Annotated in this window: 56 protein-coding genes, 1 tRNA gene and 5 pseudogenes; 30 read left to right on the top strand and 32 right to left on the bottom strand. The window is 59.2% G+C overall.

Going from position 1 to position 55588, the window contains the following annotated elements:
• Positions 1-364, top strand: a 364-nt coding sequence (locus tag ACFFWD_RS31730) for a GDP-mannose 4,6-dehydratase (RefSeq protein ID WP_376972126.1), incomplete at its 5' end; no start/stop codon positions are given.
• On the top strand, positions 345-1370 hold the full coding sequence (fcl, locus tag ACFFWD_RS31735) for a GDP-L-fucose synthase (RefSeq protein WP_376972128.1): 1026 nt from the start codon (positions 345-347) through the stop codon (positions 1368-1370). The genes ACFFWD_RS31730 and fcl, both read left to right, overlap by 20 nt.
• 136 nt (positions 1371-1506) lie before the next feature.
• Here fcl and ACFFWD_RS31740 read toward each other — a convergent pair whose 3' ends face one another.
• From ACFFWD_RS31740 to ACFFWD_RS31765, 6 genes and pseudogenes are all read right to left on the bottom strand, one after another.
• Complete coding sequence (locus ACFFWD_RS31740) at positions 1507-1707, bottom strand: hypothetical protein (RefSeq protein ID WP_376972130.1); 201 nt, start codon at positions 1705-1707, stop codon at positions 1507-1509.
• 223 nt (positions 1708-1930) lie between these two features.
• Positions 1931-3067 carry an MFS transporter gene (locus tag ACFFWD_RS31745; RefSeq protein WP_376972331.1) on the bottom strand — a complete coding sequence of 379 codons (1137 nt, stop codon included), beginning with the start codon at positions 3065-3067 and terminating at the stop codon, positions 1931-1933.
• A gap of 1327 nt (positions 3068-4394) precedes the next feature.
• Positions 4395-5972, bottom strand: coding sequence for an SDR family oxidoreductase (locus tag ACFFWD_RS31750; RefSeq protein WP_376972132.1), 1578 nt, complete (start codon positions 5970-5972; stop codon positions 4395-4397).
• Between the two features lie 240 nt (positions 5973-6212).
• Positions 6213-6758 (bottom strand): nuclear transport factor 2 family protein, encoded by a 546-nt coding sequence (locus ACFFWD_RS31755; protein ID WP_376972333.1) that lies wholly within the window; start codon positions 6756-6758, stop codon positions 6213-6215.
• Between the two features lie 358 nt (positions 6759-7116).
• Complete coding sequence (locus ACFFWD_RS31760; RefSeq protein WP_376972134.1) at positions 7117-7797, bottom strand: nodulate formation efficiency C protein; 681 nt, start codon at positions 7795-7797, stop codon at positions 7117-7119.
• A gap of 403 nt (positions 7798-8200) precedes the next feature.
• Positions 8201-9206, bottom strand: a pseudogene (locus ACFFWD_RS31765) (chromosome partitioning protein ParB); the annotation flags it as partial.
• On the opposite strand from ACFFWD_RS31765, the pseudogene ACFFWD_RS31770 reads away from it, so the two are divergent.
• The 6 genes and pseudogenes from ACFFWD_RS31770 to ACFFWD_RS31795 all read left to right on the top strand — a co-directional run.
• Positions 9203-9457: pseudogene (locus ACFFWD_RS31770) on the top strand (hypothetical protein); the annotation flags it as partial. The pseudogenes ACFFWD_RS31765 and ACFFWD_RS31770 overlap by 4 nt on opposite strands.
• A 2-nt stretch (positions 9458-9459) precedes the next feature.
• A complete protein-coding gene (locus tag ACFFWD_RS31775; RefSeq protein ID WP_376972136.1) occupies positions 9460-10185 on the top strand; it encodes an SOS response-associated peptidase in 726 nt (241 codons plus the stop codon).
• Positions 10182-10307, top strand: a pseudogene (locus ACFFWD_RS31780) (Y-family DNA polymerase); the annotation flags it as partial. The gene ACFFWD_RS31775 and the pseudogene ACFFWD_RS31780, both read left to right, overlap by 4 nt.
• 73 nt (positions 10308-10380) lie before the next feature.
• On the top strand, positions 10381-10626 hold the full coding sequence (locus ACFFWD_RS31785; protein ID WP_376972138.1) for a hypothetical protein: 246 nt from the start codon (positions 10381-10383) through the stop codon (positions 10624-10626).
• The gene (locus tag ACFFWD_RS31790) at positions 10623-13070 is read left to right on the top strand and encodes an AAA family ATPase (protein WP_376972140.1); all 2448 of its coding nucleotides are present in this window, start codon (positions 10623-10625) and stop codon (positions 13068-13070) included. Before ACFFWD_RS31785 ends, ACFFWD_RS31790 begins: the two co-directional genes overlap by 4 nt.
• A 151-nt stretch (positions 13071-13221) precedes the next feature.
• Positions 13222-14436, top strand: coding sequence for a YuaX family protein (locus ACFFWD_RS31795; RefSeq protein WP_376972142.1), 1215 nt, complete (start codon positions 13222-13224; stop codon positions 14434-14436).
• Between the two features lie 73 nt (positions 14437-14509).
• Here ACFFWD_RS31795 and ACFFWD_RS31800 read toward each other — a convergent pair whose 3' ends face one another.
• The 4 genes from ACFFWD_RS31800 to ACFFWD_RS31815 all read right to left on the bottom strand — a co-directional run bounded on the left by ACFFWD_RS31800 (position 14510) and on the right by ACFFWD_RS31815 (position 17484).
• Positions 14510-15700 carry a restriction endonuclease gene (locus ACFFWD_RS31800; protein WP_376972144.1) on the bottom strand — a complete coding sequence of 397 codons (1191 nt, stop codon included), beginning with the start codon at positions 15698-15700 and terminating at the stop codon, positions 14510-14512.
• Between the two features lie 4 nt (positions 15701-15704).
• On the bottom strand, positions 15705-16304 hold the full coding sequence (locus tag ACFFWD_RS31805) for a mobile mystery protein B (RefSeq protein ID WP_376972146.1): 600 nt from the start codon (positions 16302-16304) through the stop codon (positions 15705-15707).
• Positions 16291-16755: a mobile mystery protein A gene (locus ACFFWD_RS31810; protein WP_376972148.1), complete on the bottom strand. Its 465-nt coding sequence runs from the start codon at positions 16753-16755 to the stop codon at positions 16291-16293. The genes ACFFWD_RS31805 and ACFFWD_RS31810 overlap by 14 nt, the downstream gene beginning before the upstream one ends.
• Before the next feature lie 126 nt (positions 16756-16881).
• Complete coding sequence (locus tag ACFFWD_RS31815) at positions 16882-17484, bottom strand: hypothetical protein (protein WP_376972150.1); 603 nt, start codon at positions 17482-17484, stop codon at positions 16882-16884.
• Positions 17485-17598: 114 nt separating this feature from the next.
• Between ACFFWD_RS31815 and ACFFWD_RS31820 the strand changes: the two genes are divergently transcribed.
• Positions 17599-18555, top strand: coding sequence for a hypothetical protein (locus ACFFWD_RS31820; protein ID WP_376972152.1), 957 nt, complete (start codon positions 17599-17601; stop codon positions 18553-18555).
• Between the two features lie 21 nt (positions 18556-18576).
• Here the strand turns inward: ACFFWD_RS31820 and ACFFWD_RS31825 are convergent, their stop codons facing one another.
• From ACFFWD_RS31825 to ACFFWD_RS31835, 3 genes are read right to left on the bottom strand one after another with little or no spacing between them, the layout of a single operon-like run.
• Positions 18577-19122 (bottom strand): hypothetical protein, encoded by a 546-nt coding sequence (locus tag ACFFWD_RS31825; protein ID WP_376972154.1) that lies wholly within the window; start codon positions 19120-19122, stop codon positions 18577-18579.
• Between the two features lie 41 nt (positions 19123-19163).
• Positions 19164-20072, bottom strand: coding sequence for a hypothetical protein (locus tag ACFFWD_RS31830; RefSeq protein ID WP_376972156.1), 909 nt, complete (start codon positions 20070-20072; stop codon positions 19164-19166).
• 12 nt (positions 20073-20084) lie between these two features.
• Positions 20085-20480, bottom strand: a complete 396-nt coding sequence (locus ACFFWD_RS31835) for a hypothetical protein (protein ID WP_376972158.1) — start codon at positions 20478-20480, stop codon at positions 20085-20087.
• A 490-nt stretch (positions 20481-20970) separates the two neighbouring features.
• Between ACFFWD_RS31835 and ACFFWD_RS31840 the strand changes: the two genes are divergently transcribed.
• The 4 genes from ACFFWD_RS31840 (at position 20971) to ACFFWD_RS31855 (ending at position 25609) form a co-directional block, all read left to right on the top strand.
• Positions 20971-23601 carry a hypothetical protein gene (locus ACFFWD_RS31840; protein ID WP_376972160.1) on the top strand — a complete coding sequence of 877 codons (2631 nt, stop codon included), beginning with the start codon at positions 20971-20973 and terminating at the stop codon, positions 23599-23601.
• A gap of 61 nt (positions 23602-23662) precedes the next feature.
• The gene (locus ACFFWD_RS31845; protein ID WP_376972162.1) at positions 23663-24187 is read left to right on the top strand and encodes a hypothetical protein; all 525 of its coding nucleotides are present in this window, start codon (positions 23663-23665) and stop codon (positions 24185-24187) included.
• A gap of 289 nt (positions 24188-24476) precedes the next feature.
• Positions 24477-25157: a hypothetical protein gene (locus tag ACFFWD_RS31850; RefSeq protein WP_376972164.1), complete on the top strand. Its 681-nt coding sequence runs from the start codon at positions 24477-24479 to the stop codon at positions 25155-25157.
• A 209-nt stretch (positions 25158-25366) separates the two neighbouring features.
• Positions 25367-25609: a MerR family transcriptional regulator gene (locus ACFFWD_RS31855; RefSeq protein WP_376972166.1), complete on the top strand. Its 243-nt coding sequence runs from the start codon at positions 25367-25369 to the stop codon at positions 25607-25609.
• Between the two features lie 1020 nt (positions 25610-26629).
• Here the strand turns inward: ACFFWD_RS31855 and ACFFWD_RS31860 are convergent.
• The 6 genes from ACFFWD_RS31860 to ACFFWD_RS31885 form a co-directional block, all read right to left on the bottom strand.
• Positions 26630-28075, bottom strand: a complete 1446-nt coding sequence (locus tag ACFFWD_RS31860) for an MFS transporter (RefSeq protein WP_376972168.1) — start codon at positions 28073-28075, stop codon at positions 26630-26632.
• A 143-nt stretch (positions 28076-28218) separates the two neighbouring features.
• Positions 28219-30015, bottom strand: coding sequence for a CocE/NonD family hydrolase (locus ACFFWD_RS31865; protein ID WP_376972170.1), 1797 nt, complete (start codon positions 30013-30015; stop codon positions 28219-28221).
• 72 nt (positions 30016-30087) lie between these two features.
• Positions 30088-31260 carry an enolase C-terminal domain-like protein gene (locus tag ACFFWD_RS31870; RefSeq protein WP_376972172.1) on the bottom strand — a complete coding sequence of 391 codons (1173 nt, stop codon included), beginning with the start codon at positions 31258-31260 and terminating at the stop codon, positions 30088-30090.
• A gap of 2 nt (positions 31261-31262) precedes the next feature.
• Positions 31263-31484 carry a hypothetical protein gene (locus ACFFWD_RS31875; RefSeq protein ID WP_376972174.1) on the bottom strand — a complete coding sequence of 74 codons (222 nt, stop codon included), beginning with the start codon at positions 31482-31484 and terminating at the stop codon, positions 31263-31265.
• Between the two features lie 74 nt (positions 31485-31558).
• Positions 31559-32476: a fumarylacetoacetate hydrolase family protein gene (locus tag ACFFWD_RS31880; protein ID WP_376972176.1), complete on the bottom strand. Its 918-nt coding sequence runs from the start codon at positions 32474-32476 to the stop codon at positions 31559-31561.
• Between the two features lie 495 nt (positions 32477-32971).
• Positions 32972-33883: a LysR family transcriptional regulator gene (locus ACFFWD_RS31885; protein ID WP_376972178.1), complete on the bottom strand. Its 912-nt coding sequence runs from the start codon at positions 33881-33883 to the stop codon at positions 32972-32974.
• A 195-nt stretch (positions 33884-34078) separates the two neighbouring features.
• Here ACFFWD_RS31885 and ACFFWD_RS31890 point away from each other — a divergent pair, with 195 nt between their 5' ends.
• Positions 34079-34267, top strand: a complete 189-nt coding sequence (locus ACFFWD_RS31890; protein WP_376972180.1) for a hypothetical protein — start codon at positions 34079-34081, stop codon at positions 34265-34267.
• 357 nt (positions 34268-34624) lie between these two features.
• Positions 34625-34701: transfer RNA gene (locus ACFFWD_RS31895), tRNA-Arg, on the top strand.
• A gap of 482 nt (positions 34702-35183) precedes the next feature.
• Here the strand turns inward: ACFFWD_RS31895 and ACFFWD_RS31900 are convergent.
• Complete coding sequence (locus ACFFWD_RS31900; RefSeq protein ID WP_376972182.1) at positions 35184-35504, bottom strand: hypothetical protein; 321 nt, start codon at positions 35502-35504, stop codon at positions 35184-35186.
• Between the two features lie 274 nt (positions 35505-35778).
• Here ACFFWD_RS31900 and hchA point away from each other — a divergent pair, with 274 nt between their 5' ends.
• From hchA to ACFFWD_RS31925, 5 genes and pseudogenes are all read left to right on the top strand, one after another.
• Positions 35779-36657, top strand: coding sequence for a glyoxalase III HchA (gene hchA / locus ACFFWD_RS31905; protein ID WP_376972184.1), 879 nt, complete (start codon positions 35779-35781; stop codon positions 36655-36657).
• Between the two features lie 94 nt (positions 36658-36751).
• Positions 36752-37456 carry a PA1136 family autoinducer-binding transcriptional regulator gene (locus tag ACFFWD_RS31910; protein ID WP_376972186.1) on the top strand — a complete coding sequence of 235 codons (705 nt, stop codon included), beginning with the start codon at positions 36752-36754 and terminating at the stop codon, positions 37454-37456.
• 37 nt (positions 37457-37493) lie between these two features.
• A complete protein-coding gene (locus ACFFWD_RS31915; protein WP_376972188.1) occupies positions 37494-38267 on the top strand; it encodes an SDR family oxidoreductase in 774 nt (257 codons plus the stop codon).
• Between the two features lie 18 nt (positions 38268-38285).
• Positions 38286-39288: pseudogene (locus ACFFWD_RS31920) on the top strand (NAD(P)H-quinone oxidoreductase).
• Positions 39289-39330: 42 nt separating this feature from the next.
• Positions 39331-39750: a nuclear transport factor 2 family protein gene (locus ACFFWD_RS31925; RefSeq protein ID WP_376972190.1), complete on the top strand. Its 420-nt coding sequence runs from the start codon at positions 39331-39333 to the stop codon at positions 39748-39750.
• Positions 39751-39752: 2 nt separating this feature from the next.
• Here ACFFWD_RS31925 and ACFFWD_RS31930 read toward each other — a convergent pair.
• The 3 genes and pseudogenes from ACFFWD_RS31930 to ACFFWD_RS31940 form a co-directional block, all read right to left on the bottom strand.
• Positions 39753-39887 (bottom strand): annotated as a pseudogene (locus ACFFWD_RS31930) (ArdC-like ssDNA-binding domain-containing protein); the annotation flags it as partial.
• Positions 39888-40725: 838 nt separating this feature from the next.
• The gene (gene dctA, locus ACFFWD_RS31935) at positions 40726-42111 is read right to left on the bottom strand and encodes a C4-dicarboxylate transporter DctA (RefSeq protein WP_376972192.1); all 1386 of its coding nucleotides are present in this window, start codon (positions 42109-42111) and stop codon (positions 40726-40728) included.
• A 53-nt stretch (positions 42112-42164) separates the two neighbouring features.
• On the bottom strand, positions 42165-43238 hold the full coding sequence (locus ACFFWD_RS31940; RefSeq protein WP_376972335.1) for a 4-oxalomesaconate tautomerase: 1074 nt from the start codon (positions 43236-43238) through the stop codon (positions 42165-42167).
• Between the two features lie 117 nt (positions 43239-43355).
• Between ACFFWD_RS31940 and ACFFWD_RS31945 the strand changes: the two genes are divergently transcribed.
• Entirely contained in the window at positions 43356-44288 is a 933-nt protein-coding gene (locus ACFFWD_RS31945) for a LysR family transcriptional regulator (RefSeq protein ID WP_376972194.1), read from the top strand.
• A 616-nt stretch (positions 44289-44904) separates the two neighbouring features.
• Here ACFFWD_RS31945 and ACFFWD_RS31950 read toward each other — a convergent pair.
• From ACFFWD_RS31950 to ACFFWD_RS31975, 6 genes are all read right to left on the bottom strand, one after another.
• A complete protein-coding gene (locus ACFFWD_RS31950; RefSeq protein ID WP_376972196.1) occupies positions 44905-45075 on the bottom strand; it encodes a hypothetical protein in 171 nt (56 codons plus the stop codon).
• Between the two features lie 621 nt (positions 45076-45696).
• Positions 45697-46101: a hypothetical protein gene (locus ACFFWD_RS31955; RefSeq protein ID WP_376972198.1), complete on the bottom strand. Its 405-nt coding sequence runs from the start codon at positions 46099-46101 to the stop codon at positions 45697-45699.
• Positions 46102-47141: 1040 nt separating this feature from the next.
• A complete protein-coding gene (locus tag ACFFWD_RS31960; protein ID WP_376972200.1) occupies positions 47142-47642 on the bottom strand; it encodes a hypothetical protein in 501 nt (166 codons plus the stop codon).
• 49 nt (positions 47643-47691) lie between these two features.
• On the bottom strand, positions 47692-47943 hold the full coding sequence (locus ACFFWD_RS31965; protein ID WP_376972202.1) for a hypothetical protein: 252 nt from the start codon (positions 47941-47943) through the stop codon (positions 47692-47694).
• Between the two features lie 253 nt (positions 47944-48196).
• Complete coding sequence (locus ACFFWD_RS31970) at positions 48197-48568, bottom strand: hypothetical protein (RefSeq protein WP_376972204.1); 372 nt, start codon at positions 48566-48568, stop codon at positions 48197-48199.
• Positions 48569-49247: 679 nt separating this feature from the next.
• On the bottom strand, positions 49248-49442 hold the full coding sequence (locus ACFFWD_RS31975; protein ID WP_376972206.1) for a hypothetical protein: 195 nt from the start codon (positions 49440-49442) through the stop codon (positions 49248-49250).
• Positions 49443-49631: 189 nt separating this feature from the next.
• On the opposite strand from ACFFWD_RS31975, the gene ACFFWD_RS31980 reads away from it, so the two are divergent.
• From ACFFWD_RS31980 to ACFFWD_RS32010, 7 genes are all read left to right on the top strand, one after another.
• A complete protein-coding gene (locus tag ACFFWD_RS31980) occupies positions 49632-49877 on the top strand; it encodes a DUF6894 family protein (protein WP_253592951.1) in 246 nt (81 codons plus the stop codon).
• A 384-nt stretch (positions 49878-50261) separates the two neighbouring features.
• Positions 50262-50528: a hypothetical protein gene (locus tag ACFFWD_RS31985; RefSeq protein WP_376972337.1), complete on the top strand. Its 267-nt coding sequence runs from the start codon at positions 50262-50264 to the stop codon at positions 50526-50528.
• Positions 50521-50817 carry a hypothetical protein gene (locus ACFFWD_RS31990; RefSeq protein ID WP_376972208.1) on the top strand — a complete coding sequence of 99 codons (297 nt, stop codon included), beginning with the start codon at positions 50521-50523 and terminating at the stop codon, positions 50815-50817. The genes ACFFWD_RS31985 and ACFFWD_RS31990 overlap by 8 nt, the downstream gene beginning before the upstream one ends.
• Positions 50818-50856: 39 nt before the next feature.
• Positions 50857-51138, top strand: a complete 282-nt coding sequence (locus ACFFWD_RS31995; RefSeq protein ID WP_376972210.1) for a DUF1488 family protein — start codon at positions 50857-50859, stop codon at positions 51136-51138.
• Between the two features lie 44 nt (positions 51139-51182).
• Positions 51183-51383 carry a hypothetical protein gene (locus ACFFWD_RS32000; protein WP_376972212.1) on the top strand — a complete coding sequence of 67 codons (201 nt, stop codon included), beginning with the start codon at positions 51183-51185 and terminating at the stop codon, positions 51381-51383.
• Positions 51384-51564: 181 nt separating this feature from the next.
• Entirely contained in the window at positions 51565-51774 is a 210-nt protein-coding gene (locus ACFFWD_RS32005) for a hypothetical protein (RefSeq protein ID WP_376972214.1), read from the top strand.
• On the top strand, positions 51771-51998 hold the full coding sequence (locus ACFFWD_RS32010) for a hypothetical protein (RefSeq protein ID WP_376972216.1): 228 nt from the start codon (positions 51771-51773) through the stop codon (positions 51996-51998). Before ACFFWD_RS32005 ends, ACFFWD_RS32010 begins: the two co-directional genes overlap by 4 nt.
• A 54-nt stretch (positions 51999-52052) precedes the next feature.
• Here ACFFWD_RS32010 and ACFFWD_RS32015 read toward each other — a convergent pair whose 3' ends face one another.
• Both ACFFWD_RS32015 and rpsU read right to left on the bottom strand, forming a co-directional pair.
• On the bottom strand, positions 52053-52289 hold the full coding sequence (locus ACFFWD_RS32015; RefSeq protein ID WP_016841186.1) for a DUF6894 family protein: 237 nt from the start codon (positions 52287-52289) through the stop codon (positions 52053-52055).
• A 478-nt stretch (positions 52290-52767) separates the two neighbouring features.
• Complete coding sequence (rpsU, locus tag ACFFWD_RS32020; protein ID WP_016841194.1) at positions 52768-53037, bottom strand: 30S ribosomal protein S21; 270 nt, start codon at positions 53035-53037, stop codon at positions 52768-52770.
• A gap of 423 nt (positions 53038-53460) precedes the next feature.
• On the opposite strand from rpsU, the gene ACFFWD_RS32025 reads away from it, so the two are divergent.
• Together ACFFWD_RS32025 and ACFFWD_RS32030 are read left to right on the top strand one after the other, a co-directional pair.
• The gene (locus ACFFWD_RS32025; protein WP_026191921.1) at positions 53461-53670 is read left to right on the top strand and encodes a cold-shock protein; all 210 of its coding nucleotides are present in this window, start codon (positions 53461-53463) and stop codon (positions 53668-53670) included.
• 395 nt (positions 53671-54065) lie between these two features.
• Positions 54066-54290 (top strand): hypothetical protein, encoded by a 225-nt coding sequence (locus ACFFWD_RS32030; protein WP_309296299.1) that lies wholly within the window; start codon positions 54066-54068, stop codon positions 54288-54290.
• A 921-nt stretch (positions 54291-55211) separates the two neighbouring features.
• Here the strand turns inward: ACFFWD_RS32030 and ACFFWD_RS32035 are convergent.
• Positions 55212-55442 carry a DUF6894 family protein gene (locus tag ACFFWD_RS32035; protein WP_194456819.1) on the bottom strand — a complete coding sequence of 77 codons (231 nt, stop codon included), beginning with the start codon at positions 55440-55442 and terminating at the stop codon, positions 55212-55214.
• Positions 55443-55588: the final 146 nt, after the last annotated feature.

The raw sequence follows: 55588 nt of genomic DNA on the forward strand, positions 1-55588 counted from the left end.
GGGCATGCACAAGATCCTGCAGGCCGACGCGCCCGAGGATTACGTGCTGGCCACAGGTGAGACGCGGTCGGTGCGCGAATTCGTCGAGCTCGCGTTCGCTGAAGTCGGGCGGACCATTGAATGGCGCGGCAAGGGCGTGGACGAGATCGGCGTCGACAACGCATCCGGCAAGACCGTGGTGCAGATCGATCCGACCTATTTCCGCCCGACCGAAGTCGATCTCCTGATCGGCGACGGCAGCAAGGCGCGCGCCAAGCTCGGCTGGGCGCCGAAGACGCCGTTCGCCCAGCTGGTGAAGGAGATGGTCGCGAGCGATCTCGCCGAGGCCAGACAGGAGGTCTCCAATGGCAATCACGCCGTTTGAGCTGAAGGGCAAGACGGTCTTCGTCGCCGGCCATCGCGGCATGGTCGGCTCGGCGCTGGTGCGCCGGCTGGCGCGCGAGGATGCAAAGCTCCTGACGGCATCTCGCGGCGAGGTCGATCTGCGTGACCAGGCTGCGGTCAACGCCTGGTTCGCCGCGAAGCGGCCGCAGGCGGTGTTCCTTGCCGCCGCCAAGGTCGGCGGCATCGTAGCCAACAATACACTGCGCGCCGAGTTTCTCTACGACAATCTCGCGATTGCCACCAACGTGATCCAGGCGGCGCATGCACACGGCTGCGAGAAACTGATGTTCTTCGGCTCCTCCTGCATCTATCCACGGCTGGCACCGCAGCCGCTGCGTGAGGATTCGATGCTGACCGGGCCGCTGGAGCCGACCAACGAGCCCTATGCGATCGCCAAGATCGCCGGCATCAAGATGGCGGAGGCCTATCGCAACCAGTACGGCGCTGACTTCATCAGCGTGATGCCAACCAATCTCTACGGTCCCGGCGACAATTATCATCCCGAATACAGCCACGTCGTCGCCGCGCTGATCCACCGCTTCCACGAGGCCAAGGTGTCGGGCGCGACCAAGGTCGTGGTGTGGGGCACCGGCACGCCGCGGCGCGAATTCCTCTATGTCGACGATCTCGCCGACGCCTGCGTGCATCTGTTGAAGACCTATTCCGCGCCGGAACTGGTCAACATTGGCACTGGCGAGGACATCACCATCGCCGAGTTCGCACTTGCGGTCGCGGCGACGATCGGTTTTCGCGGCGAGATCAGCTTCGATACGTCGCGCCCCGACGGCACGCCGCGCAAGCTGCTCGACGTTAGCCGTCTGGCAAAGCTCGGCTGGCGTGCCCGCACCTCACTCGATGAAGGCATTGCGTTGGCGTACCGGGCATATCTCGACGAGAGCAACAGACGGCAGCGGAGTAATTTTGCTCGTCTCCGACCAGCGAGCGTGAAGGGCGAGCGATCCAGTGCCATCACCAGTCGAGCGTGAACTCCGCCCTTTGAGCGGAAGTCGATTCTGCGAGGCAGGATGGTGTTTGAGATTGCAAGCTTCTCGGGTTCGAAGCCAGCCAGTTTGAATGAGCTCGCGCCACTAGCGCATCGACGAAGAGCGGTGCAGGCCTACGTCACAAGGGCCCTTCAGTTGCTTCAAGCCGGCCGATCTCAATCGCGTCATCCTGGACAAATTCCAGAGCGATGCCAGAGTTTCGAACCGCGCGAATATCCTGATCGGGCTCATCAAGGGAGCGCATCAAGTTACGCCAGACTGTTGTGCGCGTAAGCAATTGGCCGCCATCAGACATCAGCGCCACTTTCTTGGCAAGCAATTCAAGCGCACCAACAAGGTCAGAGGACGCAAGACTCTATCGGTTCCCTTCGACCAGCCGTCCGCCACCAAGCCGACTTGCAGAGGGCGCGGGAGGTCATGATCGACGGTGTATTCTTCTGCTGCCATGAAGTTTGAAATTTAGTAGGATCGAGCCGGTCTCGATACCGCCCTGCGTGCCGCTCGTTTGGCCAAGACGCGCCCATGTCCCCCTCCAACCACGCTCAGCGAGGGTCCGTCGCCACCATCCGTGCCGACAGCGTGACGCTGCATATGAGCGCGCCTAACATGCCGAACGCAAAAGGCAGGCCAGCCATGTGTGCGACAAGCCCGATACCGGCGGGACCGACGAGGATACCCGCGTAGCCGGCCGTCGAGATGACTGCGATCGCAAGGCTTGCCGGCATCGCCTTCTGTTTGGCAGCACGGCGACACAGCACCGGCACAACATTGGAAATGCCCAATCCAATAAGCAGGAAGCCGCTTAGAGCAATCGCCGCAACCGGCGCGGCCAGGACAGCCGCAAAACCTGTCACGATCGGCAGGGTTCCGAACATCAATGTGGCACGGTCGCCGAATCGCGCCACGATGGCATCTCCGCCGAGACGGCCTGCTGTCATGGCAATGGAAAACAGCATGCAACCGAGGCCCCCATGCGCCTCGGCGAGAAGACCTCGACCAACGAGAAGCAAGGCACTCCAATCGAGCATCGCGCCTTCGACAAGAAAGGTGATGGTCGCAAACGCAGCTATGAGCAGCATGGTGCGCTGAGGCAAGACAAACCATGGCCCCCGCTGCGTACGACCCGTTGCGAGCAACCGCGGCCAAGCCCACGCAATCGCAGTCACCATTACCGCCGAACAGACCAACGTTGAAACAAACGGCTCAATCCGCAGCGAGAGGAAAGCGGTCATGGCGGCAGAGCCGGCAAATTCGCCGATGCTGTACTGGGCATGGAAGCCGGACATCAACGGACGGCCGGCGGCGCGCTCCACTTCAATCGCGTGGACGTTCGTAGCCACATCAATCGAGCCGAGTGAAGCGCCGAAAGCAAAGAGCATGGCTCCGAGTCTGAGAGGTGTGCTTGCCATAGGAAGCCACGGCAGGATGAGCGCGAGGCCAAGCCCACCCGCAATGATGAATGACTTGCTGCCGTACCGCGCATTCAACACGCCGGTCAAAAGCATGGCGACGACGGATCCAATGCCGAGGCAGAGCAGCATCAGACCAAGCATACGGTCATCAACCGCGAGCCGCTCCTTGGCAAGCGGCACCAGAGGCGCCCAGGCGGCGAGGCCGAATCCGGAGACAAAAAATGCGAGTCGCGTGGCGAGGCCGGCTGACCGATCGGCAGACGGTATCACAGGGCACTCCTGAGAGAACGGGATCGCGGGCGCGGCGCCTGTCAGTTTATACGCGCGCGCCTGCACGCAGTGCGTAGCTCGACGACGATAAAGTCATCGAGAGACACATTTCATTCGTTGCAAGCGCGATGCCATTGCGAAAACTCGCGCGACGTCCGGGAGCGCGCCTCAAGAGCGAGGAGCGAGCGCCGAACGCCCTCGACGGTGCACTGCGGTTGCTTTTTTCTCGGGTGAGCTCGCCCCACGCGACCGCGCTGCTTTTGCAGGTCGCGCATGACGGTCGGACGCACAACAAATCAGACAGTTTGGTCGCAAAGCGGACGAAGCCGACAGTCCGCTTCCTGCTCGGATGCGGCGTGGACACCAGAGAGAACCTGAGCGAGTACGTTTTCAATGCCCTGCCCTATGCCGAAAGCATCTGTCGTCGGTGGACAGGCGTGCTAGGCCGACGTCTGATGGCGCAGGAAACCACGAGCGAAGAACGCGGGGTTAAGACTTGGCCGCGGGCTTTCGCTTCTCCGCCGCGCGACGTTGCTGCTAGCTTACATGCCCTCGCCGACCTGCTTCGACCGATAGAGCGAGAGCAAGCATCCGAATGTCTTCCATTTGATCCTATCCCGGCCGGCTCTGCTCTCCTCAGTTCATTGTCGGTCAGATCCAAACAATTTCAGCGGTCTGGACACTATGTTAACAAACTTCGCGCATCTGGGAGAGAGTTGTCCTTTCGCGTGTCGATTGAGATGCCAAGAGCCTGGTCGAAGCCATCACGTCGGAGGATGGTCGTTTCAGGACCGAATACTTTGGCAATGCACCGCAAATCTGCAAGCTTTCCGTCCTCGCCTCTACGCATGTAGATGATCGGCAATCCCGATGTGAATAGGCCGATTAGGCGCCTTTTTCGCCTCGGTGAATATGATCCATCGTCCCGGCTCCAATACGCCCGCGTGAGGGACTGCCGTCAATGCGGAAGCCTGTCTGTGGTCAGGACACACCGGGCAGTGCATTACCACGCATAAGCTTGTACGGAGCCGGTCGGTCACCATGTTGCCAGCCCGAGGGGCGTCCCTGCTAGTTCTCGGTAGCGCGGGGGGAGAATGGGGGCGAGCGGGCCCCATGGTGGGGATTCCCCGCTACGAAAGGGTCCTGTCCTGAGGTGAGCGACAGAGGCCATAACGTTGTGCAGGGCCCAAGCTTGTCAGACTCACAGAAGTGGCGGCAATGTAGCAATAGAAGCTAGACTAGCGGTGCGGTTGCCTGGGGTCGGGAACCTAGTATTGAGACCTCTGAAGCCGTTCAGCGATCATGATGCGTCTACACGCTGCCTTCAATCGCAAGCGGCGCTCGCATCGCCAGCGTCGCCGAACGAGGTCAGGCCGCCATCGACGCAGGGGGCCGAGCCATTGATGTAGGATGCTTCGGGCGAAGCCAGGAAATAGGCCGCGTTCGCGACCTCCGCCGGCTCGCCGAAGCGGCCGAGCGGGATGCGGCGGCGGATCTTCGCGGCATCGATGCGGCCTGACGCCTGCAAGGCAACCATGCCCGGTGTGCGGATGCAGCCTTGCGCAATCGTGGCGGTGCGCACGCCGGCGCGGCCAAGTTCAGCCGCCATACATCGTGTCAAAATACCGATAGCCGCCCTCGAGGCGCCGTAGGCGTGGCCCGGCGCGAAAGGCAGAGACGTGTCGATCGATGCTACATTGAGGATAACGCCGTCGTCGCCCATCAGCTTGATAGCCTCACGGGCACAGAGAAACACGCCCACAACGTTTACCTCCAGAAATTTGTCAATATCCGCTGCAGACTGCTGGAGTGCCGGCGGACAGCTATCAGCCACCGCGGCATTGTTGACCAACACGTCGAGGCGGCCAAAGCGTTGCCTGATCGCGGTAAACAGCGCCAGCACGCCCTGCTCCGAGGAGGCGTCCAGGCCGAAGACCTTGTGTTTCGGGCCAAGCGTGTGCACCACCTCGGCGAGGCGATCGCTGTCTTTGTCCGCGACGACGACCATGTCACCGGCGGAGGCAAATTTCTGACCGATCGCTTCGCCAATGCAGTCGGCGCCTATCACCACCACGATGCGCTCCCTCAGCATCGCCCCAGACCTCGACAGTTCAGCGTCCGGTGTGCCAACGATCGGTGGGTACGCATCGCCTGGCTGATTGAAGGACTGCCAGCCGCCATCGACAGCGAGAACCGTCCCCGTCACATAGCCTGCCGCCGGCGACGCAAGAAAGCGTACAACAGCGGCGATCTCGTCCGGATGTCCCATACGCCCCAACGGAACACGCCGCCGAACAAACTCGAGATTAACCCTTCCGGAGCGCTCCAGTTCTGCCACCATCGGAGTGCGGATATAGCCTGGTGCAACCGCCACAACGCGAATGCCGTGCTTCGCCCATTCGTAGGCAAGCAACCGTGTCGCCGAAATCAATCCCGCCTTGGATGCCGCATAGGCATTGCGCTTTGGATTGCCGAGAACGCCCGCCAGCGACGCGACGTTCACGATAACTCCGCCCCGCCTCAACATGCGTCTCGCGGCCTCTCGCGCCAGCACGACCGGGCCGCGCAGATTGACGCTCAGCGTCCTACGAAATGAGGCGATATCCGTGTCGACGGTCGCCGCCATGGTCGGTCCGAGCGCGGCGTTGTTGACCAGGACGTCAATCCGACCAAACCGCCGCTCGATCGCGGCGACAAGACTCACGACCTCATCCTCCGAGGCCACATCACAGTGGAATCCCACATGCTCGGGACCCAACGCAGCCGTGATGTCGAGGAGATTGGTGCTCGGCAGATCGACGGCCGCAATGATGTCGCCGCCCCGATGAAAGGCATCGAGCAGAGCCCGGCCGATGCCACCGGCCGCTCCGGTGACGATAACAACGCGCCTCTTCTCTTCCATCCCTCCCTTCCCTCGCGCAACGTTTACGTCACATCGCCATTTACAGTAGCCACCGGCCAGCTTCCCGCACGAGCCATCGCGGGAGCAAAGCAACTCGATTGATTGAGGTCGCCGTCCCGATCAAGGACTCCAGATGGGATGCGTTGCAGAGGCGATCTTGTTCTCGAGACGGCAATCGAGATTGCAACCGCGCCATCCACCCCGGTGAGCCGGACCTGGACACGAGTGAGAACGCACGCCTTACATGCGGCGATCGTGCGCGTCCGCCAGAATTTGGTAGACCGGATCGTCGGGGCGCCTCGCTCCGATCGGCATGCGCGGACCAAAACGGACCTCCTCGCTCTCGGTCGGCGCCGACTGCTCGTCGACCCAGTCGAAGACCACAACGCGCCGTGCAACGCGCCACTCGCCGTCGCGCTTCTCGAACAGGTCGCAATAGCGTCCGGCGATCAGGAACTGCCGCACGACGCCGTCCTTGCCGGGACCACGCTGCAAGGCGAGGAAATAGGTCTCGACCGCCGCCCGCGTCGGATCGACGAACTCGATCAATACGTTGCCAACCTGATGGACGTTGCGCGCGCCGCTTTTGAGCACTTCGCGGGCCCAAAGGAAGAAGCCCTCAACAAGCCCGGAATAAGTGCCGTGCCGGTCGGTTGCGTCAGGCCAATAGCAGCTCCGTAGTGTGGCTTCATCGGCCCGGTCAATACCGCGGCAGTACTTATAGATGCAGTCGCGGATCGCCTCCCGGTCCATAAGTTCAATCAGCTTTGCTTCATCAATGGTCATCCTTCGCTCCGGAACGATACGGCTAACTGCTCGCCCGAGGCAGAGCTGTGTACTTTTCAGTTGCACCAATGCCCGCCGCCGAACGCGCGCGCCGTGGATTACGAGCGTGTCCCATCAATGACGCCAGCCCCTGAGCCTATCCGCGAACTCCGTTAAACAACTTAGCGCCAGCACAACAATGGTCACAGCGCCTCATAGGGCAAAACGCGGAACGCTTTTACTATGCTCCACACATAATCCCACGTTAGCGCTTTGGGCGCGGCCTGGGCGTGGAAAGCGCCTTCTATACACTGAATGAGATCAAGTGGAACGCGCGGGACGACGCCCCATCCTGTAGCTGAGATTGCGGTTTCCAATCTTACCCCTCGCGCTTCTCGGAAATGATGACTCCGCCGCGGGTGAAATAATGAGGCCCTGGAATATTGCAGTTCACCAAAGTAAGAACGCGCCACAGACTGCCTTTCGCGGTCTGCTTCTCATCCACCTTTGGTAGGTAACCTGCTCCAGCCGGATCGCCGATAGTGCAACGACCGCACCAGAGAAGATTGCCCAGTTCGCCCTGCGCGGTCGTCACGAAGCTGAAGTTGGCGGGATCATGCAGAAAGTGAAGGTTCACAGCTCTTTCCCCGTCTGTGACTTCACTGCCGGTCAGCGAGAGCGCGAACGCCTGCCAGCCCAATTCCATCGGCTTTGCATACGTCGGCTCAACCTTGATCGCCCCATCGAAACCCACTTCCCAGGTGATGGTGTACTTGTCGTCTGTTTCATCGTCCCGGTATTGGGCCCACGAAAAGAAAACAGATTCACCCATGTCGGGCTTTTGAGCGAGTCCCCATTCTATCGGAACGAGGTGAGCTACGTTCGAGACGTTGGAGATGATTTGCTCTACAGCCGCACCGTCCTGCGCCCGCCAAGTTGAGTTGACCTTGTCCACAAGGGCATTGTCGTCCGCGCGAACACCGTCGCTCGTGGCGGCCTGCCCACCCAAGGAAATCAGCACTGGACCGAGACAGAAGCAAAGCAGGCGCCTTACAGTCATTTTCCTTTGTCCCTCGCTGAGCCGCGTCAGTTCCAAAGCAGATCACCGTTTCGAGGGCGATCTTTGCTACGGCTCGATCCCCACCGAGGTGCAACGCGTTTGCGACAGAGAGAGGCGCGGTGCTGGCAGTGATCGGATCGATCAAACTCCCCCTGACCGACACATCCGAACTGTGAAAGTTTCATAGCGCAGGCGGCGCGCATCCTAGCTGCAAAAAGCTGCTCGGTAATGTCCATCGCCTTCGCGTTTCGTGCCGCGTTTCCAATCGGCCGCCATTGCTAGACCTTATGCTTGTGTCGGGTTGTATCCCCGAAAGTCCCGCGACACACCTACCAAGATTGGTGGGGCGCCTACACGACGGCGAGTCAGGAATCAGGTTAAGGACATGTCTGGGTCGATCGAACACCTGCTGGCGCAGCCTGTCGGCCGTTGCCAACGCGCGCGGCCGCCGCTCCCACGGCAGTTTCACCGCATTGACGGTCAATGCAATGCAATGCAATGCAATGCAATGCAATGCAATGCGCAAATAAGGCCATCCGGCTGTCATGGTCGAGTTCGGCCACGAAAGCCCAAAGGCCACTGATGTCCCGCGGCACCTGCCTTGCCCAATTGGCGTGACGATCCGCCCAGGCCTTCCCGGCCGGGCTGTCCTCGATCCCGTCCGCATGCGCAGCCAAGTCCGTCTTGACCGGTTGGATGCCGACGACATGCGCATCTGCGCCGAAGTAGAAGATTTGCGCAGCAAGCGCATGCGTGACGGCCAAGATGGCGGTTTCAGGCTGTTCGCTCAAATTGAGCCTCAGCCCCAAGGTGCGATGTGCGGTGAGGTCCCGAACGAGAACGTCAGACAACGGTCGGTCGTCGTCCTCTTCCTCGGCAACGCCTTCTTCTCCATCATCACCCTGCGCCGCTTGACCATCTGTCTCGCCGCCCTCGCTGGACGCCTGCGCGTCGCTCCCCTCCTCGGTTTCGGCTTGGGGCTTCTCGTCTGCCGGGCGGATGAACCCGCGCTCGATCCGAATAGTGCCGTCGTGATTGAGGATCACGAAAGCGCCAGCGCGCGCGATGTCGTCGGGATCATAGGCCTGCCGCATCGCTTCCAGCCGCTCGATGTTGGCCTCAAGCTCGCCAAACCGCGCGTCGACGTCATCAGCAAGTTCCTCGGCCGTCTGATGCTCTTCGGTCAGCCGGTCGAATTCCGTCTGCGCTGTTGTAAGAGCGGCCTGATCTTGCACCGAAAGCTCGACCGGATGCGGATAGGTCCGTCGCATACCGTGAGCGTGCGGGAAATCAAGATGGGCTTCCGTCCATTTCCAGCCCTCGGCTGCCCGCACGGCATCGGCCTCTCGGCCAAGCTTTGCGGTCACCAGCAGATCGAGCAGGGCCACGTCTTCCAGATACCCACCGCGAGCCAATCGATCCGTCGCCCACGATCGACCAGGCCCTCAACGGCGGCTTCCCGTGGCTGGAAATCCAGTGCGCGCGTTGCAAGACGCCGAGCGACGTCGATCTTGCGGCGATGAAGCATCCTCCGACCACGTTCGTGCACGATCTCGCCAGCCGGCTGCGCTGCCGGAAGTGCACCAAGGTAGGGCGGCGTCCATCGGCGACCTTGCTCCAGCTCGTCTCGCAGGCGCGCCATCCTCGAACTGAAGCCTGAACATGTGCAATCTCTACTCGATCACGACCAATCAGGCGGCCATCAGCGCGCTGTTTCGCGTGGTCAACCGCTACGTCGGCAATCTCGCGCCGATGCCGGGCGTCTTTCCGGATTACTCTGCGCCGATTGTGCGCAACGGCGCAGAAGGCCGCGAGCTTGCTACCGCGCGGTGGGGAATGCCGTCGTCCCAGCAAGGCCTCATGGAGGCGACCAAGAAGCGCGCCGCGAAACTTGAAGCCAAGGGCAAGCCGGTCGATTTCAAGCAGTTGCTCCGGATGGAGCCGGATGGTGGGACGACCAACATCCGCAACGTGAAAAGCAAACATTGGACGCGTTGGCTGGGAACCGAGAACCGCTGTGTGGTGCCGTTCAACTCCTTCAGCGAGTTCAACAAGACCGAAGGCGGCGACATCTGGTTCGCCCTCGACGAGTCCCGTCCCCTCGCCTGCTTCGCCGGCATTTGGACCAATTGGACGTCGGTCAGGAAGGTCAAGGAAGGCGAAACCACCAATGACATCTTCGCGTTCCTGACGACGGAGCCGAACGCCGAGGTCGGCGCCATTCACCCAAAGGCGATGCCGGTGATCCTGACCACGCCGGACGAAGTCGAGATCTGGATGACCGCAACTGGCGACGAGGCACTCAAGCTGCAGCGGCCGCTTCCGGATGGGTCGCTCCGGATCGTCGCCCGCGGCGTCAAGGAAGATGCGACCGGACCGGCGCCGTGACGGACGAAGACGACGATCAGGGGACAGCCCCGTCCCGCCAGCGCAAGATTATCCACGTCGACATGGATGCGTTCTACGCTTCGGTCGAGCAGCGCGATAATCCGGATCTTGGCGGCAAACCCGGTCGCCGTCGGCCATCCTTAATGCCCACTATGGTATTGTGATAATGCCTCAGCGGACGCCGCGCATCATCGAATGGCGGCAGAACTTGACCAAGATATCTTTTCAGTAGCGGTAAAACCTGCGAATCGCCGAGATTGGCTTATGAGCACGTTGCAGAAGACGATTGCAGACAAGTTCCTCGCCAAATTGGCCGAGGACGAGGACTTCGATTCAAAAAAGATCGAGCAGATTACCGATCTCTTGGCGGCCGATAAGAAGCCTAAGGCCGACGATTTCGCCAAGGTGTTCGCGTCTGATGACGCCGGCGACATCGAATGATAAAGCTCGAGAGCGCCCATATCGAAGAGGTACGTGGCATCCGCAAGCTGGATATCACGTTCGGCAAGGATACGTTCTCGGTATCCGGCCCGAATGGATCGGGTAAGAGCGGCGTGATCGATGCAATCGAGTTCGCGCTCACAGGCAAGATGAGTCGTCTGACCGGTGCGGGCACCAAGGGCCTGTCCGTGGCCGAGCATGGGCCCCATGTCGATAAGACCAAATTTCCGGACGCGGCCTTCGTCAGCCTGACCGTTCATTTCCAGGAACTTGGGAAGACGGCGACCATCACGCGCAAAGTTTCCGCTCCAAAAAAGCCGACGATCAATCCCAACGAACCTGATATCCGGGCGGCCTTCGACGAAATCGCCGGACATCCCGAAATTACATTGTCGCGCCGCGACATTCTGCGCTTCATCTTGATCGAACCCACCAAACGGTCAGAAGAGATTCAGGCGATCTTGAAGCTTGACGAGATCGGCCAGACGCGCGCGGCCCTGAACACCGCTGCCAACAGACTTCAATCCGCGCAAAAGCTCGCGTCGACACAGGTCGATACCAGTCGGGACACGCTGCAGCGGCACCTACAGATTGCGGAATTCCGCGCGCCTGACCTCCTCAGCGCGGTCAATGCGCGGCGAAAGGCTCTCGGGCTGCCGGAGATCGTGACGCTTGCAGCGGATACTAAGCTCGATGCGGGACTTTCCGGCGGCGATAAACTGCCAGAGTTCAACAAGGCGTCCCAATTGCGCGATCTTGAAGCCCTTTCCGGCGCCTTGGAGAAGATTGGGCCTGCCGGCGCAGAACCCGCCACAGTCATTCTGGCAGCAATCGCCCGGCTTGAAGCCAATCCCTCGCTCCTGGACGCATTTCAGCGCCGCGCTCTGATCGAGAAGGGGCTTGAACTGTTGGACGGCGCCGAGTGTCCACTCTGTGATCACTCCTGGGATAATGAAGATCACCTGCGCAAGCATCTGGAAACGAAGCTGTCGAAATCTGGAGAAGCCGCCAAGCTTCAGGCCGAGATGCTCGGCGCTGGTTCAACGCTCGCACAGTACAGCGCACGGCTGGGCGGGCTCATTGCGCCAGTTGTAAAAATCGCAGCCGAGCACAATGATGCCGCCCGCTTGCTGCTTGATGGCTGGGCGCAAGATATTGAGACCTTCAAAGGCGGTCTCTCCGACCTGCAGGGCCTTGTCGGCATGAAATCGCGGCTTGAACGCGGCTGGCATGGTCTACCGGGTCAGCTCGCAACAATGCTCGTTGCTATTAGGGCCGCCGTGGACGCGAAACCCGACCAGACAGCCCATGTAGACGCTCATACCTTTCTTACGACGGCACAGTTGCGCCTCAATGATTATCGCGAGGCGATGCGTAAAGGCACCGCAGCCCAAAAGGCAGCCAGACTCGGCAAAGCCGCTTATGACGCCTACTGCGATGTCATGGAGACCGAACTCAATGCGCTCTATGACAGCGTCGAAAAGGACTTCAGCACTTACTACAAGGCGGTCAACGAAGACGACGAAGTGAAATTCACGGCGAAGCTCAGCCCAAGCGAGGGCAAGCTGGATTTCAACGTCAATTTTTACGAGCGCGGCCTGTTTCCGCCGGGTGCCTATCACAGTGAAGGTCATCAGGACGGGATGGGCGTGTGCCTTTATCTGGCACTCATGAAGCGTCTTTTCGGCGATCGCTTCACGCTTGCATTGCTCGACGACGTGGTCATGTCCGTCGATTCCGGACATCGCTATCAATTCTGCAAGCTGCTAAAATCGTATTTCCCCAATACCCAGTTTATCATTACGACCCACGACCGCCTTTGGGCGGAGCAGATGCGCTCGGCTGGTCTGGTTACCACCAAGACATCGCTCGCATTTCACAGCTGGACTGTTGATACAGGTCCGCTTGTCGAATCAAATGAAGAAATCTGGGACGAAATCGCGGCCGCACTTTCGCGCGGCAAGGTCGAAACCGCCGCTCATGGATTGCGCCATCATCTTGAATATGCGTCTCGGCACCTGGCAGACCAGCTGGCGGCGCGGCCTGCGTTCCGCAGCGACGGAAATTACGAGCTTGGTGAACTACTGCCGAGCGTTCTGGTTCGCATGAAAGAACTCTGCGGCAAAGCTGCGGATGCCGCCCAATCCTGGGGCAATACCGCGGCAAAGGAGGAGGCTCTTAGCCGCAAGACGGCGCTATCCGAGTCAAACGGCGCACGCAGCGTTGAACAGTGGGCCGTCAACAAGGCGGTGCATTACAACGAATGGGCCAATTTCGGCAAAAAGGATTTTGAACCCGTTATCGCCGCGTTCAAGAGCCTGCTCGAATGCTTTCGCTGCGATGACTGCGGCTCGTGGCTTTACGCTTCGCCCAAACCAATCCCCGAGTCTCTGCGTTGCGCCTGCAACAAGGTGACCCTAAATCTCAAATCGAAACCCAAGTAGACGCGTATTTTTCGTAAATACATTATCACCCTCGCAATTCTCTATCTGGAACAATAACTTACGGACGCCAAACCTTCACTTGCTCAGCTGTTGATGTCTCCCTTCAATATCGGGATTAGGTGATGCTGCGGCGTGATTCGCAGGAGCATCCATGGGGTTCAAGATCACGGGACTAGATGACCTTCAGCGCGAGATGACGCTTCTCAGCCAGGTCGCCGAAGCGCTCGACGGCAAGCTCACGACCGTCAACTTTGATCCCCATGATCAAACAAGCGTCGAGCGCGCCATCGCCGACATGAAACTGGCGATTGACCAAAAGGTAAGCGGCTTTCGGAGCAGCACCATGGTCGATAACCTCGTGGCTGAGCTCAAGCAGAAATATGAAGAAGACATTCTGGCGCGTGCAGCAGCGGCGAGACTAACCGACGGAGACAAGACGGTGGGCGGAAATGTGGACCAAAGCATTCTCAGGCAGATCGAAAACACCGTGAACGACCTGCGCTCGGCCGAATTCAATACGTTCGACCGGCACATCAAGAAGCTGTCGCGCCTGCTTCATTCGGAGACGCTCGAACCGATTTCGAGTGCCCTGGTGACGGATCTCGATCTTGATGGCTGGATCAAGTCAGGAGAAGCGACACAAGGCGGCATGGTAGGCAGCGCCACGTTGGAATGGCCGAGCGATCCGCAGAAAGAGCTCGGTCTGGTCATTCTCCTGATCGACAGATTCGCCGAAACCCCTGATGCGGCCATGGATTTCTCACACACGTTTTACTATGCCGGGAACAAGCTGACGGCCAACGTGCAGAACATGGCCGCACAGATGATCGTTCCGTTTGCACGGGATTACATCGAGCACGTCAAGACGGTCACGGGTACGACAGAAGCCACTCTGCTACCGCTCCGTTCCGGTCCGGCAGCACGCAAGGTCTTCATCGTTCACGGCCACGATGAGGGCGCGCGCGAGTCCGTCGCCCGATTTCTTGAACAGCTCGGGTTCGAGGCGATCATTCTGCACGAACAGGCCAACCAAGGCCGCACCATTATTGAGAAGATTGAAGCACACGGCGAAGTCGGCTTTGCCGTCATTTTGCTGACGCCAGATGACATCGGCGGCATGAAGAACAGCGATGATCTTCAACCCCGCGCGCGTCAGAATGTCTTGCTCGAATTGGGGTATTTCATCGGCCGCCTCGGACGAGCACGCGTCTGCGCGCTCAAGCGCGGCGATATCGAAGTACCGTCCGACTTTGGAGGCGTTGTCTATGAACCATTCGATGCCGGCGGCGCGTGGAAACAGGCCCTGAGCCGTGAATTGCAGGCTGCAGGATTCGATATCGATTGGAATATCGCGATGAAGAGGTAGCTATTGCGGGCATCGAGAAGGCACAAGTATGGGTAGCAATGATCGAAAAATCCACATTTGAGCAATTGCACCTTCACCGAGCGAGCGCTTCATCGCGAGGAAATTTCTTCACTCTCGCTTCCGGGTTCGCTTCCGCATGCCGCGCCGACCATTGCCCGATAGTACAGAGCCTCACTCGTCGGTAGTCACGAAATGGACCTCGCACTGGATCGAACTCGCCCACGTAAATGTGCGGGCCTTCAAACCACTCATCGCCCTTGTCGTCGATGTCGATGACCGATTCGTATGGAAGCACCAGGTACTCCTCAAACCATGCCCTGTTTTTCTCCGGCAGCGCGCCCCAAATGGTCATAGCATTGGCACGTGCGGCCGCGACTTGATCCATAAGCTTCTCGTCGTCCTCCGTTCGCCACGGATTGTTGTGCGGGGCGGAGTCGTCCATGCATTCGGCAAAATCCCAGTCCACACCATCATCATCGATGAATGCGAGATGCCGGTGTCTTAGGACATGTAGTCCGTCATGGTGACAGCCTTCATACCGGTAGACGCACCATCGTCTTGCCCTGAGTTTCTCACGCTGTGTTTCATCGGCATATGGATAGCGATCATCACTGGCGTCTCTCACCAGAACATCCAAACCGAAACTCTGCAGCAATCGCTGCGCCTTACGTTTGACCACGAGCTTTCGGCGCACCTCCGCGCTTAATGATCGCTGGCGGATCCGCTTTGACACTCCAAAGAACGTGAACAATACGTCGTCATTCTTGGGTTGGTAGAGCATGTCTTCCAGCTCGCCCTTGCCCCAAAGATATGCTTCCTGGAATCCAAGCTCCCGCGTCCTGGTTCGGAAAGCGTCGCGTGCCGCTTTCGAGAAATCACATGCGGCGGCGAAGATGATTCCATAGAGCTGTTGGCCGCGAGGAAGCGCGTCCAGATATGCCGCCATCTTTTTCGGCGGAATAGATTTTTCGCGTTTACATTGAATTATCCAGACGCGGTCCTTTACGTCGCTATCGGTTCGGCTCTCGCTGCCATCATCATCGTCGTCGTCGCCATCAATTCCACCGCCGAAGTCACCTTGCACAGCTTCATAGCCGCGCGCGTCGAACCCTTCATCACTCCCGGTTCGCCCCGTAGCCTCAAGCTCACGCCATTGCCTGAAATCGTAGAGGAGACGGCGCACCAAGTCTTCAAACCGGTGGGGCTCCAGATCCTCGAAATGCAAAGGACCGGTCGTTTTCGTCGGAAACGACTTCGTCACCATCCCTTCACAACCTCACGAACTTCATAAGCGGAGCGATATCGTGATTGTCCGCTGCCTGGAGGGTGGCGACATAAGCGTCGCGCAATGCGCCAGTTTCGTGAATGGTGCCGCTGCCCCAAGTAAAGGCCTTGCCACCGAGCTTTTCGATCAACAAATCGGCCATCATGCGCGCATGCCGGCCATTTCCGTTCGGGAAGCCATGAATCTGCGTCAGGCGATGATGCAGCCGCACCGCGATTTCATCAGGCGGGAAGGTCTTATTTTCTACCCAGAAGCGCACGTTATCGAACATCACCGGCATTTCGGCGGCAACCAGATGCGGATCGATGCCGATGTTCAGTTCCTTCTGGCGATATTTTCCCGCCCACTTCCACACTTCGCCGAACATCTGCTTGTGCAGGTTCTTCGAGAAGCCTTCGTCGAGCAGCGCCTCGGCGCCGCCGCGGCGACGGCCTCCCCACACCGCTCCTTTAAGGATGTTTTCTTCCTCGGCTTCATTGAGGTCGGCGCGCGTTGTGACCCATGTCTGAATCAGGTCGCCGCGCAGCGCCGGATCGAGCGGTGTCGCGTCGTTCGGCTCCTGAAACAGATCAGTCTCGGTCATTCCAGAGATCCCGCTCCTTCACATTGTCACGGATATAGGCGTCAATCCGCTCGTCCGTGTTGCCGTCGGCCGTCTCCTGGGCTTCGAGCCTCATCGTGTGCGCAACCCGGCCGAGCTCGCGCTTTGCGATCTTGCGCGCCCGCCCGAGTACGGCGCCTTCAAGGGAGTCGTTTGGTACGAGCGCATAGACAAGCGTGCAGTCGAGGGCTTCTGCTGCGCGCCGCAGCGTCTTCAACTGAATGCTGCCACTCTCTTCCGATTGCTCCAACGTCTCGACGCTCTGCGGCCGGACAGCGAGCCTTCGTGCAAATTGCACGCCCGTCATGCCGAGGGCATCACGGATGGCGCGCACCCACCCTTTCGGCGGCGCGTGGAACCGCTCCACGGGCTTGAGCCCCTGGAGACGATCGTCGAGCCTTTCTCGGGCGCGGTGCCGTGTACCGGTTTTCATTGTGCAGCCTGATTTCAGAAGACAATTTTCAGGTTCTAGCCTTAGCTCATCGTCATAATATCAGGTCATAGACTGATAGTCTATGAATAAAATCAGGTCATAGCCTGACCACTAACCCTTTGAAATTCAAAAGGGTAGCTGGCTTCTGTCGATTCCAGCCGCGAACTTAAGGGCGTTCCTGGCCCAGACGTCTCCCTCACGCGCGGCCAGTTCCAATGCCACGGGGCCAGTCAGCAGCCAGGATGGCAGCCGCGGCTGACCACGCTGGGCCGCATACTTCGCGCGGCATCCGGCAACGAAGCGATCCTTCCGCGCCATCACGTCGGGAAAGGATTGCAGCTGTACGGCGGGATCGTAACGCATATGCGTGCGATACCGCAGATACACCGGTAGCCCATCAGAGAGCTGCCACGCCACCAGTGGCATGGCGGCCGCCGCGAAGGACGAGCCGTGCGGCAGATAATGCGGCCCCAGATCGACAATCGTATCCTGAACCTCGACCCAGAAATGCGAGGGCTGGTCGCTACCGTAGCCAAACCCCTGCAGACCGGCTCGCCCCCCCGAGCGGGCAACAACGAACGCTACGAAATCCCCGCCAGCAAGGCGGGTGTCGAAACCTTCATCCTGCAACAACGCAAACACGGCAAAAGCCGCATAGAGGCAACGCTTGTCAAAATCATCCGCGAACTCATTGCGGAGCGCATTGTCCACAATTGCCAGTGTTCGCACTATCGCGCTTTCGATTCGCATCCTTCGAGTATAGCGCCGTACGCGGGTATTGGTCCGTTTTGAACAAACTCTTTAATGATGATCGTGCTGCCGTGACGCTATATGCTGGTCCCGATGACCGAAGACAATGAGACGCCGCTATCGCAATGCGATGTGCCACCTGAGCGAAGACCGGCTCTGGAGTCTTATCGTGGCAAGCGCAGGGTATGGTTGAGCTGGATAGATACGGATGAACATCATGCGATCTGGCAGACCCTATCTGCAATGGTGTGGACGGATGTCTCATTCCGGACGCTGACGCAATTCGCCATCGACGATGAGGCCAGCTGCCTTGGCAATTCACTGGTTGCCGAGGCCATCATAAACGGCCATGTCGCAACGCAAGTGCTGGCCATACGCCGTCTCGTCGATAGCGGCTCCGATGTTATTTCCCTGCGGCGCCTCATCAGGGATGTGCGGCGAAATTTCAATCTATTCACGCGGGAAAACTACGTCTGCCACGACGGGCTGCCGTACGACTATGCAGCGGTCCAACACAACGAAATGCTGGAGCGCGTGGGCTCCGGCGCGTTTTGGGGGCATACATCGGGTCAAAAGGCGTGGGGCACCTCGCAAATGGCCCACGAACAATTCGACAGACTGTCAGGCATTGCGTCGACCAACCGCAACCGCGAGGATCGATTGCCGTTAGCCCTCATCGATACGGTTGAAGGCTGGCTGAACAATAGCGGCGCGGACGAACTCGCGAAATGGAGCCATGCGTATCTTGCCCACGCCGGCACACCGCAGAAACGTGAAGAAGTGGCTCATCTGCTGGTTACAACGAATAGGATAACCAACGCGATTAAGGCGCTGGCGCGCGTTACCGAAGCGGTGTCCGCTTATATTCTGTTCGCGAGCGGGCGGTTGAACGGCCTGATGCCAACCGCACAGTTCGATCAGTTTGAAAAACTCGATCAACCGGTCATGCGCGCCGATCGCGTAGACCAGGCCCACATCCTCTGGGACAAGCTCAGCTCAGAAAGCGATTCCTGCCTTGAGGATGTTGGCCGCGATCTGACCCGGACCTAAGCGGGTGCCTGACCCCGCAAGTCAGGGGCTAGGCACGGTTATGCTATGCGCGAACTGCGCCAGATCTGCGGGGCGCGCAAAGTTTTCGGTCAGGAACTTGAGTACCCTCACATTGAGCTTCAGCGCCCAGTTACGCACCGGATCGGTAAAGGCCTTGTCCTCGTCGCGCGGCACACCCTCCAGCTTCACATCGAGCTGGATATGCACTTTGTTGCGGTACTCACGCAATTTATCCAACTCGTCGTAAATGTCGGCACCGGCCTTATCGAGAATCTTGTATTTCTTCATCACGTCGATGATCGCTTTGAAGCGTTCGACCTTCTTGCCTTCGATTTCCGCCCGGTCCTCCTCGGAAATGTTGGGTACACCCTCGCGGTTGAAATTCTGCGCACGGTAAATGATCTCCCACAGCGCCGCTTCGGTAATTGCACCGGCCTGCAAGAGCATCAGCTTGTTGAACGTGCTGCCCGACTCTGCGAGCTTGCAGAGCAGGCCGGCGTTGTAGACCATATTGTCGCCGACCTTGAAGTCGCCGATAAAGCGGCAGCTGATTGTCTCGGTTTTCATGGATATCTGCCTATTGTCCCAAGGGTTGAAAATCACGCAACTCACTTATTCACGAAGGGATCGGGATCCGGCTTCTGGATTGACCCTGCAAGCTCCCGCAGAAACAAGACCTCGTCGAACGAAAAATGATGGAAGCGACCTATCTCCCCTTTTTCGTTCTCCTCGTAGATCATAGGGATTGCGCCGGACGGAATGCGCGTCTTTTCGAGCAGCAGCGCTTCGTACTCTTGCATTTGAACCAAGCGCGGCAGGTGTATCGAGACGATAAGATTCAACATTAACCCGTGGAGTTGCATGTATTGCTGCACCATTGGCATCAGCTCTAGCTGCTCAGTTAATTTAGACAGCTCCTTCTTTCGAAACGAATTCTGTATTAGGTCACTCTCCAGAATTTCGGTCGGGTCAATCAACAGATTTGCCGTCGCTGCAAATTTGCCGTCTGCTTTCCGCCGCGCACTGACTGGAACAAGTGAAAGCGGCATATCGTGGTGCTGGCCATAGTTGCGTAGATTGTAGAGCAGCCGATAGGCAAACCACCCGTCATACGCAGCCCTTTCCGTATCGATGAATCGCTGCTCTTCGGCGGAGGCCTTTCCAAAGGCCGCGCGGAGCCGAGTTTTTGCCCGATCCCTGAATGCCGATGCGCTGGATAGAAAATTTGATATGGCTCCTTGAGCCATCGCCATCGTTTTCAAGTGGTTGATGCCAATGTTCGCCAACGGATTCTCACGTTGGGCAACCTCGCTTTTAATTCTCGTTGTCACGCCGGAGACGACCTCAAAGTCGTCCTTCAGCGACAGATAATCAATCACGAACGGACGAACGTCGGTTGCGACAGCTACGTACTTGTTGAAGTCGTTCCAAGCGTCTTCCGAAAGCGGCTGGGACTCCCTCCCGATGTCCATCTTTTCATCATCGCGCACTATGTAGTAACCGAACCTTTGAGTCATCCCGGCGCGCCTTCAATCTTCGTCATATTCTTTGTCCGGAACTTCCTTATCAGGAAACTCCGTTACCCACCCATGCTTCTGGCCCGCTGCCCTTAATCGGAATCCTTCAGGAGTCATCGTATTGCGGTTTGCGCTTTCGGGATAGAAAGTCGCGGGCGGAACGATCTTCTGACCATGATGCTGGAATGCTAACCGCACCATTTCGTTGCCGATCCCCGCATTGTGAAACTTATTATCCAGGTCGATCACGTCAGCATGCACGGCAGCACCCAATAGATCGTCGTCAATGACACGAAGCGTAAATTCTCCAATTTTCTTCTTCTGGTGATACGCCAGCACGCCGCTGTCATCCACGTCGAAAGTGATTGTGCGCCCCTTCTTGTCCTGGAATACAAAATCTTCCGACATCCATCACCTCTTTCAGACAGCATCCTATCTTGCCCACGCTCCTTGCAACCAACCCCGGAACGCGAGAGGCCGCGCCCTGTTGGGCAGCTTACGTTCGAGAGGATTAGCTCTGCATCAGCGAGAACGAGTTGTGGCGATTCTTCCGTATCCGCGCTTAGTCGGCTTAGCGCCCACCTCGATGCGGCAGCTTTCCAAGCAACTGGCGAGCGACCAAAATCGCTTTCAAACCACAAAAGATTGGGAGCGAGTCGATTCGACTCTGAATAATAGGGTGAACGCAGCGTGCGTGGCCACGTTTGACAGCGGACCTTCCCGCCGAGCGGCTCCGCATCTTATTGATAAATATCAATTCTAGTTCGCGTCTTCTAGCGACCGGGTGGGGCAATCGTGCAGAAATGCCGTCTTGAAGGCTCTTCCGTCCACAGCGCTGGGACGGAATTTCCTTTCTCGGTCTGGTTCGAGGAACATCTTTGTTCTATTATTGTTCCCCATGACCACAGACATCGTAAGCGAAGGCGGAGAAGATCAAGGCGCGCCCGCGCGGGTGTCGCCCTCCGAGTTCATGCGCCAGCTTCGTCCTGAATATTACTCGGACACCGTTGAGCGTCCCACCCACGTTCTGAGTGCTGACCGGCTCGAATATCACCTGGACTCGTTAACGTCCCGAAACCAGACGCACGAGTTCGAGATCTTTTGCCGCAAACTTTGCGAGCGAACGATCTGCCCCAACCTGCGGCCTCAAACAGGTCCTGATGGTGGCGGCGACAGCAAGGCCGACACGGAAACCTATCCGGTGTCGGATGAAGTCTCCGGCCTCACTTATATCGGCGACGCGAACAGCGGTCGTGAAAGATGGGCCTTCGCCTTCAGCGCCAAGAAAGAGTGGAGCGTCAAGGTACGAGCGGACGTCAAGGGCATTGCAGAAACGGGCAGGGGCTACGACAAGATAATCTTTGTGACGAGCCGTTTTGCGAAAGCCAAGGATCGCGCTCGCATCGAAGATGAGTTGTCAAAGCAATACAGCATCCGCGTGACCATTCTTGATCGCTCTTGGATCGTGACTGAGATCATCGAAAAAGAACGCACCTACCTTGCGTTCAATTACCTAAAGGTCGGAGACGACGTCGGCGATCGGCGGCTTGGCCCAACGGATTACTCTCGCTCCCAGCAGCTCGCTGACATTGAACGGGCGATAGAAGATCCGGCGGCTTTTCAGGGCATGGAGCGGCAGCTTGTCACCGAGGCGCTCGTCGCGGCAAAACTCTCGCGCGGTTTAGAGAGGCCGCGCACTGAAATAGATGGCCGATTTGCGCGAGCCATCCGCCTTGCGGAGGCCTATGGCTCTTATCGGCAAAAACTAGAAGCTCGGTACGAGCAAATATGGACCGCATTCTGGTGGTATAACGACTTTAATCTCCTGAACGCGTCGTACGATGATTTCGAAGCGCGCGCGCTGGAATCAACTCACGCAAAAAATCTGGAGTTCCTGGGGAATCTAAACCAGCTCCTCGTCAATTCCATCGTTCATGACCATATGACACGCGAAGAGTGCCGGTACGACGAGCGCACTGCCAGATTAATACGGGCACTGGACGTGCAGGCACGGGATGCGAGCCGGCCGAACAATAGCCTGGAGGCGGAAACCGATCTCCAGAGAATAGCGGTCAATCGGGCGATACTGGCGCAGGATGAAACAGCACTTTCGTCTGTTTTCAGTGGCTACTCCGCAATACTCGACAAGGCCAAGGGACTTGGAGAATTCGATGCGGATGGAGTCATCCGCTTTATAGAGGTTATTGGCGGGGTCGCCGGCAATGATCCGGCGTACAATGAACTCGTCGAAAAGCTCGCCGATTTCGTTGGCACGAGAAAGAGCGAAGCCGAAGGCGCGCTGGTCCTGCTCAAACGAGCACAAAAGCTGGACTTGTCAGCGGACAAGTTCGACATGATCCGGTGGCTGGGTAAAGCGGCAATCGGCCTGACAAAGCGTGAGTACACTGCGGAGTTGATCGATGCGACACAGCTGCTGACGCTGGCTTACAGAAGCGCCGGCTTGCACTGGGCCGCCCGCGCGAGCTGTTGTATTGCTGCGGCATCCATCATCGTCGAAGGCGAGAAGGATGGAGACCTGCCTGCCAGCATCGTTCCCACGATGAAGATATGGACCTGGAACGCGTTGGAGCTTTGTCACCTGCCTGATGTTCTGTTCGCAATCCAGCTTTTGAACGGCTGCTTAGCTGGCCTTCCGTTGACAGAGGAGTCGAAGGCGAAGGTCCGCGAGGATCTCATAGAATTGGACATGGCTTTGGGTTGTCTATTCCTGAACCTGAAGGAAAATGATCTGCGCAGGCTGGAAGAAACGCCGGATATTTTGGCCAGCCTCAGTTTGTTTATGTCGCGCACGGCGCTGCTGTACTCACTCGGCTACCCGGAAGCCCTTCGCGAGGATGGCAGCCTGCCGAAGGAAGAAACCGACGAGGCGGTAAACCGCCTCCTCTCCACGCTTAAGAGCCAGCCCTTGGCGGAAAGCTTGCGCGGACCGTTGCTCCTGAACCAGGAGGGGCGTCAGGTACTCGTGACCACGATCATGGGCATGGAGGTCGAGGTTGAAGTCCTAGAAAGCCGGCATATTCCCTTAGCCGAATGCGTATTGGGTTCAATTGAGGCCTTTTTCGCCACGGCAATCGAGAAACGTGTCGCGCCACATACCGAGCTATTCCGCATTAGCATAATCGCAAGCGAGCAAGCGCAGGACCCGGCCATCGAAACCAATGAGCTGGATATGAAATCCACCGTCACCTGGCCGGCCAGTCTTCAGCTTGTGAGCATTGATCGTCAGGGCGATATAAATCAGTTTTACTGCGAAGTCGCGGCCCACATCCTGGGAGCCGCCTGTTCGGTTAAAGATGGGACCGCATTGCTGAAAGAGCTTTTTGCGGACGCTGCAGTTCAGCAGCGCATCGCTATGATTTCCTCCGCTCCCAACAGTTACTCCCGGACGGCATCGCAAAATTTCTCATCTTTGGCCGATTGGAAGGAAGCGGTAAGCCGCTCCTATCCGCTCCGCGAACAGCGGGCGGAGGTTCCTCGGATCGAGCTGGCTCACCTACGAGAATCCTGATTTTGGAGAAGATGACGGATCACTCGGGGTTAAAAACCACAAAGGCATTAGCATCCGCTCTGTGATTGATGTCCATGCGTGGGACAGGGCGCGGTGGCAAGGTTGCGGCTACATCCAGATAGGTCATTCGCTGCCCTACATGGCATTTCTCTTTGAGGACAAAGAGGGCGCGCGGAAGATTTTTGAACGGTGGCGCGAACGTTTCGGCGCGGAAGACGCAGGCGAAGAAATCGGCGTTTCGATCATAAGGCATTTGCCCGACACGAATCCCCATCACTATTGTGTTCAGATCGCCTCCGCCGACCCATTGTCGCGCGGCGCTGTCACGAAAGCGCCCGTTATGGTGGCAACTCGCTCAATGACCATGGAGCCAAACGACAGCCGGAACCTGGATATGTTCTTAGCCGGATACCAGCGTCACGGAGCATTCTATCTGTTGCCCGCTATAGGGCGGGTCAATCCCGAGGTCTTCTACGATCTGGCCATCATGAAACGCGATCTCACCGTGAAGTCGGCTGCTGACGTTCTTGATCGTGAGATCGAAGCTCTGGCACTCCGTATGCGCGGACTGAAGACCCCTGTATAGTTTAATGCGACCGCAAAAAAATAGAGCGATCCTAATTTGTGCCGCTGCTGATTGAATCTGTTCAACCTCAACTCGTGGGCGGCGTCGATTCGCTGCTGGCTCGACTGACTGCCGAAGGGCAGGCGCGAGGGTTATCCAAGGACCAGAGCGACGGCGTGATCGCAATGCTGCCTCCCAATCTTGCCGCCTGCGGATGCTTCCCGGATCGGCTCACTGATATATGGCGCTACGAATTTGGATCGCCGCATCGAGTTGGCAATGAACTCATCTACTCATCTGGGGCGTCCACATGTGGCCCCGCGTGCCCTTGCTATTCGATGTGCTCGAATGCGCCCAAAGGCGGCTATCGCCTGACAAGCTGCGCGCCTATTTAGCCCTGATCGACGACATTGGGCGGCATCTCATACATCTCACCGAGATGTTCCCGATACTGCGGGTGTCTCCTGTCATTCCTGCGGATCATGAGGTTAGAGGTCTCGGCGCCGGCAACCGAACCGTCGATTGGGTAATCGATCCTGGCGAACGGCGCGTTCTTGTCGATGTGAAGCGGAGATTTGCCGATTTCTTCAGTCAGATGGAAGGCGTGGCAGTCGATGGAGGGGCCGCGCCTCAACACGATGTTGGCCTCTTGTTTCGCCGCGTTGAGGGCGAGTTTCTGCCAAGGAATTCAGCCGAGCAGCTGCAAGGCGCATGGATTGTAACCGACATCAAGCAAGAAGAAATCGAACTCCAAACAGCATTTGATGCGTTAGATCCGGCGAAGGTCCATTTTGCGATACTCGGAGATGAGCGGGCCGATGTTTGTCTATTGACACGCGGAGCTGAACACCGTCGCTATTTGGTGTCCAGGAAAAGAACGAGCGCTTCCTATTCAGACGTGGCGAAGTGCGCACATAACTGCGTAGGCTACGAGCTTGCCAACAGCGCTTCCGGCCTGTCCGATTTGCACGCTACAGCGCGCAGGAGTTAGCCGCCGCATCAAAGAGAGTTTTGTTTGGCACCGTAGGCGATATAGATCAACGCATCCCGGGCAATTGAGCTACGCGCAGATGGCGTCGAAACAAGTCAGCAGAAACCTCGTCAGCTATCACAAAAGCAGCGCCTTCCTGGTAAGCCCGCGTCGACACCAAGGTCGCGCCATTGAAACGCCCATCTCGCTCAGCGGGGCTTGATCCGATTGTGGCGGAGATCATCGAAGCACATGCAGGAACCATGGTTGACAATGATAACAACAAGCGGCGCCGGCTCGTCGAGTTCAAGGATGGTTGCCGCTATGGCAAATTCGGAAAGACTAAGGCTTATGAGCTGATCGCTCACGACAGGATCAGGGCCTACAAGATGGGAGGCAAGACCATGATCGACCTCGACAGCGTGGACGAATATCACGCTTCGCTGCCGAGGGTCGAAACGAGAGCAAGCTAGGCCGTGGAGCTGCGCAGCGAGACGGCGGGCTCACCGTCGCAGGCTATCGAGGCGATCAGACCATTGCCGCATTAAATGCACGCGTTCCGACCAATAGGCCGCTTGGTTATAGATGCCGCGACCTTCTTTTTCTTGTGGCCCTTGCCAAGCTGGCGCTGCACCACCTCGTCGAGCCGCCGGCGCTTTTTTCTTCCGTGTCGTGGGCGAGTTGGGCTTCCACTACATCGCCGTCGAACGCGCCCTCCTCGTTGAGCAGGGCGCCGTCGAGCGGAAAGCGTGGGCGCAGTGGTCGCCGCCGGGGCCAGTATAGCAGCCCATGATCCGCAGCGCCTTCAGTGTGCTGTCGGACATTGGCACATCATCGTCATTGGCCGTCCAGTAGATTGCGGTCAGCGTCGCTCGATTCCGCCGGGATTTCGAGTCAAGAGCCTGGGTTCGATTCCGGTCCGGGCGGTTGCGGAGGCCGGAACGGCATTGGGGCATGCCCGCTGCCAGGGAGCCTGCTATTTTTATTTTGCTACTGATACCGCGCGCCAGCCTGTTGGTATTTCTGTTGGTATCGGCAGCAATCGCCGTAGAAAATTACTTTACATTCAGATGGTTATGGCATTAGTCGGTTATCGGCCAGGGGCACCAGATTGAAAATATAAGCAATAACAATAGCTTACAGGTCTAGTTCGATTCCTGATTTTTTCGCAGCCCATTGAAAACACGCGTAAGAATTCGCGGCAGCCGTCCGTCTTGTTGGTATTTTTGTTGGTATCGGGGGAACAAACGCTCACAACGAATTTTGCTATTTCCGAACGAGGGAATTGAGCAGGTGGCCCGCAAGAACGATGGCGCGAGCGCCAACCCGAACACGTCGACTGCCAAAGCTCATGAGATGGGGCTAAGAGCCTGGTCGTCTCGACGTTGCAGGAATGCGCTGCGTCTGCTCGTCGTCGCGCACCACGGCGTCACCCGCCGCATAGCCATAGACGATCGCGCCAACGGCCCTGGTGGAGCGCTCTACGAAGCGGATCAAAGAGCTGGCGCAGCGCCGTGCGAGCGCATGCGCCGTTCCAGCACCGCCAGCACCGGCGCCAGCATTGCCACCAGCAGCATCGGCGCCGCCGCAGTGCACATGGCGGCCTTCAGGCCCATCTGATGCGCCAGCAACGCCGCTCCGATGAGCGGTGCTGCGCTGCTGCCGGCGCGCGAGACGGCACCCTTCCAGCCGACCGCGGCGCTGCGCAGCGCAGCCGGATAGACGATCGGCGTCAGGATGTTGAGCGACTGGTAGGTGCCAAAGGTGAAGAAGCCGGCGCCAACTATCGCGACCACGAAGCCCGCGCTGCCGAAGGGAAAGAAGGCCAGCCCGACCAGCGACAGCACGTCCAGCAGCGCAAACACGACGATCACGCGGTAGCGCCCGAAGCGATCCATAATTAAGCCGGTCGACAGCCCGGCGACGATGGAAGTCGTGCCAGCGACCGAGGCGTAAACCGCGTAGCTGGCCAGCGGGATGCTTTCGAAATCATGGAAGAAGGCCGCGTTGAGGCCGAACAGATTCGCGCTGGCTTGGCCGCAAATGCAGGTGAACCAGAGCACGAGCGTGAAGGCGGCGCGGCGGCTACCGAAGATCTCGACGATCGAGATGCCGGTGCCGAGCCGCCGGGCCGGTTCACCGAATTGGGTGTCGAGCGGCAGCACGATACTTAGCTTGCGCAGCGCGCCGAGGATGGCGGTCGAAGGGGCGGCAGTGCGGGCCAGGTGCAGCGGCGACTCGGGTACCAGGAGCAGGACCGGCACGATCATCAGGAACGGTGCCAGTGCGCCGACCACGTACATGCCCTGCCAACCGATGCGATCGAGCAAAAGGGCCACGAGGGCACTGGCGACGACCACGCCCACGCCGATGCCGGCATAGACTATGCCGACTATGGTCGAGCGGCGCTTGAGGGACGAGATGTCGGCCACTAGGCTACCGACCGCGGGCAGCAGGCCGCCGCCGACCGTGCCGGCGATGAAGCGGGTCACGGCGAAGCCGGTCACCGAGGTGGCGAACACACTTTGCAGGGTAGCGACCGAGAACAGCGCCAGCAGCACGACAATCATGCGCTTGCGACCGAAGCGATCGGCCAGCGGCGACAGCAGCAGCCCGCCGAGTGCCTGACCGATGGGTTGCGCTGCGAAGGCACCGGTGAGGCTAGCGGTGGCCACGCCGAGCGTGGAGGCGATCGCGGGCAGCATCTGCCCGGTTACCAGCAGATCGTAGCTGTCGATCAGCATAACCAAAAACAGCAACGCCATGGTGACGACGTGGCCGCGCCGCACCGGCGATGCGTCGAGCAGGGCGCCGAGGTCGATCTTGTTGCTGCCCGTGCCGCCGTCCGGATCCGCAGCGACGGGGGCGGCCGCTGCCAGCGTCCCCGCGATAGAAGCCGCAGGCACATCGGTCACTTGTTCGTTCATCACGAGGCTCACTCAGCGTCCTCCCCTAGTTTTTTGACCCGTTCACCCACCCGCTAGCGCAAAGGGCAGACATGTTATTATGGATTTTTTTATTATGGATCTTTTCATCGTTGTTTCTTCCTTCGCCGCGCAGGGACTTCCAGCACGGTGATGGTTCAAGCACCCTCGGAAGGAATGATGGGCATGAGGATGAAGGGCTCATTGCCCTCGTCGAAATGTAGTGTGTTCTCCCCGCCAAAGATCTCCGGCGGCCGATCCCGCGGCTCCGCATGACGGAACGGACCGACGCCCCTCATGGGGTAAGGTTGATCAGTGAAGCCGGCGTCGCCCAGACCGTGGTCGTAGTCACAGCCACGAATGTTCAGTGCCAGCGTATAGCCCGGAGGCACCACGATGCAGGTCGGCAGGATCTCGATGTCCAGCACGACGGGCTCACCCGGCACAAGCGGCTGCAGCTCGTCGTGAGCGTGGTAGGGACGGTACGGGAGTGACTTGACCTTATCCAACTTGCGATGCGAGGCGCGCAGCCAGCCCAACGCGATCGGGACGCGCGGATCGTTGGAGCCGATGAACAAGACCTCTTTTCCGTCTGGCGCAAACAGCCGCAACGCCAGAAAGATGTCAGCATCGACAGTACGAGACGACACCACCAGCCTGGCAGCCACGGGGCCGGTGATCTCCAGCTCCGCGGCGGCGGGCGGCATGGTGAAGGTGATTCCGTCACCCGTGGTATCGTAGGTGATGCTGGCGCCGGTGCTCGGTGTGGTGCTCAGGGTGCGCGTAGAGGGAGCCAGAAAGTATTTGGTCCACTGCGTGCGTGCGAGTGGCCATTCCTGTTCGTTGCGGATCGTGAAATGCTCCCCCGGGCGACGAATCTGCAACTGCACCGGCGGCTGTCGATCCCACCCAGTGTCCTTGCCCTGCAAAAAGTGTCCAAGGAAGCGCTTCTGCAGCGCAACACCTTCGGCGCGGTAGAAAGGGCTGAAGTGACTGTCGCCATGGACTTCGAGCCACTTCTGGCTGGAGCCGGCCGCGAGATAGCCTTCGAAATTTCCGCGCGGGTGAACACCCATGCCGCCCCAGTTGGCGGCTGACAGCAACGGCACCTTAATGCGGCTGACGTCGGGTCTGCGCTTGGCATAGAATTCGTCGTCCAGCGGATGATCCAGCACCACATTTGACATTGGTTCGGCGCGATTAGCCGCGAGCTCCTCGTCCGATAGCGTTTCTGGCCCGCTGACTAGTTCGCCGTTATTCGGATTGCGCGCTCCACGATCGCCGTACCCGTGCTGAATCCGCAGCACTTGGCGACCGAACCAGTCGGCGCCAAACTGCGAATAGATGCCGCCATGCCGCGCGGCGTCCCGGTAGCGGTCCACGAAACCTTCCCAAACGCAGATGGCAGCAAGATGCGGAGGCTGCAGCGCGGCGACGTTCCACTGGTTGGTCGCGTAATACGAAATGCCGTTCATTCCGACCTTGCCGTTGCTCCAGCTCTGTGCCGCCGCCCATTCAACGCATTCGTACAAGTCCCGTGCTTCCTGCTCCGAAGTCGGGTCGAGCACCCCAGGCGAACGGCCTGCACCGCGACTATCGACTCGAATGCAGACAAAACCGTCCGGCACCCACTTCTCAGGGTCGACGACTTCCCAGTTCATGTATTTGTTCGACGAGCCTTCGGCGATGTCAGGATAGGCCCGGACCATGCGGTCATACGCACTCTTGTAGCCCACTTGCATTGGCACGCCCTTGCCATAAGCCCCGTAGGAAATCAGGGCGGCATAGCGGCCCGGCGCCTGCGGGAGAAAGATGTCCGCGCGCAGGACAACACCGTCGTTCATCGGAATCGGCGCATCCCAGAGGATGCGCATACCATCAGCGTATACGGCCCCCGGCGTGTCATCAGACAGCGCGGTGTTGGCGGCGGCGTGGTTCGACTTCACGTGACTCATTTCTATCGTTCCTTCGAACAGTTAACTTGTCTGGATTTCCATTGGCGGCACGACCTCTTGGGGTGACGACACTCAGGTCCAATCAGCGGCCACTTCGCGCATCAGGGCATGGAGCCGGCTCTGTCCCTCGAAGCCGATGCCAGGCCGCTGGGGAGCGGGCATCCATCCACCGGACACGTGACAATCGTCCGCGTAGCCGCCGAACGCGCCGAAAAACCCGGGATAGGCTTCACAACCGCCGAGCCCCAGACCGGCCACGAGAGCGAGAGACATTTGATTGCCGCCGTGCGGAAAGTGCCTGCTGTAGTCCCAGCCGTCCGTTGCAAGTTCTTTGACGAGGTCCGCATAGGTGCCGATGCCATAGATCTGCGGCGGATCCATCTGCAGATAGTCACGGTCCTTGCGCCACCCACCAAATCGCACTTGGTTCCAAACGTCCTGAGAGCTGAAAAGGTTTTCGCCGGTAGCGAGTGCTTCCGAGTAAGCCTCGGCAACCGCGGCCGAAGCTTCGAAGTCGTTCGGATGGCAAGGCTCCTCGAACCAACGCAGTTTGAAAGGAGCGAGGGCGTGGGCATAGTCCAACGCCTCTTTGGTGGAGAAACGTCCGTTGGCATCGACAGACAGTCGCTGTGGATCGCCGAGGAGCTTCAATGCCTCCTCGACGCGGCCGATGTCTTCCGCCAGGGATAGGCCGCCGACCTTGATCTTCATGTGCGTGTAGCCGGCGTCTACATGGCGTTGAAGCTCGTCGGTCACGTCACCAGGTTTGCTGTCCGGTCGATACCACCCACCACCGACGTAACAGGGCACCCGTGCTTCCATCGGGCGTTGCCGCCACGATTGCGAGACAAGTTCCGCCAGCGGAAGACGCCGAGCTTTGGCCACGGCGTCCCATAAGGCCGTCTCGATCGTGCCGACCGGCACCGACCGCGCAGCGTCGCCGCCCGGCTTCTCGCCGACGAGCATGCACTGCACTGCCTTAGCCGGATCGAGAAAGCCGTCTCGATCTAGCAGAGCTTCAGGGGACGATTGCATCAGCCTGGGTATGAATCGGGCCCGCATCGGCTCACCACATGCGTACCGACCGATGGAGTTGAAGGCGTATCCGATGACTGGCGCATCCTCGACGGTCCTGTCGGTCAGTACAGCCACGATCGAGACTGTCATCTCCGCGAAAGAGAAGACTGAATTTCGCAGGTCACTGCGCATTGGCAGCGCCGCCTCGCGTACGTCCAGGACGCGCATGTCTAGATCATCTCCAATGGGCTTTTTCGCGCCTCAAAGAGGCTTCGAAGCCGAGCGACTTCGGCTTCAAGATGCTGGCGAATTGTGTCGGGTTCATCGTTTCGCCAACCAGTCATCCGGCGGCTTCGAAGCGTGGCCAGTCCATCAGCCCTGCTGATCTGGGTGAGAGTCTTGTCCAGCCAGTCAAGGATGAGCGTCAGCGTGCCCGCGGGTGCGCAAATCATTGGTTTCCTCCTGTGGCGCGGCGTTGGGCGGCGCATATTCTTGTGTCGTTGGCCGCGCGGGGCCGGATCCCAGTTCAGTCCGACAAATCCGCCGCAACCACGTTCCGTAGGACGCCGAGGCGTTCTACCTCGCACTCGACGACATCTCCCGGCTTCAGCCAGACTCCGTCGCCGAGACCGCCGCCCGCGGGTGTTCCGGTAGCGATCACGTCGCCGGGCCATAAGGTCATGCCCTTCGACACTTCCGCAATAAGCGACGGTACCTTGTGGATCATGTCCGACGAGTTCGCATCCTGACGGACCTTGCCGTTGACGCGACACTGTTTGCGCAGTGGGTACGGCTCTCGCAACTCATCGGTGAGCACGAGCACGGGACCCATTGGGCAGGCGGCATCGAGGCCCTTAGCCTGGGTCCAGTTCTTTCCGTACGAGGTGTTGAGATCGGGATACCCGTCGTTCATCTGGAAGTCCCGATAGCTGACGTCGTTCAACACCATGTAGCCCGCCACATGGTCGAACGCGTCTTCGGCTTCAATGCTCCGGCCAACGCGACCGATCACGATGCCGATTTCGACCTCGTGATCGAGCTTATGCGACGCTCGGTGCGCGACGATCGTGTCGCCGGGGTTGGCCACGCTGCTGGACGGCTTCTGGAAGAAAAACGGTTTGGCCGGAACCTTGACCTTCGCTTCCTTGTCGTGACCGTAATAGTTGACGACGTGCGCCAAGATCTTGGACCCGGCTTCGAACGGTGCGAGCAGTCGCAACGATGCCATTTCCAGCGCTGGTAACTGGCTTCGGCGAGCGATGGTAGAAGCCATGTCACGGAGTGCGACCCCGCCGGCGAGGAAAAGGCGCAAATCCGTAGCCGCAGGAACGAACCAGTCGAGACGCCGCTCTTGTGCCGCAGCTACCAGATCAATCACCTGGCCATCGGCAACGACGAGTCCAAGGCGAGGGCCGAGGGGAGAGAAGAACCGGGCGATGCGCATGTTTGATATCAAATCTCAGGTTAGGAGAGTGATTGTGGGAACGCGCGCTGTATCTGAAAAGCACATATTTCAGATGCTGTTTATCTAAAAAAGGCATGGAGGTCTGGACCACTAGAAACTGGCGGGCTGTTGGCTGCTCTACTTCGTCTTCGATGTTACCGTTGCTCCTGCAAAGGGACACAACATCCACAGCGTCCCCGGCGGTGGTTGCGGGACGCGCGCAGCGTTGGTGCCGCCAGCAGTGCAAGGGCACTGCCGCGCAGGAGTGCACTTCTTCGGTTCAATGCATGGTCAGGGCAGGCTCTTCAGGCCTGGCCGGAAGGGAGGATGGGCAGTAGGAGGAAGGGTTCCCGACCTTCCTCGAAATGCAGAGTGTTCTCGCCGTTGAACACCGCTGGCGGCCGGTCCTGCGGATCCCTATGGGTGAAGGGCCCGACGCCGGTCATGCGGTAGGGGGCATCCTTGAGACCCGGATCGCCCAGACCGTCGTCGTAGTCACAGCCGCGAATGTTTGACTCGCACAGGCAAGAACAGCTTTTCCTCAATGCGTTCGCATACAATTTGCTCAACGGCGGCGCGAAGCGCGCGGGCTGCGAGACTGGCGGGGCGCCCCTTGCCCCAAGCTATCATTCGGGTTGTGTCGAGCCCACGCACGGGCACACCTTGCAAGCCGCGCCATATGTCGGACGTACTCAATGCCGACTTGGGAACAACCACATAGCCCACGCCGGAGCGGGTCAACTCGGCTGCGGGACTGCTGCTATGGATTTGGATGATAGGACGCAGCGCCCCGTAGCGTTCCTCGAAGATGCGCCGTAGGCCCGGCGAGATAATGATTGGCATCTGCTTTAAGTCGCGCGCGGCAATGCTCTTTCGCTTGCAGATCGGATTCCCAACGGCAGCCAGAAGCAGAGTTTCTTCGCGCCAAGCAGGTTTCACCACGACGTCTTCGCGCGCTTCAATTTCAGTGACGAGGCCGAGATCCAGCGTACCGGCGGCAAGGCTGCGCAACATGTCGTCTGTTGTACTATCCGAAAGCTCAAGCTGGACCAGCGGAAACTGAGCGTGGAACCGCTGAACCAAGGGTACGTAAAGTGCTCGTCCCGCGCTCGCAGGCGCGGCCATGCGTACGGTGCCGCGCATTCCGCGGCTGAAGGTTGAAACGTCGTTCGTAGCATTCTCGATCTCTCTCAGGATGAAGCGCGCCCGCTCCAACAGCACGTGGCCGCTCTCGGTCAGCTCTACACCGGCAATGCTGCGTTGAAACAGCACGCCGCCCACCTCTTCCTCCAAACGAAGCATCTGGCGGCTGACCGCTGACTGTGCGACGTGCAAAACGACCGCCGCCGCGCTGATACTGCCGCTGTCCGCGACACTGACGAAGTAGCGAAGTTGGCGTAAGTCCATCGGTCCCCCGTTTCGAGCGGTCCATGCCTATTTTAGATGAATAGCCTAAAATCTATGCTTTTCAAGTGTGGCGCGTGTTCTCACAACGCCGACGAGTCAAGCAAAGTGACCGCGGACAAAAAACAACCTGTCTCAGCAAACGGAAATCAACGAGTGCTTGCTCCACACTTAAAAAACTAGTTTGAGAGGAACTACGTGACCACCAATGTCGGCGATGTCGTCGCCTGCTGGAGACCGAAATGGTGCGGGGCGTGCCTGATGCCGGGGAACCTGCTGTTTTATTTTTGCGAGCTAATGTCGCGCGTCATCTTGTTGGTATTCCTGTTGGTATCGGCAGCAATCGATGACGAAAATACTTTGAAATTCAATTTGTTATGGTACTAGGCGATTGTCGGCCAGGGGCACTAAGCAGAAAAAGCAAATAAAAACAATAACTTAAGCCATTGGTTCGCTTCCATATCTTTGGGAAAATTTTCGCGACTCATTGAAAACACTGGTCAAAAGTAACCTCCAGCCGTCCAATTTGTTGGTATTTTTGTTGGCATCGTGAATTAAACGACCGCGGCGAATTTCGCTATTCCGAACGACGGAATCGAGCAGATGGCCCGCAAGAACGATGGCCGAAGGCAGGTGTCAAGCCGGTTGGTGCGAAAAGTGAGGAAGAAAGAGTATTATACTGCAATGGCTTGCGAGGGCTGCGCGTTGGGGTTCACTCATACGCGAAATCCGCGTAAGCAGTAAGCACCCGTAGCTCAGCTGGATAGAGCGTCGCCCTCCGAAGGCGAAGGCCACACGTTCGAATCGTGTCGGGTGCGCCATTTCAGTACAGAACTAAGAACGCCAAATCCCGCCGATTTCCCGCTTGAAGCGGCAACGAGCGTTCGCAGCAGTTCCGATTTTGATCCCATAATACGAACCTCGGTATCCGCGACTTCGACGCGCTGCGCCAGGGCGCACAGGTGATCCCGCCGATAGTCACCTCCCTCAAGCCTCAGTCCATCGCGAGCTGCGCTGGAGAAGGTCTCGACCATATCCGGCGTGATCGCTTGGTTGCCGATGCTGTCCAGCGCGGCTTGGGTGCGTTCAGCATCGGCCTTGGCTTGGTCCCGAATCGCCTTGAGGCCAGCCATCCGTTCTTTCAGGACTGAATCGTTCAGATCGGCGAGGCCATGAGGCCCCTCCGGCGAGACCGGAACGCACGTCACGACGAACTTCACCCAATGACCGCCTTCGGGATCGACGACGAGCACCTGGCCGTCGAGGTCGAGAAGCGCGTCGAGGCTCGGATCGCGACCCTCGCTTATGGCTTTTCGTTGTCAGATTGCGATAACAGTTTCAAGCCCCTTTCCGGCTCGTCGATCAGGCCAAACAGCCGGTCGAGCACATCGCCGAAATACCGCTTGAAGATGTCGAGCTCTTCCTCCGTGACCGGTACGCACTGGGGCCAGTCGTCGACAGCAGTCAGCGTCGCGACGTCGAAGGAACGGGGCGACGGCCCACGTCGCGAATAACAGGCGCGCGGCGCGGGATCATTGGCGTAGTCGAAAAGATCGTCGGGAAGCGCCTTGGGAATCGGTTGCCGGGGCCGCTCCTTCCGGGCGCACGGGCGTTGCGCGTGCATGGAATCCTCCGTGGTTCGCCGCTGGATTCCGGGTGTCTGGAAGCCCGGAATTGGCGAACCATGAAGGAGGATCAGCGGCGCGTAGCGTGCCGCATTTGGGCTCATGCGTTGGCGGCACCCTCAGCTCTCGGGTCGCAGTGAGGGACATCGCGGTTCCCATCCGGCCATGAACTCCTAGCCGATTGGACCCCCATTGAGGGAAATCCCTCATTCGCAGGCGCGCCCGTCGACGCCTATAATCATCGGCATGTCAATACCAACGATGGAGAAAACCATGGCGACCGAGCAATCCGAAGACAAGCGCCCGACCCCGGATCGTGCCGAGGACAATGCGTTCTTTCCCTCTCCTTATTCGCTCAGTCAGTTCACCTCGCCGAAGTCCGACCTCAGCGGAGCTGACTATCCCAATCCCTACAAGGGAGGGCGCTGGAAGATCCTAATGATTGGTGCCGACGAGCGCTATCTGCTGACCGATAACGGCACGATGTTCTCGACGGGGAACCATCCCGTGGAAACGCTGCTGCCGATGTACCATCTTGACAAAGCGGGGTTTTCGTTCGACGTCGCGACGTTGTCCGGCAACCCCGTCAAGTTCGAACTCTGGGCGATGCCGTCCGAGGATGCAGAGGTGAAGGGCCTGTTCGCGAAGTATCGCGACCAGTTCAAGAAGCCGCTGAAGCTCGCTGATGTGATCAAGAAGGACCTCGGTGACGACTCCGACTACATCGCCATCTTCATCCCCGGCGGCCATGGCGCCCTGATCGGCCTGCACGAGAGTGAAGAGGTGAAGGCGGTCCTCGAATGGGCCGCAGCCAAGGACAAGTTCATGATCTCGCTGTGCCACGGGCCGGCAGCCTTCCTCGCCGCAGGCATCGGAAAAACGAAGGACAGCTACATCTACAACGGCTACAAGATCTGCGCCTTTCCAGACAGTATCGACGCAAAGACGCCCGATATGGGCTACATGCCCGGTCATCTGACCTGGGCCTTCGGCGAGAAGCTGAAGGCGCTCGGCTTTGAGATCGTCAACACCGATATCTCCGGCATGACCCACCAAGATCGGAAGATGCTGACCGGCGACAGTCCGCTCGCGGGCAATGCGCTGGGCAAGCTTGCGGCCAAGGCTCTCCTTCAGGAAGTCGCTTCCGCTTGAATGACAGAAGCGGGACGGGTGTCATGGGTTTCCCAACATCCGTCCCGCATCCTGCCTCGCAGAGATTTGCCGCTCCGATTGATGGACGGAAGGTATGGATCCGATCGTCGACACTGTCGTCGCCATTGAGACCAGCGACGACCTCCTGTCGATCCAGCAAGCCGTGCGAGCCGTCTCGCAACCGCTCGGCTATGACCGCTTCGTCTTGTTCTCCGCCTCCCCGGCGCGAGATGAACTGGTCGAGAAAATCTATTGGGTGGAGGGCGACTGGTTCGGTGACGGCGAGACCGTCGATGCCCAAACCTATGTCCGCCGCTGCCCGGTGACGCGTCATGTGCTCGAGACGGACGAACCGTTCTTCTGGACCAAGACCGTCTCGGCGCGCGGCGAGAAGTATCGCGTGGTCAAGGGCCCCAGAGGCGCCGGGATCCATGGTTTGCAGGTTCCCATCTTTGGCCGCGCTGGTCTCGAAGGCGCGATGAGTTTCGGCGGGACGCACATCGATGGAGCGGTGCGAACCCGTCTCATGCTGACGATCGTCGGCGCGGCAGCGTTCCGTTCGGCCCGCCGCCTGATCGAAGCACGCGAGCAGAAGGGAACGGTGAACCTCTCTGCACGTGAGAAGGAAGTGTTGCGCTGGATCGCCGCCGGCCGTCGTCAAGCCGACATAGCGGCGACGCTCGGCCTGTCCGAGCGGACTGTGGAGAACCATCTGCGCCGCATACGGCTTCGCCTGGCGGTGGCGACGACGGCACAGGCCGTCAAAGTCGCGATCCAGGCCGGCGAGATCGAGGGCTGACGCAGGGCGCGGCGTTTTGTTGTGCAGGAGTGACGAAATGGGCAAGACCATCCTCATAACGGGCGCCGCAACCGGCTTCGGCCGCGGTGTCGCGCTAGGCCTCGCGGCGCGCGGCCACAATGTGATCGCGGGCTGCCAGATCTGGCCGCAGGTCTGGGAATTGCGCAATGCGGCCAGGGCTGATGGCGTCGAGATGCGGGTCATCAAGCTTGACGTGCTGAATGAGATCGACCGCGCCAATGCACTCGGCATGGAAATAGACGTCCTGTTCAACAATGCGGGCATCATGGAATCGGGACCGCTGGTCGAGATCCCGATGTCCGTCTTCCGATCGGTCTTCGAGACCAACGTGTTCGCTGCGCTCGAAATGGCGCAGGGCTTCGCGCGGGCCATGGTGAAACGCGGCTCCGGCCGGATCGTCTGGACCTCGTCGGTGGCGGGCCTGGTGAATGTGCCGTTCGACGGCGCCTATGCCGCATCCAAGCATGCGGTAGAGGGCATCTGCTCAGCCATGCACGAGGAGCTGAAGCCCTATGGCGTCGAGGTTGTAACGGTGAACCCCGGCGCTTTCCGCACCGGCTTCAACGACACCGGCATGGAGAGCATGGACCAGTGGTGGAACCAGGGCGAACGCGTCGTCGCCCACTGGCCGGTGCGCGCGCTTGATCGCCAGCACGACCCTGCCGAGATGATCGAGGCCATCGTCGAGGTGATCGAAGTCGACAAACCGCCTTACCGCACCGTGCGGCCCGCCAGCGCCGAGGACATGGTGCGACGGGAACAGGCCGAAGTATGGAACGTGCAGGTCTGATCGGGAGGCACGGAAAACATGAGCCAGCCATTGTTGCCCGAACGGATGACCGAAATCGTCATCACGAAGCCCGGTGGCCCGGAGGTCCTCGAGCCGCGCAGCGTATCCGTGCCTCGGCCGGGCACGGGTGAGTTGCTGGTCCGCGTCGCGGCGGCAGGGGTCAACCGACCGGACGTGATCCAACGCATGGGGCAATACCCGATGCCGCCCGGTGCAAATCCGACACCTGGTCTGGAAGTCGCCGGTGAAGTGGTCGTCATTGGCCATGGCGTCGCTGGCTTCGCGGTCGGCGACGCCGTCTGCGGGCTCGCCAATGGGGGCGGCTATGCCGAATACTGCCTGCTTCCGGCCGGACAAACGCTGCCGCGTCCGACGGGCGTCGATTCGATCCAGGCGGCCGCTGTTCCCGAGACTTTCTTCACCCAATCTGTTCGGGATCGGGCGCGCGACCAAAGGCGACGATGTGCTGATCCATGGCGGCACCAGCGGGATCGGCACGACCGCGCTGACGCTATGCCGAGAGTTTGGCATCCGCGCATTCGCGACAGCGGGTAGCGACCAGAAATGCACCGCGATCCGCGAACTGGGTGGAGAGGCGATCAACTATCGTGAGAGGGACTTCGCCGAGGAAGTGCTGAAGCGCACCGAGGGCCGCGGCGTCGATGTCATCCTCGACATCATGGGCGGCTCCTATTTCGATCGCAACATCGCTGCGCTCGCGCGCGACGGGCGCCTGGTGGTGATCGGCTTCCTCGGCGGAACCATAGCCGAGCAGCTCGATCTCCAGGCACTGGCCTTGAAGCGCGCGATCGTCACCGGTTCCACGATGCGGTCACGCACTGCCGCTGAGAAAGCCAAGATCGCCGACGAACTGCGCGCCCATGTCTGGCCGATCCTGTCAGCGGGGCGCTGCCTGCCCATCGTGCATGAGGTTTTTCCGCTCTCACGCGCCGCGGACGCTCACCGCATGATGGAGGCTGGCGACCATATCGGCAAGATCGTGCTCGCGGTGCCGGATTGAATGTGGCCAACCCATCGCCAAGCCGCTTCAGCAGGAGGATCCATGAATACGCTGGAAACCACGCAAGCATTCTTCGACCGCTATCGCCGGCACGACGTCGATGCGATGGTCGAGCTCTTCGCAGCCAACGGGACGATCGACTACATTCCCGCGGGCGTGGCCGGACCGGCCCCCGAAGCAGGGCGCGCGATTTGGAGTGCATTGATCGATGCCTTTCCGAATCTGACCAATGACGTCACTGCGATATATGTCGCTGATCACGGAAGGATCGTCACGGCCGAGGTGACCATCGGCGGGACCCAGGCGAAGGATGCTTTCGGGATCGAGAACCAGGGTTTGTCCTACTCGTTACCTCATGTTTTTATCGTACACGGCAATGAGGACGGCGAGATCATCTCGATGAAGGCGTATTGGGACAACGCGAGCTGGTATACCTCTCTGGGAAGAACGAATTTGAGCTAGGCGCCGGTGGCGGCGTTTCTGGGTATGGCAAGCGGCGCCTTGGCCGCGGCCGTCCCCCAGGGTTGGACCCAGGGCACGCGGCCTGCCTCCAGCTCGGCGATGATCTTGTTAGTGATTTCGTTGTAGCGACGAATCACCGATGTGGGCTCGACCTTCCGTGACCTCCTTGCCGACGTACGCCTCGGCTATCAGGACACCACGTCCTTCTATCGCGCCTTCCGCAAGTGCGAGGGCAGCCATCTGGACGGCCGTCCTGTCCTCAACGGCAGAGCATCATGGTGGGTGGACGCTTTGATGATGAATACGTCAGAGAGAACGGTCGTTGACTGTTTTCAAAGGTGGTCTTGACGACCTGGTACATGGTCCCGGTCGAGCCGGGCTGGGAAGCCGCTGCCGCCGGGAAGCCAGTGCAGACCTGAATCGCAAAGCTCGGGGTTTGCCGCCACTGGTCTCAACGAACTGTTGATGGCGCTGGTCCGTACGTTAGTGTCGATGGCAGCCCAACACTCTCTCGCGGCGGGCCCAGTTCGCAGAGAGAACCTGGCCGCTAGCTCACGAGTACAAAGCTGCACGAATACGCGTACGATCGCAGAGGGCCGTAGTTTGGCGCACAAGATCGTGTAAATGGCGGAGAGATTGTCGGTCAATCCCCATTGACGTACTAGCTATTTTTCATTCGAGCACGCGCAACCTACGGTCCTGGCTGCAGCAATGGCGCGTCCTTGCGCGCGTGCCGCCCAGTCCTCTGCGCCATCCAGACGTGGCAATCGACCACAGCTCTGACTGCGAACAGAATCAGCTCGTGCATCACGGGAAAGCCTTTCCCAGTTCAGGCCTGGTCTGGACAGGGCGAGGGGAGCACCGCATCCCGCCCGAGATAGCGGACCTATCTAGATCCTCGCCGGTTTCGATTGAGCCGGCCAAGCTTGCGGTATTCGCCGCGCGAAGACCAACGCCAGCCAAAGTATCCCTCCCTCAAGCAGCCGATTGCGTTGTCGGCATCCAGCTCTTGTCCTCCTGCACCACTGCTGCCGCGGCAATCTTCGATCCGGCTGCTGGTTCGGGAGCGTTACTCTGTCCCAGTTCACGGGCCAACACCTCACGGTCACAGGCGTTCTCCCACAGCGAAACGGTGATGGCCGCGACACAGTTGCTGATCATGCTGGTCAGTGCCCGCGCCTCTGACATGAAACGGTCGATGCCGACGAGCAGCGCCACGCCGGTCACGGGCAGGTCCGGCATGACGGAGAGGGTCGCGACAAGCGCCACGAAGCCGCTACCGGTGACGCCGGCCGCCCCTTTGGACGTCAGCAGCATCAGTCCGAGCATCGCCGCAATCTGCCCCCATGAAAGGTGAATGTCGCAGGCCTGGGCGATGAAGATGGACGCCAGGGTGAGATAAATGGCGCTGCCGTCCAGATTGAAAGAGTAGCTCATCGGCAGCACGAGCCCTGACACGCCTTTGCGGCACCCGAGCTGCTCCAGCTTGCGCAACGCGCCAGGCAGCGCCGGCTCCGACGATGACGTGCCGAGCACGATCAGCAGTTCTTCCTTGAAATAGCGGATGGTCTTCCACAGGCTGAAGCCGTTCAGCCGCGCCAGCGTGCCAAGCACGAGGACCACGAAGACGGAGCAGGCGATATAGAATGTCAGGATCAGCAGTCCGAGTGAGCCAATCGAACGGATGCCATAGCGGCCCACCGTGAACGCCATGGCGCCAAAGGCGCCGAGCGGGGCAAGCTTCATGACGAAACCGAAGGCCACAAACAGCACATGAGAGAACGAGGTGACGGCCTTGGTCACCACCACACCGTCGTCGCCGGCCCGGCTCAGCCCAAAGGCGATGAGGATGGAGACCAGCAGGACCGGCAGCACTTCGCCATCGGCAAACGCGCCAAAGAAGGAATGCGGGATGATGTGCAGCATGAAGTCGGCAAATCCGGTCGCAGCTGCCTGCTTGGTGAATTTCGCAGCCACCGACGGATCGAGCGTACTGACGGACACATGCATGCCCACGCCAGGCTGGATCAGCGAAACGGTGATCAGTCCAGCCAGCAATGCAAGCACGGTCAGCAAGTAGAACAGCGCCATCGATTTCACCAGCGTGCGGCCGACCTCGCGGGAATCGCTGATGCTGTTGATGCCGGTCACGATGGTGCAGAATACGATCGGCGCGATCATCATCTTGACGAGCTTGACGAAGCCGTCTCCCAAGGGCTTCAACGCGGCACCAAATTCAGGCCAGAGATGGCCGGTCAGGACACCCAGCACGAGACCAATCAGCACCTGGACGTAGAGAATCCGGTAGAATGGCTTTCGCGCCTCGATCCGTGCAGACCCAGCCAGCGCTTGCGTGTGCATTCTCGTTCCTCCCATAGCTCTGATTTTTCTTGATGGATGAAGGCGGACCGAGTTCAGGCCGCCAGGATTGAATGAGGCACGTGCGCTCGCCGGGCGAAGACGTGACCTTGGAAAATTCGGCGGGCGGTCCGCTGCACCCGGGCAACCGGGCCGGGCTCGAGCCGAACCACGAGCTGGCCGGAGGGATGGGCGAGCGTGATCGGCACCGGCGGCGCCAGTGGTCCGACCATCTCTGCCGCGATCGTGCCGGGTGTCACACAGGCCGTCGCGATCGCGACCGCGCCGGTCACCGCCAGAGCGCTATGGCAGTCGTGCGGCATGAAGTACCGCGTGTTCAACGTCGCCTCGATCGCGGATGCAATCAGAACCGGTTTCGGAATCACCATCGCCGCGGAATTCGGAAAGCCCATCCGGCGTCCGGCCTCGATGCGCAGGTTTTCGAGCCGGTCCCGGAAGCGGCTGTCGGCGAACTCCGAAGGTGCCTCACGGCCGGTCCATCCCAGATCCGCCGCGCGGACCAGCATGACTGGCATGGCTGCGTCGATGCAGGTCACATCGATCCCTTCGATGCGGTCGGCCGGCCGTCCTGTCGGCAGGAGGCTCCCGGTGCGTGCGCCGGCCGCGTTGGGGAACGACAGTTCGATGGGCGCGGCCGTTCCCGGCACGCCGTCGATCCGCGCCTCGCCTTCATAGGTCACCCGCCCGTCCGGGGTGGCAACCGTCGCATCGATCAGCTTGCCGGTGTTGACATTGTGGATGCGCACCTGGGTGCGATCTGCGGCAGCGGCGACCAGACCAGCTTCGATTGCGAACGGTCCCACCGCTGCCAGCATATTCCCGCAGTTCGGCGAGGTATCGACGATCCCTTCACGCACCCGCACCTGGGCGAACAGGTAGTCGACGTCGGCGCCGGGCACCGATGCCGGTCCGATGATCGCGACCTTGTTGATGACGGCATTGCCGCCGCCGATTCCATCGATGCCGAGATCGTGCCCGCCCCCCATCACCGACAACAGGACCGCATCGCGTGCCCTGGGATCGGCCGGGAGATCGCTGGCGAGGAAAAACGGCCCGCGCGAGGTCCCGCCGCGCATGACCACACAGGGAATGGCAATCTGATCGTTCATGGAGCTGTTCCGTTCGGCGACATCTTCGTGCGAACAGAGCATGGGCTCTTGCAACTCTTCTGTAAAATGCAAATATCTGAAATATTAATGCGTCATTCGGTATAATGGGAGCCAGTCATGAACGCAGAATTGCTCGACCTCAAGGCGTTCATTACCGTCGCGGAGACCGGAAGCTTTGTCCGCACCGCGAGGGCGCTAAACCTGTCGCAGCCGGCGCTCAGCCGACGCATTCAAAAGCTGGAAGAAAGCCTCGGTGCACCGTTGCTCGAACGCTCGACGCGTCACGTCAATCTCACCATGACCGGCCGCGACTTCCTGCCGAAGGTGCGCCGTCTCATCGACGAGTTCGAGACCTCGGTGCTCGCCATCCATGATATCGGCGCGCGAAGTTCAGGCCTGGTCTCGGTGGCTGCAGTGCCGACAGCGGTGTTTTATTTCCTGCCGCGTGCGATCGGCCGTTTTGCCGAGGCGTATCCGCGCATTCGCATCCGGATTCTGGACATCGGGGCCAATGAGGGATTGGAAGCGGTCGCGCGCGGAGAAGCCGACTTCGGCATCAATTTCATCGGTGCTTCGCATGCCGAAATCGAATTCGAGAAACTGGTTGAAGATCCTTTCGTCCTGGCCTGCCGCCACGACCATCCGTTGGCATCGCGCAAGCAGGTAAGCTGGTCGGAGATCGTGCCGCACCGGGTTATTACCGTCGGTCGCAACAGTGGCAACCGCGCGTTAATCGACAATGCGCTGGCGCGACACGGCCTGCAGCTGAACTGGTCCTATGAAGTTGCTCACCTCTCCGGTTCGCTCGGTCTCGTCGAAGCGGGACTGGGCATCGCCGTACTGCCGAGGCTCGCGACGCCGGCCGCCGACCATCCGATCATTCACACCATTCGGTTGATAGAGCCGGAGGTGTCGCGGACGATCGGAATCGTGCGCAGGCGCGGGTCGACGCTATCCCCTCATGCCAGCCAATTTCTCAAGATGCTCCTCGAAGCGTGGCGCTCGCCTTCACGGGCGACCGGTCGAGGCAGGCCGCGGCGCCGCTCCTAAGGCTTCAATCGTTCCAGGAAAGCCGCCTCGGGCAAGAAGGAGAGCGGAAAACCTTGTTGCAACAATCACGAGACCGTACAAAATCGTGCAAATGGCGGAGAGAGTGGGAGTCAAGCTCACGATTTTCAATCATTCCACTTCGATGAAGACCTGAAAGCTGCTGAATAAGCGCTCGCCCGCCTCCTCCAAAGATTTCGAGTCTGAGCCGGGTTCGATTCCGGTCGGGCGGTGTGGAGATAAGAACCGCATGGAGCGTGCCTGCTGCCGAGCGCTTGCTGATTTATTTTTGCTAGCTAATGCCGTCCGTCATCTTGTTGGTATTCCCGTTGGTATCCGCAGCAATCGGCGACTAAAACTATCGCAAATTCAATTCGTTATGCTACTAGGCGATTGTCGGCCAGGGGCACCATGGAAAAAATCATAATAATAACAATAACTTAAGCCACTGGTTCGATTCCGGATTTCCGAACAATTGTCGCGACGTATTGAAAATACAAGCACAAGCCCACTGCCAGCCATCCGCTTTGCTGGTATTTTTGCTGGTATCGCCAAGCCAAACGCGCCGCGGCGAATTTCGATATTCCCGACGAGGGAATTAAGCGCTGGCATGCCCCGTTCACCACTTTTCGCGCGACGTTCGGACGTCAATCTCAAATGACCAACCCCGAGTTGGCTGGCCATAGAGGAACGCGAACGCGTTCACGATTGCTTCGATGCTGATCAGGCTTTCTTCCCGGCTGGCTGCATCTAGAAAGCGAATTCCGTCCTCGGCGTATTCCTTCGCCATGGCCTGCGCGAGCTCTCGTGGCCCAGCCTTCGCTGAGTTCAACGTGCATAGTTCGGCCTGCCGCGAAGCGATGCGCCGGCGTGGCTCATCAAGTACTGGCCCACCTTTTCGATTTCCGTCGGGTGCTGGACAGCGGGGTTGTTGGCGTTTGCCCTCCGAAGGCAAAGGTCACACGTTCGAATCGTGTCGGGTGCGCCATTTATATCTTATTCTACAGCGCGATATGCGCCCGCGGCTGGAGCTCCCGGTCCGTCCGGCTCGGGCGAGTAAGCAATCGGGACGAAATTCGTCAGCTCCGCTGAGCGGTCCAATACCCCGAGCAACGCGCCCTCCTGTGACCGGAATCGCTCGAGACCGGACCTGAGCCAGACGCACATTTGTCCGGAAGGGCTACCGAGGTGTCAGTCGGCTTGCAAATTTTGCAGGCCGAATGACACTCCCGACCACCAAACCGAACAACGGGTCCGTAACCAGGGTTGGTGGGCAGCAAGCCGGAACTATCTCCGCCGTAGGCGGTAACGAGATCAGGAACGGAATGCCTAGGCACGACTTGGATTCGTGAGATCGTCGCTCGCCGTCAACTACACGGCGCATGTCGCGGATAGCCAAAGGGTCCTACAACTAGACCCGCTGTTCGCAAATACAAGCGCTCGCGCAGATAGCAAAAAGTTCCGGTCTCCGGATCCATTGATTGAGCAGCCGTGCTCGCCGGCGAAAAGCCAGCGGGAGGGGCAGGCGCTTTTCTCTGTGCCGAAAGGAGACTTCGCTATGCCCCACCGCATTGACATAGACCACAAGCACAGCCGAGCCATTCTTAAAGTCGTTGGCCAGCAACTGCGCGCGTCGTTGAAGCTTGAGCTGGAACAACCGGAAAGTCTCAGAGCGCAAATCGAACGGCTTCGGGCATTGGAGGAGCCTCACCAAATCCTTCCCGTTGACGAGCGTGGGGGAAAAGGCCGCTGAGATCTTTTTCAGTTGTCCCATCAAAATGAAAAGAGCGACCTCGGCCAGGAAAGTGACGCTCAAAAATTGCGACGGTCGCCTATGGGTCACGAGTGGCGATGTTCTGACTGATCGTCGATTTCGGTTGGCGGTCAGAAGCTAACGTCCGCCGTTATGGGTACACGTCTTTAGTTCAAGGAGCTGCCATCGGTCGGCACCAGGCCTGACTGCACGTCAGGCACGTTTCCACACCGTTTGCAAAGTCATTCCAATCGGCGCTCGCTGATTCGCTATCTTCATTCGCTGGCATCGAGAGACGTGCTGAGTCTCTTCTGAATAGGTCACCGCCAAGAAGATTGGGAAAGGTTGAACCTTCGAGAGAAACCGATGCGGCTTCGAACTGGGGCGGGAGCGCGATCGGTCTCTCAGTCACCGATAGATGCCACAGGACCGTGCGGCGATGGCGTAAGGTACTCGCCAGATTCGGAGTCGAGTTGGATCGGAAAGGATGCGTGGTCGCGGGCGCCGCATTGCAGCGCTGTGGATCCGGCCTAAGCCCTCCCAAAGCGGGGCGGCGATCCGCCACACCTCCAAGCTTGCAGTGCGATTACGTGCCGCCCAGCCCGGACATAGCGAGTTCAAGTTGGAACACCCGATTTCGGGCTTCCGCCAAGCCCAGTTCAGTTTGTGCCCGAAGCCCACGCTGAGGTCGATAGCGCGCCGAGCGCGGTCCACGGGACAAGCCTTGACCGGTGATGAGTAGCAAACTAATCCATGTCGCCTCGGTGGGAAAGGTTTTGGCGAACCGAAACCCGGCGTTTGGACGCAACGCCTGCACCCGGTGAACTCCAATTCATAGCGACGCTCCCGCTGATGAGTCCTCCCCTGCGTGTACACCAACTGCCTCGGCACATCGCGGGTCGTACCCGGGATTCTTGAGATGGTATCCGGCTTGTCGTGGGCCGACACACTCCTCCAGGCGGCGGCTCGATCAAAGCAACATCTCCCAGTCAGCGCCGGATGCTCGAGGCGGGCTCGCAGCTAGCCACAAGAGCCGCGTCATCGTGATCCAGCCGTCGCACGCTCCATGATACGGCGAACGAGTAGCGTTGTTCCGAGACATTTCAGCAGCCGCGGCAGATGTTCTTTATCTTGGCAGCTGTCCGAGCTTCTTCTGCTGCAAACGGGTCTTTGTATGGAGGCCGCCCTGCGTCGCTTTCAACGATTGCTGGTTTTTCCAATTTCGGAGGATAGGCCGCGTCGTAGCAGGCCAGGCGTGCGGTCGTGCCTCCGATGGCGCGACAGTCCGGCTCCCTAGCGATGGCGCTTTGCACACACGCAAACAAAGCCAACACTGCAATAATACTTCGCATCGAATTTCCCTTTTTTGCGCATATGGTCGATTGGCGCATGGTTACGAAATCAAAATCTACTTCCAGGAAGGCCACTCCCATCCGACACTTTCCGAGAAGAGCCAACGGGCATAAAATGTCACTTGTCCCGTCGCAGGCTCCTGCACTGATCGTTGCGCCACCATCTCGCTGAAATCGAGAGTTTGCTGCCATGGTCCGATCTTTCGGTTCGGCCGCCGCCGCAATTGTCTTGATCTTTCTCGATTCAAGCATAACGCACGCCAGTCTTCATTGCTGAAGAAGCAGTGACGCAAAATAGACATCAAGGCATCGAGTCGAATTCAGCCGGCACCCTACCTGCTCGAAAGAACACAGTCGGCTGATCGTCGTAGTCGTCCGTCTCGGTATCCGAGCTTGTCGAGAAGGCAACGACGCCCGCCTTGCTCATGGCAAGCCTTTCGGCAGTTCGACGTGCACTTTCCTCGCTCCGGCACGCAATTGGCGCATCGGCCTTTAGCTGATCGCCTTTCCCAGGGTCAAAGGATTGAACGTGAAAGTGCGTCTGGCGCGACATCGTGACCGCTCTTCAGGACCGTCGTCCATTTTCTACCGACTAGCTATGCATTTCCTGACGCGCAGTCTCGATCCGACCAATTGAGCTCAGATTGACGCACCTGCGATTCGTCACGTTTCGGCTTCATCGGCTGCCGTCGCGGGTGGCCCGCTTCGTTGGCGTACAGAATCGAGCCGGCGTCATCCGGACCTCATGAAGCACGAATGGCAATCTGGGGGCGCACAATCCTTGACCCGGCTTGCTTGTACGCTCGTCAACTCTTTCTCGCTGCGTTTGCGAGCTCCGTTTCGATCCCGGTGGCACAAGCCTTTGCGAACGAGTAATCCATGCTGGTGGATGCCACATTCTTCACGAATTCGCTGACGACGTTCTCTTTGGAGTAAGCGCTTGCCGCCTTGAATTTGGCGAGAGCGCCGTCCGCGGCTGTGAACTGAGCGACGCAAAGCGGTACCAGAACGGACATCCGGCCGCTGGTCTCCGCCGTGGTGCGCATGATTCTAGCGCTTTCCCCTGTGACCCAACCGCCCCAGATAAATCCAATCGCCATGGTCGCCACCGCGCCGAAGGCAATCCCCTGAAGGAAGCGGGTCCGTGCCTCGCCTCGCAAGATTGCAGGAAGTTTCATGAAGGTCGCCTTTCTTGAGCGCGCGCAGAGACGCACCTGCGACGCTGGCGCGCTGTGATAAACACAATGTTATGATTGCGCCTTCCGATGGCACGTGAGCTGCTGCTACGACGACTGGTGGCGACTTCGGAAGTCGCTACTTCATGGGCAGCTTCGAGGTGAGCATTTTGCTAACCTGTACACGGACGCTATATGGCTAGCTTGATGGTGTAAAGGGCGTTCTGCTCTGCGGCGGGCTGCGCACGCAGGTTGTCACTCGTGTCGTGAACGCTGCTGGAGAGGGATTGCGACCGTTGGCTACTGCCACTGCTTATCGGATAAAGTCCTCGACGATTGGCCCGCTTTGCGAAACACGATGTGGCATGCCCCGTCACCGCCGGTCAGCGCGACGACCATCCCGACGAAACACTCCTCCGCAGTGTGCAATTCGCGAAGAATAGCGATGGCCCGCTTGTCGCTCATTCGCGGCAGCAACATCACGGTATTAGCACCTGACATTTCGAGCACTGAAAGCTGCTGGTCTCCGGATCAATGCAGGCAAACCCGGCCGGCACATGATCGGCGCGTGTAGCAATGTCCCCCCTCACATAGGCGTAGCCATCCGCCTGTGAGAGACGTGCCACGTCGAGCCTCCCACAACGTGGACACTCAAGGTCTACGGTCCATTCGTCGCGCGTGGTCATTCGCTGCTTTTCGGGACGGAACCACGCAACCCCAGCTCATCGGCCTGGCCAGAATCAATGAATTCCTGGGCCTGCGCCTTGGTGGCGAAGGTGATGAGTCCATTGCCGACTACACCACCCTCAAGCAGTTCGGCCACTGCGTATTTGCCGCCAATGGAGGGGCAAGTCGTCCAGCCGATGCGGTTTTTCATTCGTCGAGTATGCGCCCTGGCCGGTCAACATACCAGCCCGAACCTCACCACAATCCGAACTGACCCATCGTCCAAGATTGAGGAATGCTTGGAAGTCGGCTAGCTTGGCAACCATCACCGATCCGACCTGGGCATTTTCCGGTGACAGAGAGACGCTACAGCGCTCCCGCCTTATTCGGGAGCAATTGCATGCGTAGGTACTTTTTCGATCAGCGCGAAGGTGACGAGATGATCCCCGACGAACAGGGGATCGATCTCGTTTCGCTGGAGGCTATGCATCACGAAGCAACCTTGGCGCTGGCACACTTGGCCAAGGATGAAGTTCGACGCTGCACTATCGATGCTCCTGCCCGCCGTCTTGCAATCAACGTTCGTGACGAAGATGGACCGGTCTTACGGGCGACGTTCACCTTCGAGATTAGACGTTTCCAGTGAGGCCCTATATCCGCCTCTCGCTCGGTGCGAGGGGTCGGCCAACGCCCGACGCGGGCAATAGAGCTATCACAGTAATCAAAAGCAGGAGAAACAGTGGGGCGACCACCGGCGGCACAATAAAGTGGACCTAGGCGAAGCTATGAAAATGGACGCTCCTCGTCTTTGGCGGGAGCAAACTTAACTCTCAGTGACCGATGGATGCCGACGAATTGGCGGTTATGGGACGTCATGACGCGTCCTCCGGCGGAACAACGAACGCTTGAGGCGTTCCGCGCCGCGACATCGGACGGTGAGAAAGCGGTAGCTAATGCGGCCGAAAGAGCGCATGGTTGCTTATGGGCGAGCCGACATCGGCGCCCGAGCATTGGCAAAAGGCGGGCGTACATGAAAACTCGCTCGCGACGGGAAGTCGTCACCTTCAAGCATTCGTTTCAGATCAGAGGCATCGATCACCCTCTCCCTGCCGGACGCTACGAGGTCATCACCGATGAGGAGATGATCGAAGGCCTTTCCTTCGCGTCTTATCGCCGCGTTGCGACCTTGATGATCGTGCCGGCAGCCTCGCACGGCGCCAGGATGGAGATGTTTTCCATCGGTCCGGTCGATCTGGCGGATGCACAACGGATCGACGCGAGCATGCCAGATGAGTGACGAACCGCTCGATCTCGACAAGCATCGCGGGATGGCGGCGCAGAAGGCGACGGAAATCCGCCGCGCAATGACGGATGTCGAAGGCCGTGCGCGGGAGCTGCGCGAACGGCAAAGCGTGCTGGAAAGCAGACTAATGTCGGTCGCCGCGACCTCTTGGCCGGAAGCCGCCGCCAAGGCACGGTACGTGCTGAATATCTACGCTGCGAGCCTGTCGCCTGACGACACAAGGCATCGCGATCTCGTCGCGGCGATTCTGGCGGATTTCGCCCGGCTCGATGGGCAGGGCTGAAGCTGTGCTGGCTTCGGCCAACGGCAACGGATTAGTCGCATGGCACTTGAACAAGCCTGTTTCACCAGTTTCGAGTATGACCGCATGATCGTCCAGTTCTCGATGCGCGACGGCGCGAAGGTCATCCCCTGCGCGATCTCGACCTCCGCAATGGATAAGCTGGAAGGCGCGGGACGCGCAGCATCGAGCGAGCGCGAAGCACAGTTCATGCGACTCCGAGCGCGCATTGAAGCCCGCGCCGCCGTCAAATACGTGGCGGGCGAGTTCGAAGGTGTGCCCGCCGGAATCATCCTGAGAAGCATCGACTTCAGGACGCCGTGATAGTCGCACGCCACTAAGGTAGTGCAAAACAAGGGAGGTCGCGCTTGAACGGCGACATAGTCAACAGTGATGGCGTGCACGTCGCCGTGGTGATCGATTCCGCTATTTTCGACCTTAAGGGCCGGAAGCTTTACGACCTGAAGGGCAGCAGGATTTATCGGCTCTCCGGTGAACTGGTCGGTCACCTCAACGAAAGCGGCGGCTCCTTAAGACGGCTCGACAAGGCGACGGACAGTTTGTTCTAGCAACTTCAGCACGGAAGCACTGTCGCTAGGAACCGGAATGACACCAGGACGTTCGACGAAGGCGGCGCGAGGTCATGACTCGTAAGGCCGCGGCCGGTGACGGGCGAACGCACCGAGGCCTAAGCCGAAGTCGCGTCTCCCGAGTCCCGTCTCATAACTCAGGAATGATGGAGTGCCAGGGATGATCAAAGATCGAGCCTTCGGCCGCCAGGATTCAACCGCCGCGGTGCGAGAGGCCAACAAGATGTTCCGAAAAGTGATGGCCGCGCCAAGCGAGCTTGCCAAGGCCGACCAAGCGTTCCAAGCTAACCGCGAGCGTCTCAAAGCCGAGCGATTGGCGCGAGAATCCAAGCGTCCCGTCAATACACCGCCAATAAGGCCCGCTAGATGACGTCGTATCATCGCGAAGCGAGGCAGGCGATCGTTCGCGAATGGGACCACTGGATCAAGACGCAGCCGCTTGATGGAGAGGCCCGCGCACGCGACGCGCGGCGATTTTTCCTCGAAATCAAAGCCAGACGCGAGCCAACATTACTGGATTTTCGGTCAGGCGCTGAGGACAAATGGGAGATCGTCCATCAATGGCTCATGGCGGAGCAGCGGATCTCAAGCTAGGCAATTGTGAGCAAGCCGAGCACCGAAAGCGCAACGCCGCCAGCTGCAGCGCCGTTACTGCTTCGTCTCGCTTCTGTCGAAAATGAGGGCGGCTTGGAATACGCGTCCAACAACGGTTCTCACCTCAACCGAGAGATCCGGTCGATCGTCCAGAGTGGCGAGGTCACGCGCTAGGCCTGCCAGCGATTCTGCTGCCTCGACTTCAGCTTCACGCTGCGTTGCAAACTCCATCCCTTCCTCATCGGGATAAATTCCGTTGTCGTCTCTGATGTCGAAGTAATAGCGGATCATCCGCGTTTCCTTTCGGCGGCAACAGATGGTATGCGGATTTCGTTCCTCGTATTGACACGGTCAGACTTCTCCTCCCTCGCAATGCCTTTTCAATGGATCTGGCGCGTTGGTTGGAGTCCTGGACGCTTAGCAGTCATTTGACGGGTCCCACAGAGAGCATGGCGAATAGAGCGTCATCCCCCTCGATTTGTGCCATTTCTCGGCTGGTCGCGTACCCGTAGGCCAGCTCAACGTTTGCTTCGGAAACGTGCCATTTCCAGCGCGTGGGCGCTTGAGGCGTCACGGTGACCTCTAGCAAGCGAGGGGTGAAATAGGTTTTCATTTCCTCAATAAGCGCCCTAACCCATCCGATTCCCAGACATATCCAGCTGCCACAATCCAACTGAACGAATTGAAGGTCATCCGGCTTCGATAAGTCTCACGTGCCATTCTGACCGGTCGTTTTACCTCAGCGGAGTCAACCCGGCCGATATCCTTGCTAGGTGACGGTGACCTGCGGCAAAGGCGGCTTGCGCTCTGGAAGCTTTTTCTTCGGAGGCGCCGGCAGCAATCCTTCGCGGATCGCCTGCTTCCGAGCGAGCTTGCGGGCCCGACGAATGGCCTCCGATCTTTCTCGCGTCTTTCTTTCCGAAGGCTTCTCATAGGCGCGGCGTTGCTTCATCTCCCGGAAGACGCCTTCGCGCTGCATCTTTTTCTTCAGGACTCGAAGTGCCTGGTCGATATTGTTGTCGCGAACAAGGACCTGCATCAAAACTCCTCGGTGGCTGCGAACTGGAACAGTCCTGCACGCAGCCTTCGCGCAGGGGACGTTCACGATTGTGAGGATGAGAGTAACGGCGTAATTCTACGCCAGCTTCGAACAAGCCGGTCTGCTCGCCGTGCCGATACGGTTGGTAGAATGACCGGATCACTACCGCACGGCCGTGTCAATCGATTAGGCTTCCCTTGGCGGGCCCGTTCGAAGCTCTCGATCAGCAGCCGAGGCCCCGAACTGAAACCAATCAGCCCTCTCCCTTGTAAGTCCTGCACTTAGTGTGTATATGGACACTATTCGATTAGCCGCTGTGCCTTGTTGAACGTGCCCGCGGGCTCCTTTTCCAAAGACATCGACGAAGTTGAAATTATCGCGTGACTGTCACGCGGTACGCGCTCGTGCGCTTTGGAGATCAAGATGACGACAGGTACTGTTAAGTGGTTCAATAGCCAAAAGGGCTTCGGGTTTATCCAGCCGGAAGACGGCAGCAGCGATGTGTTCGTTCACATCAGCGCGGTCGAACGAGCCGGTCTTTCGGGTCTCGCCGAGGGCCAAAAGGTCCACTACGAGGTCAAGACCGACAAGATGCGGGGCAAGGTCAGCGCCGAGAGCCTCTCGCTGGCGTGAGCTTCGTCGTGTCGTTTCACGGATGTACTGAAACGACCATGCTGCCCGCTCGATCTCCGGATTGAGCGGGTTTTGCCTGTAGAGCGGTGGTGAACATGAGCGTCAGGAAGCCGGCAGAATTATCACCGGAAAGCATCGCGCGTGCCAACCGAAAGCGATTGGCCGCTGAAGAAGGAGCGCGCGCGATGGTGGATGTCGGAAGGCAGGCCATCGAGGTTCGCAAGAACATGGCGCGACTTCGAGAGCTCCGCGAGACCAGGGACGCCGCCGCTGCAACGCGTCTGGCTCAGTTGCCGGCGCTTCCGCCAAAGAAGCGCACCAGGAAGTTGCCGCGATAGTCAAGTTCGGCAGTGGTCGATGATTGTGCCGAGGACCAAGCCTCACCAAGCCGGAGCATGCAGATCGTGCGTAGAGCCAAGTCACTCGGCGACGGAACAATAACGTTCTCTCTTGCGCTCGGCGCAGCTCGACAGATGTGCCGGCTCACAACGACATTTCAGACGGACAAGCAAGCCCTTAGTTATCTTCATAAGTACCGGACGGAACTGGAGCAGATGGCGCGGGCGCGCCTTGCCTCGGGGCAACTTGAAGACGGGATCGTCGTGCTCTCGATGCTCTAGCTTTGGCCGGGACCGCGATGCCACGCTATTTGCTCCCAGCGTCTTGCCTGAGAGGTCGTTCCTAACGAAGCCAAATGTGGCACCCAGCGGAACGGCCATCATCTGACGCCCGCTCGGCTGTGGGCCGGTTCCAGTTTAGGGTCGCCTCGGTTGGCGAGCCTCTCGTCGCTCTCTTCCAGAGAGCCGCGTAAGCTTCAAGCGGCTCAGCAGACGCTTTGGCATCTCCTCCCAATCACGGCCGAAAAGCGACTATTCGATCCTCATCCAATGCACCCCTCATTGCGTCCGGCTGGACTGGTCCTCATGTTTCTCACAGACCCAACGCGGGTCATCGCAGCGGATACAGTGAGCCATTATGACGACCCGGCGGGCACACGGAATAATTGCCAACCCGAATAGCTATAAGGGCTCGACCATTGGTGCACCAATCTAGCGCAATGAACGCAGTGAAACTGACCGCTTCGATTGTCGTGATCTTGTGAGGCGTTATATGTGGCGCCACAGCTCTGGCAGGAAAAAAATACCGAGATTTGAGGCAAACTGATCATTTGACCGTGCGCTACTCCCTGCGTGGGGCGAAAGCGCAATCGGCGTTCTCATCACCGATAGAAGCCACGGGCGGAGCGGTGATGTACAAAGCATACGCCGAACCTGCTGGCAGCGATAGGCCCACAATTGAAAACAAAGAAGTGGAACATCCGGTCCGAACTCCCGGTCAAACGCAAGACCCGCGAAGGTAAGGGCAAAGTAACGGACAACAACTGAGGGGCTTAGACAAAGCGACGCCGCCCGTTTGAAAATCTTACAGGCGGCGTAGCCTTCCAGCCCGAGAGGGAACTAACAAAATCCCGGATATTGATCCGTCCGGCCGGGACGAGAAAAGGTTCAGCCTTTTTCGAACTGGCCGCGATTGAGGCAGCCTTACTGCTTCAATCCGTGGAACACGAAGGCGGCCTGAAACAGCAGCCCCTTGCCTGTTCGAACTTCGATTGTCACGTCATGGTCGTCGCCAGAACGCCCCGCGTCTCGTGCGATGTCGGCCATTGTGTGTGCTGCCTCCATCTTGGCGTCTCGCAGATCATTCAACTCCAGGCCCTCTTCGTCAGGGTAGAGATGTCCATCGTCTCGGATGTCGAAGAAATAGCGGATCATGGCTGGCTCTCCCGTCCGTTCGAGGCGGGAGCGCATCGCGTCTCTCAGCCACCAGCGCCCAAGGACTTCGTGCCGGTGATGTCCTTACAACGAAACTCTCGCGGGTTCGTTTCTAGCAACCGATTGCTCGAAGTCCCGAAGTTGGG

Source organism: Bradyrhizobium erythrophlei (assembly GCF_042430365.1).
GTDB classification, from domain to species: domain Bacteria; phylum Pseudomonadota; class Alphaproteobacteria; order Rhizobiales; family Xanthobacteraceae; genus Bradyrhizobium; species Bradyrhizobium erythrophlei.

What these genes read in the sequence shown, in the direction of transcription:
- fcl (WP_376972128.1), top strand. Translation starts at nt 345, where the DNA reads ATGGCAATCACGCCGTTTGAGCTGAAGGGCAAGACGGTCTTCGTCGCC.
- ACFFWD_RS31750 (WP_376972132.1), bottom strand. Translation starts at nt 5,972, where the DNA reads ATGGAAGAGAAGAGGCGCGTTGTTATCGTCACCGGAGCGGCCGGTGGC.
- ACFFWD_RS31755 (WP_376972333.1), bottom strand. Translation starts at nt 6,758, where the DNA reads ATGACCATTGATGAAGCAAAGCTGATTGAACTTATGGACCGGGAGGCG.
- ACFFWD_RS31760 (WP_376972134.1), bottom strand. Translation starts at nt 7,797, where the DNA reads ATGACTGTAAGGCGCCTGCTTTGCTTCTGTCTCGGTCCAGTGCTGATT.
- ACFFWD_RS31775 (WP_376972136.1), top strand. Translation starts at nt 9,460, where the DNA reads ATGTGCAATCTCTACTCGATCACGACCAATCAGGCGGCCATCAGCGCG.
- ACFFWD_RS31785 (WP_376972138.1), top strand. Translation starts at nt 10,381, where the DNA reads ATGGCGGCAGAACTTGACCAAGATATCTTTTCAGTAGCGGTAAAACCT.
- ACFFWD_RS31790 (WP_376972140.1), top strand. Translation starts at nt 10,623, where the DNA reads ATGATAAAGCTCGAGAGCGCCCATATCGAAGAGGTACGTGGCATCCGC.
- ACFFWD_RS31795 (WP_376972142.1), top strand. Translation starts at nt 13,222, where the DNA reads ATGGGGTTCAAGATCACGGGACTAGATGACCTTCAGCGCGAGATGACG.
- ACFFWD_RS31800 (WP_376972144.1), bottom strand. Translation starts at nt 15,700, where the DNA reads ATGGTGACGAAGTCGTTTCCGACGAAAACGACCGGTCCTTTGCATTTC.
- ACFFWD_RS31805 (WP_376972146.1), bottom strand. Translation starts at nt 16,304, where the DNA reads ATGACCGAGACTGATCTGTTTCAGGAGCCGAACGACGCGACACCGCTC.
- ACFFWD_RS31810 (WP_376972148.1), bottom strand. Translation starts at nt 16,755, where the DNA reads ATGAAAACCGGTACACGGCACCGCGCCCGAGAAAGGCTCGACGATCGT.
- ACFFWD_RS31820 (WP_376972152.1), top strand. Translation starts at nt 17,599, where the DNA reads ATGACCGAAGACAATGAGACGCCGCTATCGCAATGCGATGTGCCACCT.
- ACFFWD_RS31825 (WP_376972154.1), bottom strand. Translation starts at nt 19,122, where the DNA reads ATGAAAACCGAGACAATCAGCTGCCGCTTTATCGGCGACTTCAAGGTC.
- ACFFWD_RS31830 (WP_376972156.1), bottom strand. Translation starts at nt 20,072, where the DNA reads ATGACTCAAAGGTTCGGTTACTACATAGTGCGCGATGATGAAAAGATG.
- ACFFWD_RS31835 (WP_376972158.1), bottom strand. Translation starts at nt 20,480, where the DNA reads ATGTCGGAAGATTTTGTATTCCAGGACAAGAAGGGGCGCACAATCACT.
- ACFFWD_RS31840 (WP_376972160.1), top strand. Translation starts at nt 20,971, where the DNA reads ATGACCACAGACATCGTAAGCGAAGGCGGAGAAGATCAAGGCGCGCCC.
- ACFFWD_RS31850 (WP_376972164.1), top strand. Translation starts at nt 24,477, where the DNA reads ATGTGGCCCCGCGTGCCCTTGCTATTCGATGTGCTCGAATGCGCCCAA.
- ACFFWD_RS31865 (WP_376972170.1), bottom strand. Translation starts at nt 30,015, where the DNA reads ATGAGTCACGTGAAGTCGAACCACGCCGCCGCCAACACCGCGCTGTCT.
- ACFFWD_RS31870 (WP_376972172.1), bottom strand. Translation starts at nt 31,260, where the DNA reads ATGCGCGTCCTGGACGTACGCGAGGCGGCGCTGCCAATGCGCAGTGAC.
- ACFFWD_RS31875 (WP_376972174.1), bottom strand. Translation starts at nt 31,484, where the DNA reads ATGATTTGCGCACCCGCGGGCACGCTGACGCTCATCCTTGACTGGCTG.
- ACFFWD_RS31880 (WP_376972176.1), bottom strand. Translation starts at nt 32,476, where the DNA reads ATGCGCATCGCCCGGTTCTTCTCTCCCCTCGGCCCTCGCCTTGGACTC.
- ACFFWD_RS31885 (WP_376972178.1), bottom strand. Translation starts at nt 33,883, where the DNA reads ATGGACTTACGCCAACTTCGCTACTTCGTCAGTGTCGCGGACAGCGGC.
- ACFFWD_RS31900 (WP_376972182.1), bottom strand. Translation starts at nt 35,504, where the DNA reads ATGCACGCGCAACGCCCGTGCGCCCGGAAGGAGCGGCCCCGGCAACCG.
- hchA (WP_376972184.1), top strand. Translation starts at nt 35,779, where the DNA reads ATGGCGACCGAGCAATCCGAAGACAAGCGCCCGACCCCGGATCGTGCC.
- ACFFWD_RS31910 (WP_376972186.1), top strand. Translation starts at nt 36,752, where the DNA reads ATGGATCCGATCGTCGACACTGTCGTCGCCATTGAGACCAGCGACGAC.
- ACFFWD_RS31915 (WP_376972188.1), top strand. Translation starts at nt 37,494, where the DNA reads ATGGGCAAGACCATCCTCATAACGGGCGCCGCAACCGGCTTCGGCCGC.
- ACFFWD_RS31925 (WP_376972190.1), top strand. Translation starts at nt 39,331, where the DNA reads ATGAATACGCTGGAAACCACGCAAGCATTCTTCGACCGCTATCGCCGG.
- dctA (WP_376972192.1), bottom strand. Translation starts at nt 42,111, where the DNA reads ATGCACACGCAAGCGCTGGCTGGGTCTGCACGGATCGAGGCGCGAAAG.
- ACFFWD_RS31940 (WP_376972335.1), bottom strand. Translation starts at nt 43,238, where the DNA reads ATGAACGATCAGATTGCCATTCCCTGTGTGGTCATGCGCGGCGGGACC.
- ACFFWD_RS31945 (WP_376972194.1), top strand. Translation starts at nt 43,356, where the DNA reads ATGAACGCAGAATTGCTCGACCTCAAGGCGTTCATTACCGTCGCGGAG.
- ACFFWD_RS31950 (WP_376972196.1), bottom strand. Translation starts at nt 45,075, where the DNA reads ATGGCGAAGGAATACGCCGAGGACGGAATTCGCTTTCTAGATGCAGCC.
- ACFFWD_RS31960 (WP_376972200.1), bottom strand. Translation starts at nt 47,642, where the DNA reads ATGCTTGAATCGAGAAAGATCAAGACAATTGCGGCGGCGGCCGAACCG.
- ACFFWD_RS31965 (WP_376972202.1), bottom strand. Translation starts at nt 47,943, where the DNA reads ATGTCGCGCCAGACGCACTTTCACGTTCAATCCTTTGACCCTGGGAAA.
- ACFFWD_RS31970 (WP_376972204.1), bottom strand. Translation starts at nt 48,568, where the DNA reads ATGAAACTTCCTGCAATCTTGCGAGGCGAGGCACGGACCCGCTTCCTT.
- ACFFWD_RS31975 (WP_376972206.1), bottom strand. Translation starts at nt 49,442, where the DNA reads ATGAAAAACCGCATCGGCTGGACGACTTGCCCCTCCATTGGCGGCAAA.
- ACFFWD_RS31980 (WP_253592951.1), top strand. Translation starts at nt 49,632, where the DNA reads ATGCGTAGGTACTTTTTCGATCAGCGCGAAGGTGACGAGATGATCCCC.
- ACFFWD_RS31985 (WP_376972337.1), top strand. Translation starts at nt 50,262, where the DNA reads ATGAAAACTCGCTCGCGACGGGAAGTCGTCACCTTCAAGCATTCGTTT.
- ACFFWD_RS31990 (WP_376972208.1), top strand. Translation starts at nt 50,521, where the DNA reads ATGAGTGACGAACCGCTCGATCTCGACAAGCATCGCGGGATGGCGGCG.
- ACFFWD_RS31995 (WP_376972210.1), top strand. Translation starts at nt 50,857, where the DNA reads ATGGCACTTGAACAAGCCTGTTTCACCAGTTTCGAGTATGACCGCATG.
- ACFFWD_RS32005 (WP_376972214.1), top strand. Translation starts at nt 51,565, where the DNA reads ATGATCAAAGATCGAGCCTTCGGCCGCCAGGATTCAACCGCCGCGGTG.
- ACFFWD_RS32010 (WP_376972216.1), top strand. Translation starts at nt 51,771, where the DNA reads ATGACGTCGTATCATCGCGAAGCGAGGCAGGCGATCGTTCGCGAATGG.
- ACFFWD_RS32015 (WP_016841186.1), bottom strand. Translation starts at nt 52,289, where the DNA reads ATGATCCGCTATTACTTCGACATCAGAGACGACAACGGAATTTATCCC.
- rpsU (WP_016841194.1), bottom strand. Translation starts at nt 53,037, where the DNA reads ATGCAGGTCCTTGTTCGCGACAACAATATCGACCAGGCACTTCGAGTC.
- ACFFWD_RS32025 (WP_026191921.1), top strand. Translation starts at nt 53,461, where the DNA reads ATGACGACAGGTACTGTTAAGTGGTTCAATAGCCAAAAGGGCTTCGGG.
- ACFFWD_RS32030 (WP_309296299.1), top strand. Translation starts at nt 54,066, where the DNA reads ATGCAGATCGTGCGTAGAGCCAAGTCACTCGGCGACGGAACAATAACG.
- ACFFWD_RS32035 (WP_194456819.1), bottom strand. Translation starts at nt 55,442, where the DNA reads ATGATCCGCTATTTCTTCGACATCCGAGACGATGGACATCTCTACCCT.